Source organism: Neoroseomonas rubea (assembly GCF_016106015.1).
Lineage (GTDB): Bacteria > Pseudomonadota > Alphaproteobacteria > Acetobacterales > Acetobacteraceae > Neoroseomonas > Neoroseomonas rubea.
Genome location: NZ_JACADQ010000010.1, coordinates 1 through 46,136, shown reverse-complemented (window position 1 = coordinate 46,136; position 46,136 = coordinate 1). Strand labels below are relative to the sequence as shown.

At 70.0% G+C, this 46,136-nt stretch carries 32 protein-coding genes; 13 read left to right on the top strand and 19 right to left on the bottom strand.

Going from position 1 to position 46,136, the window contains the following annotated elements; translation table 11 throughout:
- Positions 1–413, bottom strand: a 413-nt coding sequence (locus tag HW577_RS02690) for a hypothetical protein (protein ID WP_198374515.1), incomplete at its 3' end; no start/stop codon positions are given.
- A gap of 78 nt (positions 414–491) precedes the next feature.
- Positions 492–1,469 (bottom strand): Bug family tripartite tricarboxylate transporter substrate binding protein, encoded by a 978-nt coding sequence (locus HW577_RS02685; protein WP_198374514.1) that lies wholly within the window; start codon positions 1,467–1,469, stop codon positions 492–494.
- 150 nt (positions 1,470–1,619) lie between these two features.
- On the opposite strand from HW577_RS02685, the gene HW577_RS02680 reads away from it, so the two are divergent.
- From HW577_RS02680 to HW577_RS02670, 3 genes are all read left to right on the top strand, one after another.
- Positions 1,620–3,056 carry an NAD-dependent succinate-semialdehyde dehydrogenase gene (locus tag HW577_RS02680; protein WP_198374513.1) on the top strand — a complete coding sequence of 479 codons (1,437 nt, stop codon included), beginning with the start codon at positions 1,620–1,622 and terminating at the stop codon, positions 3,054–3,056.
- Between the two features lie 110 nt (positions 3,057–3,166).
- A complete protein-coding gene (locus tag HW577_RS02675) occupies positions 3,167–4,366 on the top strand; it encodes an MFS transporter (RefSeq protein ID WP_198374512.1) in 1,200 nt (399 codons plus the stop codon).
- 57 nt (positions 4,367–4,423) lie between these two features.
- Positions 4,424–6,607, top strand: coding sequence for an ATP-binding protein (locus HW577_RS02670; protein WP_198374511.1), 2,184 nt, complete (start codon positions 4,424–4,426; stop codon positions 6,605–6,607).
- Here the strand turns inward: HW577_RS02670 and HW577_RS02665 are convergent.
- Positions 6,560–8,314 carry a putative bifunctional diguanylate cyclase/phosphodiesterase gene (locus tag HW577_RS02665; protein ID WP_198374510.1) on the bottom strand — a complete coding sequence of 585 codons (1,755 nt, stop codon included), beginning with the start codon at positions 8,312–8,314 and terminating at the stop codon, positions 6,560–6,562. The two genes, HW577_RS02670 and HW577_RS02665, sit on opposite strands and share 48 nt — an antisense overlap.
- Positions 8,315–8,582: 268 nt before the next feature.
- Here HW577_RS02665 and HW577_RS02660 point away from each other — a divergent pair, with 268 nt between their 5' ends.
- The 6 genes from HW577_RS02660 (at position 8,583) to HW577_RS02635 (ending at position 16,432) form a co-directional block, all read left to right on the top strand.
- Entirely contained in the window at positions 8,583–9,062 is a 480-nt protein-coding gene (locus HW577_RS02660; protein ID WP_198374509.1) for a CinA family protein, read from the top strand.
- Between the two features lie 63 nt (positions 9,063–9,125).
- Positions 9,126–9,974: an AAA family ATPase gene (locus HW577_RS02655; protein ID WP_198374508.1), complete on the top strand. Its 849-nt coding sequence runs from the start codon at positions 9,126–9,128 to the stop codon at positions 9,972–9,974.
- 4 nt (positions 9,975–9,978) lie between these two features.
- Positions 9,979–11,157: a vWA domain-containing protein gene (locus HW577_RS02650; RefSeq protein WP_332837363.1), complete on the top strand. Its 1,179-nt coding sequence runs from the start codon at positions 9,979–9,981 to the stop codon at positions 11,155–11,157.
- 15 nt (positions 11,158–11,172) lie between these two features.
- Entirely contained in the window at positions 11,173–12,369 is a 1,197-nt protein-coding gene (locus tag HW577_RS02645) for a pyridoxal-phosphate-dependent aminotransferase family protein (protein ID WP_198374507.1), read from the top strand.
- Positions 12,370–12,424: 55 nt separating this feature from the next.
- On the top strand, positions 12,425–14,218 hold the full coding sequence (locus HW577_RS02640; protein WP_198374506.1) for a PHA/PHB synthase family protein: 1,794 nt from the start codon (positions 12,425–12,427) through the stop codon (positions 14,216–14,218).
- Positions 14,219–14,296: 78 nt separating this feature from the next.
- On the top strand, positions 14,297–16,432 hold the full coding sequence (locus HW577_RS02635; protein WP_198374505.1) for an acetate--CoA ligase family protein: 2,136 nt from the start codon (positions 14,297–14,299) through the stop codon (positions 16,430–16,432).
- Here the strand turns inward: HW577_RS02635 and HW577_RS02630 are convergent, their stop codons facing one another.
- From HW577_RS02630 to HW577_RS02575, 12 genes are all read right to left on the bottom strand, one after another.
- Positions 16,433–17,344, bottom strand: a complete 912-nt coding sequence (locus HW577_RS02630) for an NAD-dependent epimerase/dehydratase family protein (protein ID WP_198374504.1) — start codon at positions 17,342–17,344, stop codon at positions 16,433–16,435. It lies immediately after the preceding gene.
- 34 nt (positions 17,345–17,378) lie between these two features.
- Entirely contained in the window at positions 17,379–18,758 is a 1,380-nt protein-coding gene (pelG, locus tag HW577_RS02625) for an exopolysaccharide Pel transporter PelG (protein ID WP_198374503.1), read from the bottom strand.
- Positions 18,758–20,269, bottom strand: a complete 1,512-nt coding sequence (gene pelF, locus HW577_RS02620; protein ID WP_198374502.1) for a GT4 family glycosyltransferase PelF — start codon at positions 20,267–20,269, stop codon at positions 18,758–18,760. Before pelF ends, pelG begins: the two co-directional genes overlap by 1 nt.
- Complete coding sequence (locus HW577_RS02615) at positions 20,266–21,357, bottom strand: tetratricopeptide repeat protein (protein WP_198374501.1); 1,092 nt, start codon at positions 21,355–21,357, stop codon at positions 20,266–20,268. Before HW577_RS02615 ends, pelF begins: the two co-directional genes overlap by 4 nt.
- The gene (locus HW577_RS02610; RefSeq protein ID WP_198374500.1) at positions 21,354–22,754 is read right to left on the bottom strand and encodes a GAF domain-containing protein; all 1,401 of its coding nucleotides are present in this window, start codon (positions 22,752–22,754) and stop codon (positions 21,354–21,356) included. The genes HW577_RS02615 and HW577_RS02610 overlap by 4 nt, the downstream gene beginning before the upstream one ends.
- Positions 22,754–24,130 carry a tetratricopeptide repeat protein gene (locus tag HW577_RS02605; RefSeq protein WP_198374499.1) on the bottom strand — a complete coding sequence of 459 codons (1,377 nt, stop codon included), beginning with the start codon at positions 24,128–24,130 and terminating at the stop codon, positions 22,754–22,756. Before HW577_RS02605 ends, HW577_RS02610 begins: the two co-directional genes overlap by 1 nt.
- Positions 24,127–27,123, bottom strand: coding sequence for a tetratricopeptide repeat protein (locus HW577_RS02600; RefSeq protein ID WP_198374498.1), 2,997 nt, complete (start codon positions 27,121–27,123; stop codon positions 24,127–24,129). Before HW577_RS02600 ends, HW577_RS02605 begins: the two co-directional genes overlap by 4 nt.
- A complete protein-coding gene (locus HW577_RS02595) occupies positions 27,120–28,001 on the bottom strand; it encodes a glycoside hydrolase family 191 protein (protein WP_198374497.1) in 882 nt (293 codons plus the stop codon). The genes HW577_RS02600 and HW577_RS02595 overlap by 4 nt, the downstream gene beginning before the upstream one ends.
- Before the next feature lie 612 nt (positions 28,002–28,613).
- Positions 28,614–28,982, bottom strand: coding sequence for a response regulator (locus HW577_RS02590; RefSeq protein ID WP_198374496.1), 369 nt, complete (start codon positions 28,980–28,982; stop codon positions 28,614–28,616).
- A gap of 70 nt (positions 28,983–29,052) precedes the next feature.
- Positions 29,053–33,243 (bottom strand): Ig-like domain-containing protein, encoded by a 4,191-nt coding sequence (locus HW577_RS02585; protein WP_198374495.1) that lies wholly within the window; start codon positions 33,241–33,243, stop codon positions 29,053–29,055.
- Positions 33,244–33,947: 704 nt separating this feature from the next.
- Complete coding sequence (locus tag HW577_RS02580; protein WP_198374494.1) at positions 33,948–34,970, bottom strand: phosphatase PAP2 family protein; 1,023 nt, start codon at positions 34,968–34,970, stop codon at positions 33,948–33,950.
- A gap of 25 nt (positions 34,971–34,995) precedes the next feature.
- Complete coding sequence (locus tag HW577_RS02575; protein ID WP_198374493.1) at positions 34,996–36,792, bottom strand: adenylate/guanylate cyclase domain-containing protein; 1,797 nt, start codon at positions 36,790–36,792, stop codon at positions 34,996–34,998.
- Positions 36,793–36,898: 106 nt separating this feature from the next.
- Between HW577_RS02575 and HW577_RS02570 the strand changes: the two genes are divergently transcribed.
- The 4 genes from HW577_RS02570 to HW577_RS02555 all read left to right on the top strand — a co-directional run bounded on the left by HW577_RS02570 (position 36,899) and on the right by HW577_RS02555 (position 40,972).
- Complete coding sequence (locus HW577_RS02570; protein WP_198374492.1) at positions 36,899–38,338, top strand: S8 family serine peptidase; 1,440 nt, start codon at positions 36,899–36,901, stop codon at positions 38,336–38,338.
- Positions 38,339–38,425: 87 nt separating this feature from the next.
- Positions 38,426–39,190, top strand: a complete 765-nt coding sequence (locus HW577_RS02565) for a Crp/Fnr family transcriptional regulator (RefSeq protein ID WP_198374491.1) — start codon at positions 38,426–38,428, stop codon at positions 39,188–39,190.
- A 55-nt stretch (positions 39,191–39,245) separates the two neighbouring features.
- On the top strand, positions 39,246–40,202 hold the full coding sequence (locus HW577_RS02560; protein WP_198374490.1) for a D-2-hydroxyacid dehydrogenase: 957 nt from the start codon (positions 39,246–39,248) through the stop codon (positions 40,200–40,202).
- Positions 40,202–40,972, top strand: coding sequence for an SDR family NAD(P)-dependent oxidoreductase (locus tag HW577_RS02555; protein WP_198374489.1), 771 nt, complete (start codon positions 40,202–40,204; stop codon positions 40,970–40,972). The genes HW577_RS02560 and HW577_RS02555 overlap by 1 nt, the downstream gene beginning before the upstream one ends.
- Here the strand turns inward: HW577_RS02555 and HW577_RS02550 are convergent.
- The 4 genes from HW577_RS02550 to HW577_RS02535 form a co-directional block, all read right to left on the bottom strand.
- Positions 40,969–43,014 (bottom strand): TRAP transporter permease, encoded by a 2,046-nt coding sequence (locus tag HW577_RS02550; RefSeq protein ID WP_198374488.1) that lies wholly within the window; start codon positions 43,012–43,014, stop codon positions 40,969–40,971. The two genes, HW577_RS02555 and HW577_RS02550, sit on opposite strands and share 4 nt — an antisense overlap.
- A 21-nt stretch (positions 43,015–43,035) precedes the next feature.
- Positions 43,036–44,049, bottom strand: a complete 1,014-nt coding sequence (locus tag HW577_RS02545; RefSeq protein WP_198374487.1) for a TAXI family TRAP transporter solute-binding subunit — start codon at positions 44,047–44,049, stop codon at positions 43,036–43,038.
- Between the two features lie 72 nt (positions 44,050–44,121).
- The gene (locus HW577_RS02540; protein WP_198374486.1) at positions 44,122–45,693 is read right to left on the bottom strand and encodes a coiled-coil domain-containing protein; all 1,572 of its coding nucleotides are present in this window, start codon (positions 45,691–45,693) and stop codon (positions 44,122–44,124) included.
- Positions 45,687–46,136 (bottom strand): DUF6384 family protein (locus HW577_RS02535; RefSeq protein ID WP_198374485.1); only part of this gene is annotated, 450 nt, incomplete at its 5' end. The genes HW577_RS02535 and HW577_RS02540, both read right to left, overlap by 7 nt.

Below are 46,136 nucleotides of genomic sequence, written 5' to 3'. Positions count from 1 at the left end.
CCGACGCGCGCGAGCGCGGCGCCGAGCGCCGGCAACCCGGGCAGCCGCGCGCCGGCCAGCAGGCGGAAGGCGTTCGGCACCTCGCCCTCCACCAGCAGCACCGCCTCCACGGCGTCGAAGTCGAAGCCGCTCGCCTGCGGCCAGTCCGCGGCGACGACGGCGTTGAGGCCCGCAAGGTAGGCGTGGCCGCGGCCGGTCGTCAGCGCCGCGAGCCTGGCATGGCCCGGCGCAGCGGTCGGGCCGCGCGTGCCGGCGATCAGGTCCGCCCGCGCATAGGCCAGCAGGACGCGCCCCGGCGCGAGCACTGCCGGCGCCGGCAGCGGCGCATAGCGCAGCATGGCCAGAAACGAGGTCTCGGCCGCCCGCGCCGGCAATGCCAGCAGGGCGACCAGCGCGACGATCAGGCGCAGCACGGCTCGCTCCGGAATTTCCGCCGCGCAGCCTGCTCCATTTCTGGGTGGCGGGGCGAGTGGCGATTGCCGCGCCCGGTCCTACTCGATGGTGATGCCCGCGGCGCGAATCACGGCGCCGAGCTCCGCCACCTCCCGCCGCGCCAGCGCATCGAGCTCCCCGAGGGTCATGGCGGCGGTGCTGGCGCCGGCCTGCTCGGCGCGTTGCCGCACGGCCGGCAGTTCGGCGACGCCGCGGATGGCGGCGTTCAGCCGTTCCTGGACCGGGCGCGGCGTGCCGGCCGGCGCGGCGAAAGCGAACCAGGCATCCAGCGTGAAACCGGGCAGGCCAGCTTCCGACGTGGTCGGCACATCCGGCAGGCCGGGCGCGCGGCGCGCGCTGGCCATGGCGAGCGCGCGCACCCGCCCGCCCTGGATCAGTGCCACGGCTGAGGACGGGGTGGTGATGAACATCTCGACCCGACCGCCGGCGACGTCCTGCAGGGCCGGCGCGGCGCCGCGATAGGGCACGTGGACCATCTCGGCGCCGATCGCGCGGGAGAACAGCACGCCGCCGATATGCTGGATCGAACCGTTGCCGGAGGATGCGTAGTTGAGCTTCCCCGGATTGGCGCGCGCATGGGCGATGAATTCGGCGAGCGTGGTCGCCGGCACGTTCGGAGCCACGAGAATGACATGTGGCGCCATCGTCGCCATGCCGACGATCGCCAGGTCCCGGATCGGATCCCAGGTCAGGTTCTGCATCATCGCCGGATTGCCGGCATGGTAGCCGTTGTACTGCAGCAACAGCGTGTGGCCGTCGGGCTGCGCGCGCGCGACCGCGTTGATCGCGATGTTGCCGTTCGCACCCGGTCGGTTCTCGATCACCACCGGCTGGCCGAGCGCGGTCTGCATGCCTTCCTGGAACAGCCGTGCGGCGAAGTCGGTACCGCCGCCGGGCGGGTTGGGCACGATCACGGTGATCGGGCGCGTCGGGAAGGCGCCCTGGGCCCGTGGCGCGGCGGGAAGGGCGAGCACGGCACCCGCGCCGAGCACGGCGCGGCGGGTGATGCGGGTCATGGCGGATCCTCCGGTTCTTGTGGCCCTGCGGCCTTCTTGGCGCGAACCATCGGCCAGCCATGCGCGGGCGGCAAGGTGCCATGGCTGGCCCGGCAGCGGGCGCGGGGCTAGGGTGCGCGCCAAGATCCGAACCGCTGGAGGAATTCGCCAATGGCCTATCCGAACGTCCTGCTGCACGTGAACGGGGAGTGGCGCGCCGCGCGCTCCGGCAAGACCATCGACGTGCTAAACCCGGCGACCGAGGAAGTGATCGGCACCGTCGCCCATGCCGAGAAGGCGGACCTGGACGAGGCTCTGGCCGCCGCCGACCATGGATTCGCGACCTGGAAGAAGGTCTCCGCCTTCGAGCGCTACAAGCTGATGCGCAAGGCCGCCGACATCTTCCGCGCCCGCGCAGACGAGACCGCCCGCCTGCTGACGCTCGAGCAGGGCAAGCCGCTGGCCGAGGCGAAGGTGGAGGTGATGGCCGCCGCCGACATCATCGACTGGTTCGCCGAGGAAGGCCGCCGCGCCTACGGCCGCGTCATCCCCGCGCGCGCCGACGGCGTCTACCAGCTCGTGATCAAGGAGCCGGTCGGCCCCGTCGCCGCCTTCACGCCCTGGAACTTCCCGATCAACCAGGTGGTGCGCAAGCTCTGTGGCGCGGTTGCCACCGGCTGCTCCATCATCGTCAAGGCGCCGGAGGAGACGCCCGCCTCGCCGGCCGAGCTGATCCGCGCCTTCGTCGATGCCGGCCTGCCGCCAGGTGTCGCGAATCTCGTCTACGGCGTGCCCGCCGAAATCAGCGAATACCTCATCGCCCATCCGGTCATCCGCAAGGTGACCTTCACGGGCTCGACCCCCGTCGGCAAGCTGCTCGCGGGCCTCGCCGGGCAGCACATGAAGCGCGTGACGATGGAACTCGGCGGCCACGCGCCGGCGATCGTGTTCGACGATGCCGATCTCGACCTCGCGGCGAAGACGCTGGCGGGGGCCAAGTTCCGTAATGCGGGCCAGGTCTGCGTCAGCCCGACGCGCTTCCTGGTGCAGGAAAAGCTGTATGACGGCTTCGTCGAAAAGTTCGTCGAGCACACCAAGGCGCTGAAGGTCGGCGACGGCATGGCCGAAGGCACCACCATGGGCCCTCTCGCGCATGACCGCCGCGTGCCCTGGGTCGAGACCCTGGTGCTCGACGCCCAGGCCAAGGGCGGCAAGGTGCACACTGGCGGCAAGCGCATCGGCAACAAGGGCTATTTCTACGAGCCGACGGTGATGACCGACGTGCCAAAGGACGCCCGCGCGATGAACGAGGAACCCTTCGGGCCGATGGCCATGATCTCGCGCTTCCGCGACCTCGACGAGGTTGTGGAGGAGGCGAACCGCCTGCCCTACGGCCTCGCCGCCTATGCCTTCACGCGCAGCGCCAAGACTGCGAACGCGGTCGCGAGCCGCGTCGAGAGCGGGATGATGACGATCAACCATCTCGGCCTCGCCCTGCCGGAAGTGCCCTTCGGCGGCGTGAAGGACAGCGGCTACGGCAGCGAGGGCGGCTCGGAGGCGATCGAGGCCTATCTGAACACGAAGTTCGTGTCGCAGGCGGGACTGTAAGCAGGCGGGGGGAGAAGGGAACTTCTCCCCCCGGACCCCCCTCAACCTTCTTTGGTCGCAAAGATGGGGAGGGGGTTCGGGGGAGGTTCCCGTCCCCCCGACCGTTTTTCATGCCGGAACCCGCCTGGCGCGCCCTTTTCCGCGACCGCGACTTCCTGCGGCTCTGGACCGCAGGCTTCTGCATTTTCGTCGTCCGCTGGGTGGAAACCCTCGCGGTCGGCGTCTTCGCCTACAACGCCACCGGGTCGGCCTTCATCGTCGCGCTGCTGACAATGCTGCGGCTGCTGCCCATGGGCCTGTTCGGCGCCTTCCTCGGCGCCGTGGCGGAGCGCATGGACCGTCGCCGCGCGCTGCTGCTGATCATTCTCTCGCAGATGGTGACCTCGGCCACGATCGCCGCGCTCGCGCTCGCTGACGCGGTCGCGGTCTGGCACCTGGCCGTCGCCTCCTTCATGAACGGCATCGCCTGGGCGTCCGACAATCCGGTGCGCCGCGCCATGATCGGCCAGGTGGCCGGGCCGGCGCGGATGGGGCCGGCGATGTCGGTCGATGTCGCGACCAGCAACGGCAGCAGGGTCCTCGGCCCGACGCTGGGGGGCGTCCTGCTCGCCACGATCGGCCTCGACGGCGCCTTCCTGCTCGGCGCGCTGCTCTATGCGCCGGCGGTGGTTGCAGTGCTTCGGCTGTCGCGCGCCCCCATGCGCATCGAGGCGGGGCGCGCCTCGGTGCTGGCCAGCATCGCCGAGGGCTTCCGCTACGTCCGCGGCGAGCCGCGCCTGGTCGGCGCGCTGCTGGTCACGCTGCTGTTCAACCTGTTCGGCTGGCCCTTCACCTCGATGATCCCGGTGATCGGGCAGGACCGGCTCGGGCTCGGCCCGACGGGCATCGGCGTGCTGGCGAGCATCGACGGCGTCGGCGCCTTCGCGGGCGCCGTCACCATCGCGCTGTTCGCGCAGCCCGCGCAGTACAAGGCGATCTATCTCGGCGGGATCACGCTGTACTTCGCCATGCTCGCCGCCTTCGCGATGGCGACCGACCCGGTCGTCGCGGGCCTTGCACTGCTGCTGACGGGGGTCGGCGGCGCCGGCTTCGCCATCATGCAGCCGACGCTTGTGTTCCTTGCGACGCCGCCCGAGATGCGCAGCCGGGTGCTTGGCCTCCTGTCGGTCTGCATCGGCCTTGGGCCCATCGGATTCCTGGCTCTCGGTCTGATGGCGGAACATTTCGGCGCATCGGCGGCAACCGCAGCGACGGGACTCGCGGGGCTTGCCGCGCTCGCCGCCACGCGGCGCTGGTGGCGCCACATATGACGCAATAGGGCTCTCGCCGCGGGGCGGGCATGCCCGCTAGAGTCGGTCCCGGACACCATGACGAACGGTCTCGCCCCGCTTTCCGCAGACAGCCGCTCGGCGCTCGCCGCGCGGGCGGTCCGCCGTGCGCTGCCGTCAGGGCCCGCCTGGCGGGCCTTCGCGACCGGGCTGATCGTAGCACTTTCGCTTGTGCTGATCTGGGCGGTCGCCGTCGCGCTCGTGCAGCGCGCGGGACGCGACGCGGCCGAGAAGGCGCGCGCCCAGGCCGAAGTCGGCGCCGCGGCGCTCGAGCAGTTCATGCTCCGCACGATCGAGGGGATCGAGGCGACCTTCGCCTTCGTCGAGATGCGGCGCGTGCTGGAGGCCGCAGGCGACCGGCCGGCCGCCGACCTTATCGCTTCCCACCTCGCGGACATCGCGGCGACGAACCGGCTCGGCCTGGTGCAGATCGCCGACATCGATACCAACGCCACGCTGCGCTGGTCGTCGGCCAGCGCCTTCCCGCGCGCGGATTTCTTCGACCGGCAGGCCTTCCTCGCGCATCTCGGCGGCACGCGCGGCCTGCTGGTTGGCGTGCCGCAGATCGAGCCGATCAGCCGTCGCTGGTCGGTGCAGTTCAGCCGGCGGATGGAGGACAGCAACGGCCGGTTCCTCGGCATCGCCGTCATGTCCCTCGATCCGGTGGCGCTGTCGCGCGACCTGGCGGAGATGATGCCACGGCCCAACGACGTGATGTTCGTCGTGCGGCGCGACGGCACCTATGTCGCGCGGTCCCGCGCCACGCTGCGTGCCCTGGCGGAGGAAGTGGCGCTGGCCGCCCCTCTGCCAGGTTCCGGCGCCGCGGGCTCCGCCCCGCTGATCCTCTCGGCGACGCAACCCGACCAGCGCGAGCGCTTCACCTCCTTCCGCATGATGGGCGGAACGCCCCTCGTGGTCGGCACCGGCATCGACGCGGCGGAGGCGCTGGCTCCGGTACGAGACTTCGCGCGGCTCGCGGTGGTGACGGCGCTGCTCACAAGCGCGCTTGTCGTCCTGCTCGCGCTTTACGCGCGCCGGCGGCATGAGCGCCTTCACGCCAAGACCGAGGTTCAGGAGGCACGCCTCGCCGAACGCGCCGCGGGCGCGGCGCGGGCGGAGATCGAGGCGCTGCTGGCAGGCCTGCCGGTCGCCGTCTATCGCGCCCGGATCAGACGTGGCCGGGGCATGGAGGTCACCTACGCCAGCGCAGGCATGGCCACTCTGCCCGACGCCGGAAAGGCGAAGCCGGAGGAGGACGATGCGCGGCGAGAATTCGTCGCACGCCTGCTATCGGGGCGTGACGCGGTGGTCGAATACCCAGTCACGCGGGCGGATGGCAGCACCGTGTGGCTGCGCGACGCGGCGCGCGTGGTGCTCAACACCGAGGATGGCTGCGAGGTGGTGGGCTACCGCGCCGACATCACCGCGGAGCGCCGCCTTGCCGCCCGCGCGACGGAGGCGGCCAAGCTGGCAACGCTCGGGGAGATGGCGACGGGCCTGGCGCACGAACTGAACCAGCCGATCACCGCCATGTCGCTCGGCGCCGACAACGCTGCCGACGCGCTGGAGGCCGAAGGATCACGCGGCATCCCCGAGGCGCTCGAGACGCTGCGTTCCGTGGCCGGCCAGGCGGCGCGCGCGCAGACCATCATCGACCATCTGCGCGTCTTCGGCCGGCGCGATGCCGGCCCGCTTGGCGCCATCGAGGTTCGCAGCGCCGTGGACGGCGCCGTGGTGCTGGCGGGCGCGGCGCTGCGCACGGCCGGCATCGAGGTGATGCGCAACATCCCGAATGGCCTGCCCCCCGTGCAGGGCCAGCTCGTCCTGATCGAGCAGGTGCTCGTTAACCTCTGCCTGAACGCGCGCGACGCGATGCTGAAGCAGCCCGAAGGCCAGCGCCGCCTGATCTTCGCGGCACGCCGGGCGCCGGCCGGGGATCGCGTGCTGCTCGCGGTGCGCGACACGGGCGGCGGGATGCCGGAGGACGTCGTCGGCCGCGTCTTCGAGCCCTTCTTCACCACCAAGCCGGTCGGGCAGGGTACCGGGCTCGGGCTCGCGATCTGCCACGGCATCATGGCTGCGCAGGGCGGCGCCATCCGCGTGGCGAATGTCGACCACGGCGCCGAGTTCACGCTGGAATTCGCGATCGCCGAGCGCGACGCGCCGGCGGCGGATTCAGGCCTGCGGGACGCCCCGGCGCAGGAAGCCACCCACGTCGCCTGAGGGCATCGGCGCGCCGAGCAGGTAGCCCTGGCAGGCGTCGCACCCTGCTTCGCGCAGCGCCTGGAGCTGCGCCGGCGTCTCCACCCCCTCGGCCACTGTCGTCAGGCCGAGCGCGGCGGTCAGTTGGATCATGCCGCGGAAGAAGGCGCGGTCGCGCTCCGTACCGGGAAGGCGCTCGATGAAGCGGCGGTCGAGCTTGACCAGCGTGGCCGGCAGGTCGCGCAGCCGCGCCAGGGAGGAATGACCGACGCCGAAATCGTCGATGGCGAGGCCGAAGCCCGCCTCCCGCAGCGCCGTCAGCGTCGGCAATGCCTGCTCGGACAGCGCCTCGGTCTCGGTGATCTCGAGGCAGAGGGCAGAGGCAGGCAGGCCGGCGGCCGAGACCATGCGGCAGAGATCGACCGCGAAGTCCGGCGCGCGCAGCTGGGTGGGTGAGACATTGACCGCGACGCGGCCGAAGGGCAGGCCTTCCTGCCGCCAGGCCGCGATCGCGGCGAGCGCGTCGCGCAGGATGCGGCGCCCCAGCGCGTCCATCAGCCCGTAATGCTCGGCGACGGGCACGAGCTCGTCCGGATCGCAGCGGCCAACCGCGGGGTCGCTGAAGCGCACCAGCGCCTCGAAGCCGAGGAGCTGGCCGTCCGAGCAGCGGAGGATCGGCTGGTAGGCAAGCCCGACCTCGTCATTGCCGCGCAGTGCCGTGCGTAGCGCGCCGGCGAGTTCGATGCGGCGGAGCGAGCCGTCGGCCCGCGCTTCGTCGGAACTGGCGACGCGGTCGCCGCCGCGGGTCCGCGCGTTGCGAATGGCGGCCTCGGCGCCGCGGAGGCAGGCGGCGCCGTCTCCGACGGGGCTGGCGGCGTAGCCGACGCTGGCCGTCAGGAAGATCCGGACATCGCCACCGCCCAGCTGCTGCGCCACGGCACCGTGCAGCCGCGCCGCGAGGGCCGGCAGCGTCATGGCGGCCTCGCCCTCGACGAGGACGGCGAATTCGTCGTCGCCGAAGCGGGCGGTCAGCGCACCACGCCCGGCGGCTTGCTGGATCCGGCGCGCCGTCTCGATCAGCAGTGCATCGGCGGCGCGGGGCCCGAAGGCCTCATTCACGCGGCGGAAGCGGTCGAGGTCGATCAGCACGAGGCCACAGGCGTCCCGCCGCGGCGTCAGCAGCCGCTCGATCAGCGCGGCCCGGTTCGCAATGCAGGTGAGCGGGTCCTCGCCGCGCTGGCGGCGGGCCTCCTCCTCGGCTTCGGCGATGCGGGCGAGCCGGTCGCTCTCGGCCTCGAAGCTGCGGCGGCGGGCGAGAACACGCTCCATCGCCGCCTCGACCGCGTTGGCGATCTCCCCGCTGCGCAGCGGCTTGCGGATGAAGTCGGAGGCGCCGATCCGCACCGCTTCCGCGGCGTCGTCGACCGAGGCATGGCCGGTGATGAGCACGACTTCCGGCCGCATGCGGCTGTCGGTCGCGTTGATGCGGCGGGCAAGGGCGAGCCCGTCTTCCCCTGGCATGCGGATGTCGCTGACGACGACGCCGAGATCGCCTCGCTCGGCGATGATCCGCGCGGCTGTCTCGGCCGAGGGTGCGAGGCTCACCTCATGCCCGCGCCGGCGGAGCGCCTTGCCGATCTGCTCGAGGACCACCGGCTCATCGTCGACGACGAGCACGCCGAGCCCGGTGCGATCGTCGGTCGTGGCATTGAGGAAGGCGGACGACATGGCGGAGTCCTGCGGCAAACCTGATCACGACCGGGACCCAACCCGAGTCGCGTTAACTTATTAAGACTTCTCTCGTATCTCAACAACCCCTCTTGTTAGGACAACTCGCTTTTTCCGTGCATACGGGGCACGAACGATACACGCATCGCGTGCAGAAGATCCCCTCCGCAACGTTGAGGAATCGGCGCATGATTGCTCCTTCGAGGGCCGAAAATGGCGGCTGGCCTGGCACATCGCTCGAACTCACGGGCCTCGGGGGGAGAATGGCATGGACAGCATCCTGCCAGCCGCCATGCGGCTGGGCGAACGTCTCAGAATACGTAAATGCACCGTTGCGGTGGCGGAGAGTTCCGTCGGCGGGCTGGTGTCCGCCGCCCTGCTCTCCCAACCCGGCGCATCTGCCTACTTCCTGGGCGGGGCGGTGGTCTACACGGCCGCCGCCCGGCAGGGACTGCTCGGCATCGGGCCGGCGGAGATGACGGGCATGCGATCCGCATCTGAACCCTATGCGCTGCTGATGGCGCGGACGGTGCGCGACCGGCTCGGCGCCGATTGGGGCCTTGCGGAGACGGGCGCAGCTGGGCCGGCGGGGAACCGCTATGGCGACCCGGCCGGGCATGCCTGCCTCGCCATCGCCGGGCCCGTGGAGCGCGTGATCACGGTGCGGACCGGCTCGGCAGACCGGCCAGCGAACATGCGGGCCTTCGCGGCCGCCCTGCTTGCCCTGGCGGAGGAGGCGATCGCCTGATCCGGGCTTGCGCGATCCCGCATCCGCCCTGACCTTCTCCCGGAACGGACGGAGGGATCGGGCGTGGCGCGGTTCAAGGGCACCAAGGAATACGTCGCTTCGCGCGAGCTGGAGGTGGCGGTGAACGCCGCCGTCGCACTCCAGCGCCCGCTGCTGGTCAAGGGCGAGCCAGGCACCGGCAAGACCGTGCTGGCGCAGGAGATCGCCAAGGCGCTCGGCTACCCGCTGATCGAGTGGCACATCAAGTCCACCACCAAGGCGCAGCAGGGCCTTTATGAATACGACGCGGTGAGCCGCCTGCGCGACGGGCAGCTGGGCGACCCGCGGGTGCATGACATCGCCAACTACATCGTGCGCGGCAAGCTCTGGGACGCCTTCGAGGCCGAGCAGCCCGTCGTCCTTCTGATCGACGAGATCGACAAGGCGGACATCGAGTTCCCGAACGACCTGCTGCTCGAACTCGATCGCATGCAGTTCTTCGTCTACGAGACGCGCAAGACGGTCGCCGCACGGCATCGGCCCGTGGTGATCATCACGTCGAACAATGAGAAGGAACTGCCGGACGCCTTCCTGCGCCGCTGCTTCTTCCACTACATCCGCTTCCCGGATCGCGAGACGATGGAGCGCATCGTCGAGGCGCACTATCCCGATATCCGCCAGGACCTGCTGCGCGAAGCGCTGAACGTCTTCTTCGAGATCCGCGAGGTGAACGAGCTCAAGAAGAAGCCCGCGACGTCCGAGCTGCTGGACTGGCTGAAGCTGCTGACGATCGAGGACATGCCGGCCGAGGCACTGCGGTCCTCCGACGCCAAGACCGCGCTGCCGCCGCTCTATGGCGCGATGCTGAAGAACGAGCAGGACGTCCACCTGTTCGAGCGGCTCGCCTTCCTGGCGCGCCGCCGCGGCGGGTAGGGCGGTGTTCGCGCCCTTCATCCTCGCGCTGCGCGCGGCCGGCGTGCCGGCCTCGATCATGGAGTACCTCGCGCTGCTCCGCGCGATGAAGGAAGGCATCGCCGGCTTCAGCGTCGATGACTTCTATCACCTGTCGCGCGCCGCGCTGGTAAAGGATGAGCGGCACCTCGACCGCTTCGACCGCGTCTTCGGGGAGATCTTCAAGGGGCTGGAAGCGCCGCAAGGCGAGGCACCTCGCGAACTTCCCGCCGAATGGCTGCGCAAGTTGGCCGAACGCGTGCTGACGCCCGAGGAGATGGAGCAGATCAAGGCGCTCGGCGATTTCGACGCGCTGATGGAAACGCTGAAGAAGCGGCTCGAGGAACAGAAGGGCCGGCACCAAGGCGGGTCGAAATGGATCGGTACCGCCGGCACCTCCCCCTTCGGTGCGCATGGCTACAATCCGGAAGGCGTGCGGATCGGGCAGGAGAACAGCCGCCACCGCCGCGCGGTGAAGGTGTGGGACCAGCGGCAGTTCCGCGACCTGGACGAGGACGAGGCGCTCTCCTCACGCAACATGAAGGTCGCGCTGCGGCGACTGCGCCGCTTCGCCCGCACGGGTGCGGCGACCGAGCTCGACCTGCCGGGGACGATTGGCGCCACCGCGCGCAACGGCGGGTCGCTCGACCTGCACATGGTGCCGGAGCGGCACAACGCGGTGAAGGTCCTGCTGCTGATGGACATCGGCGGATCGATGGACGACCACATCCGCATCTGCCAGGAGCTGTTCACCGCTGCGCGGTCCGAGTTCAAGCACCTGGAATTCTGGTACTTCCACAACTGCCTGTATGAGCGCGTCTGGCGCACCAACCGGCGGCGGCGCGAGACGGAGCGACCGACGATGGAACTGCTCCGCACCTACGGCCCCGACTGGCGGCTGGTGATCGTGGGCGACGCGACCATGAGCCCCTATGAGATCATCCAGCCAGGCGGCAGCGTGGAGCATTGGAACGAGGAAGCCGGCCAGGTCTGGATGGGCAGGGCCACGCGCCATTTCCGCAAGGCCGCCTGGCTCAACCCGGTCGATCCCGCGCATTGGCGCTACACCCAGTCCATCGGCATCCTGCAGCGGCTGATGGACAACCGCATGTACCCGCTGACGCTGGCGGGGCTCGAGACGATGGCGCGCGAGCTGGCGCGCTGAGGGAAGGAACCGACCATGGACATCAAGCCTCGCCTGCCGCGCGGGAGACAATTCTTCGCCAATCCGGGGCCCACCAACATTCCGGATTCCATCCTGCACGCCGTCGCGCATGTGACGGTCGACTTCAACGACCCAGCCTTCATCGCCGTCTATGATGAATGCGTCGCCGGGTTGAAGCGGGTGCTCAAGACCGAGCAGGAGGTGTTCCTCTACACCGGCTCCGGCCATGCGGCGTGGGAAGCGGCGCTGGTCAACCTGTTCTCTCCGGGCGATCTGCTGCTGGTGCCCGAGACGGGCTACTTCTCCGAATCCTGGGCGAAGATGGCGCAGGATCTCGGCCTGCGCTTCCGTACGATCGAGGCCGATTGGCGCCGCGGCGTGGATTTCGGCGCGCTGCGCGCGGCACTCGCCGCCGATGCGGGCCATGAGATCAAGGCGATCTGTGCCGTGCACAATGAAACGGCGACGGGCATGGTCCTGCCGCTGTCGGAGTTGCGCGCGGCGCTCGATGCCACGGGGCATCCGGCGCTACTGCTGGCGGACACCATCTCCTCGCTCGGCTCGATGGATTTCCGCATGGATGGCTGGGGCGTCGACATCGCGGTGGGCGGCAGCCAGAAGGGGCTGATGCTGCCGACCGGCATGTCCTTCACCGGCGTCTCGGCCAAGGCGATGGCGGCGCACAAGACGTCGACGCTACCGAAATCCTACTTCAACTGGACCAACATGCTGACCCGCCGGCACCGGTCCTTCGTCGGCACGGTGCCGACCTCGCTCTTCTACGGGCTGCGCGAATCCATCCGGCTGCTGGAGGAGGAAGGGCTCGAGGAGGTCTTTGCACGCCATGCGCGGCTTGGCGAGGCGGTGCGCCGCTGCGTGCGCCACTGGTCGGGCAACAACGGGCCAACGCTGTTCTGCCGGACGCCGGATCGCTTCTCGGACTCCGTCACCGCGGTGATGATGCCGGAAGGGCATGATGCCGACGCGGTCCGCCGCATCGCGCTGTCCACCTTCAACGTCTCGCTTGGTGGCGGGCTCGGGCGGCTGGGCGGCAAGGTGTTCCGCATCGGGCATCTGGGGGACCTGAACGAGCCGATGATCCTCGGCACGCTCGCCTCGGTGGAGATGGCGCTCCGGCTCGCCGGGGTGCCGCATGCACCCGGCGGGGTGAACGCGGCCATCGAATACCTGGCGGAAGCCGCCCGCTCCTGACCCCCGGCTTGCGCCCGCGCAAGGCGGCGCGGGCACGGCCGGTGGCAGATGGGGCATGATTGGGACTCCACCGAAGCGCGGCGCCCTGCCGCCCCCTGCCGCGCCCGAGACCGCCGAGGCGCGGCTCGGCCCCACCTTCCACACCTTCGACCGCGTCCTCCGCGCGGCCGAGGCACGCCTGACCCAGGGCATGTCCCCCACCGCGATCAGCGGCGCCTGGCTCGACTGGGCAGTGCATCTCGCGCGCGCGCCGGGCAAGCGGATGGAACTCGCCGCACGCGCCTGGATCCAGGGGCTGCGCTACCTGCTCTGGCTGCGGCACGCGATGGGCAGCAAGGCACCACCGCCGCTCGTCGCGCCGACGAACGGGGATGCGCGCTTCACCGGGCCGGCCTGGCAGGCCTTCCCCTTCAACGCGATGGCGCAGGCGCATCTGCTGGCGGAAGCCTGGTGGGTGGAGGCGACGCGCGGCGTCCCAGGCCTGTCGCGCCGCCACGCGCAGCAGGTCGCCTTCATGATGCGCCAGGCAACCGACGTGCTGGCGCCTTCGAACCTCCCCTGGCTCAATCCCACCATAGCGCAGCGCACGCTCGCCGATGGCGGGATGAACCTGCTGCGCGGTGCGGAGAACATGCTCGACGACATGGAGCGCACCCTCGCCGGCGCGCCGCCCGAGGGGGCGGAGGCATTCCGGCCGGGCCATGAGGTCGCGGTCACGCCGGGCCGCGTCGTCTTCCGCAACGAGCTGATGGAGCTGATCCAGTACGCCCCGACGACCGCGCAGGTGCATGCGGAGCCGGTGCTGATCGTCCCCGCCTGGATCATGAAGTACTACGTGCTGGATCTGAGCCCGGAGAATTCGCTCGTGCGCTGGCTCGTGGCGCAGGGCTTCACGGTCTTCATGGTCTCCTGGAAGAACCCGGATGCGCGGGACCGGGAGACGGGGCTCGACGACTACCGCCGGCGCGGGGTGATGGCGGCGCTCGACGCGGTCTCCGCCATCGTGCCAGACCGGCGCATCCATGCCTGCGGCTACTGCCTGGGTGGCACCATCATGGCCATTGCAGCGGCGACCATGGCGCGGGATGGTGATGCACGGCTTGCCTCCATGACGCTGCTCGCGGCGCAGACCGATTTCGCCGAGGCGGGCGAGTTGATGCTGTTCGTCGATGAGAGCCAGCTCGCCTTCCTCGAGGACATGATGTGGGACCGCGGCTACCTCGACACCCACCAGATGTCCGGCGCCTTCCAGGCGCTGCGGTCGAACGACCTGGTCTGGTCGCGGCTGATTCGCGACTACGTGCTGGGCGAGCGCAACGCGGTGAACGACCTGCTCGCCTGGAACAGCGACCAGACGCGCATGCCGGCGCGGATGCATGGCGAGTACCTGCGCGGGCTGTTCCTCGAGAACCGGCTGACCGCCGGCCGCTACGCGGTGGAAGGGCGTGTCATCGCGCTGTCGGACATCGGCGTGCCGATCTTCGCCGTCGGCACGCTGAAGGACCACATCGCGCCCTGGCGGTCGGTCTACAAGGTGTCGCTGTTCAGCGACACGGACGTGACCTTCGCGCTCACCTCCGGCGGGCACAATGCCGGGATCGTCAGCCCGCCGGAGAAGGAAGGGCGCCAGTACCGCATCATGACGCGGCGGCACGACGACACCTATCTCGACCCGGATTCCTGGGCCGCCCTTGCGCCGCAGCGGGAAGGGTCCTGGTGGCCGGCCTGGGCGGAATGGCTCGCGGGCGCAGGCGGCGCGGGCATGGTCCCGCCGCCCGCGATGGGCGCGCCGGCGCGCGGATTCCCAACGATCGAGGATGCTCCCGGGACATACGTCCTGCTGAAGTAGGCCCCACCCGGGGGTGACGAGGCAGGCGGGCGCCCCTAGGCTCCGGTCAGCGCAAGCAAGATCAGGGGAAGCGTCCGCATGAGTGCCACCAGCCGCGCCGTCTATCGCCATGGCGATATGGGCCGACTGTTCGATCCCGCATCCATCGCCGTGATCGGCGCGAGCCCGCGCGCGGGTTCCTTCGCCGACCGCACGATCCAGGCGCTGAAGGACTATACGGGCCGGCTCTACCTGGTGAATTCCCGCTACGAGAAGATCGGCGAGCGCGCCTGCTTTCCTTCCGTCGCCGCGCTGCCGGAAGTGCCGGATTGCTGCATCGTCGTCGCCGCGAAGGACGCGGTGGAGGAGATCGCGACGGACTGCGCGAAGGCGGGCGTCGGCGGCATCATGATCTACGCCTCCGGCTTCGCCGAGACGGGGCGGGAGGCCGATGTCGCGGCGCAGCAGCGGCTCGCGGCGATCGGTCGCGATGCCGGCATGCGGATCGTCGGGCCGAACTGCATCGGCATGCTGAACTTCCGCACCAAGGCCGGTGTCACCTTCATGATCCCGCCGCCGATGGAAGCGCCGCAGCCGCACGCGGTCGGGCTCGTCAGCCAGTCCGGCGCGCTCGGCTTCTCGCTCGCGCAGTCGGTGATGCGCGGCGTCTCCGTCAGCCACCTGCTGACCACGGGCAATTCGTCGGACGTCGATGTCGCGGACTGCGTCTCCTTCCTCGCGGACGATCCGGGCTGCGCGGCCATCGCCTGCGTGTTCGAGGGCATGCCCGACCCGATGCGCTTCATCCAGGCGGCGCAGGTCGCGGACGCCGCGAACAAGCCGCTTGTCGTGTTCAAGCTCGGCACCGGCGAGGCCGGCGCGGCGGCAGCCATGTCGCACACCGGCTCGCTGGCCGGGGAGACAGCGGCCTATCTCGCGGCGTTCGAACGCGCGGGCGCGGTAGTGGTGAAGGATTTCGAGGCCCTGGTCGAAACCGCGGCGTTCCTCGCCAAGGCACCACCGCCCCAGGCGCGCGGCGTTGCGGTCGTCGCCGTCTCCGGCGGTGCGGCGATCATGTCCGCCGACAAAGCGGAGGCGAACGGCGTGCCACTGCCGCAGCCGACGCCGCCGGTGCAGGCCATCCTGGAAAGCCGCATCCCCGACTTCGGCTCCGCGCGGAACCCCTGCGACGTGACGGCGCAGGTGGCGAACGACCCCGAAAGCCTGACCGCCTGCGCCGGCGCCATGCTGGGGGAGGAACACTACGGCGCGCTGATCTACGCCCAGATCTACTCGACCGAGATCTCGGCGAAGCGGCCTGCCGAACTCGCCGCGATCGCGGAGAAGGCCGGCAAGCCGATCTGCGTCGTCTGGACAACGGAATGGCTCGAGGGCTACGGCGCCAGGGAAGCGGAGCAGAACCCGCGCATCGGCCTATTCCGGTCGATGGATCGCTGCTTCGCCGCGCTGTCGCACTGGCATGCGCGCGAAGCGCGCCGTGCCGCCGGTCCGCGCGCCTACGCGCGGTTGTCGCGGCCCGAGGCGGCGGCCGAGGCCGCGGCACTGATTGCCGCGTCGCAGGACCGCACGCTGACCGAGCGCGAGGCAAAGGCCGTGCTGGCCGCCTATGGCGTGCCCGTAGTGCCGGAACGGCTAACGCAGACGGAGGACGAAGCCGTCGCGGCGGCCGAGGCACTCCGCTTTCCCGTGGCGATGAAGGTCGAGAGCCCCGATCTGCCGCACAAAACCGAAGCCGGCGTGATCCGCCTGAAGCTGAAGGACGCGGCCGAGGTGCGCGACGCCTTCCGGGCCGTGATGGCGAATGCGAAGCGCCATGCGCCAGGTGCGCGCATCAACGGCGTACTTGTGCAGCCCATGGCGAGACCTGGCATCGAGGTGATGGTGGGCGGGCGCGTCGATCCGCTGATGGGTCCGCTCATCGTCGCAGGCCTGGGCGGCGTTCTAGTCGAACTGATGCGTGATTCCGCCCTGGCGCTGGCACCCGTCACGGTCGCGGAAGCACGCGCGATGTTCGGACGCCTGCGCGGCCGCGCCGCGCTGGAAGGCTTCCGCGGCGCGCCGGCGGCGGACCTCGACCGCCTGGCCGACATCGTCGCGCGCCTGTCGGAATTCGTGGCAGACCAGCGCGGCCGCGTCACGGAGCTCGACGTTAACCCAATCATCGTCGCCGGCAGCGAGGCCGTCGCAGTCGATGCGCTGATCGTGAAGGACTGATCAGCGCCCGAGCGTGGCGGCGAGCCCCGTCGTGAGTGTCGTCTCAGCCCGGAAGCCGAGCTCCGCCGCCGCCTTGGCTGGATCACCGAGGGAGTGCCGGATGTCGCCGATGCGCGCCGGCCCGTGCCCGATCGCCGGCGAGGTGCCGAGCAGGTCGGCAATCGTCTCGGCCAGCTGCATGATGGAGGTCTCGCGTCCCGTGCAGATGTTGTAGACGGCCGCGCCCGGCTTGATGCCGGCCATCGCCGTCGTCAGCGCGCGCACGACATCCGCGACATAGACGAAGTCGCGCGTCTGGCGCCCATCCCCATTTAGCGTGATGCCCTGCCCCGCGCCGAGCCGGTTGCAGAAGATCGATATCACGCCGGAATAGGGCGAGGACGGATCCTGCCGCGGCCCGTAGACGTTGAAGAAGCGCATGCCGCAGGTGGGCACGCCGTGCACGCCGGCCGCGACGGCTGCGTGCAGCTCGCAGCCCAGCTTGTCGGCGCCATAGGCATTGAGCGGCTGCGGCCGTGCATCCTCCCGGATCGCGCCATGGCCCTGATCGCCATAGATAGCCGCGGACGAAGCGTAGACGACCGGCAGCGCGCCCTCGCGTCGAGCCGCATCCAGCACATGGATCGTCGCGGTGAGATTCGCGCGATGCGTGCCGGCCCAATCCTCATTAGCGCGCGCGACGGAGGCGATGGCCGCGAGGTGAAAGCAGCCGGCGACGCCTCGCATCGCATCACGCACCATCGCGCCATCGGCCGCGTCGCCGACGATCAGCTCGGCGCGCGGATCGAGGTTCGCACGCCGCCCCGTCGACAGGTCGTCGAGCACGCGCACGGCATGCCCGGCCGCCAGCAGCGCGTCGGCCAGGTGAGAGCCGATGAAGCCGGCGCCACCGGTCACGAGATAGGTCGCCATGTTCGCCATTCCCTGAATTGGTCGTCGCCGCCCGTCACCTGAGCCCGTGGTTGCTCACGACGAAGGTCATGTAGGGCAATTGCGTCAGCTGTCGCGCCGCGAGCGCATAGGCCAGCGCGAGCGTCAGCAGCGAGGCCAGAAAGTAGCCATAGCCCGCATAGCCGACGCCGAGCCAGAGCGCGGCCCAGGTAAGGCCCGCATTCAGCACGAGGAAGGTCGCACCGACCGCCAGCATGCTGCGGCGCAGGTCGAAATACGAAAGGATCGCGACGACGAACAGCATCAGCCCGTGACACAGCGCGCCGAGCACGCCGAAACGGAAGGTCGGAACGAGTTCCAGACCGCCGCGCGCCATCCCGATCAGCCCAGGTGCGGCGAGCATCGCAAGGTAGCAGACGGCCGCCTGCAGCACCGCCACCTGGCGGAAGCCGTTGGCGAGGATGCGCAGGATCTGGCTGTGGTTGCGCGCGATCTCCTGCGCCGTGGCGTGGTTCGCGATGCCGCGATAGTAGCGGAGATAACCCTCGAAGAAGCGCGTCTCCACCACCACGAGGAACATTGCAGCACCGGGCGCCATGGTCAGGCAGGCGAGGAACATCGCGGAGTCATAGGCCGGATGCGTCGGCATCGCGCCCGCCAGGACGACGTTGCCTGGCGCGAACCACATGATCCACTTGTCGACCCAGGTCGCGAGGCCGAACAGCAGCCCCACCAGCGCCAACGCCCAGTAGCGCCGCATCTCCGGCAGGAAGGCGAAGGGGCGGATCGCCGGCGCGGGATACTCCGCCAGCACGCGGGCGACCAGCGAGAAGACAAGCACCGCCAGGCCGATCGTGAAGCCCGCCAGCAATCCAACCGTGCCGTATGTCGGCGCCAACTGCAGCGCCAGCGCCGCACCGCCGCCCATGCCGAGCGCGAAGGACAGGCTGATGCTGCCATAGCTCTTGAGCGCGGAGAGAAAGGCCGAGACAAGCCACACCGCGCCGACCAGCAGGAAGCCGAACAGCGCCAGCACGCGCTCCGTCGGCTCCATGTCGACCACGAACAGGTAGAAGGGAATGCCGACCGCCGACTGCAGCGCGAAGACGACGGCCAGCGAGCCGAGCAACATTCCCGTCGCTTCCGTCACGTCGCGCGCGAAAAGCATGTCCGCGAGCCGCCGCGTCACCACCATCACCACCGGCCCGGTGAGGACGAGCGAGAAGGCGAAGTTGTAGACGACGACGGTGGAGAACAGCCGGTGGCGATCCTCCCCCAGCCATTCCGAAGCGAACACTTCGACGAGGCCGAGCGCCAGCACTGTCAGCAGCCAGGGGCCCGAGGTGACCGCGACCGCATGCGCCTGGCTGCGAAGCCCCGCATTCAGCGAATCCTCGCGCGCCAGGCGGCGCAGGGCAAAGCCGATGCCCGCCATCAGGCCGCCTTCGCCCGCGGCGCGTCGGGCAGGCGCAGCAGGCTGTCATAGAGATCGCGGTAGATCCGGTCGACGACGCGCTTGTTGTAGTACTTCTCCGTTCGCCGGCGCATCGCCTCCCCGCAGCGGGCGCGCATCGCGGGATCGCCCAGCAGGGCCGCGAGCGCCTTCGCTGTCGCATGCGGGTCGGCGAGCGGAACGACGAAGCCGCCAGGGCCGATCGGCGGGCTTTCGTCGGCCCGGCCCTCGATCAGGTCGCGGCATGAGCCGACATCGGTCGCGACCGACGGCACGCCGGCCGCGCCGGCTTCCAACAACACGAGCGGCTGCGCCTCGCTGATGCTGGTCAGCGCGATGGCATCGAGCTTGCCGAGATAGTCGTGCAGCTTCACCCGCCCGGCGAACTCGAAGGTCCCTTCCAGCCCGAGATGCGCAACCATCTGCTGGCATTCGCGGAAATAGGCGGGGTCCTCGTCGGTCGGTCCGAGCAGCAGGGCACGGCAGCCCGGAACCATGTCGCGCAGCAGCGCGATGGCGCGGATGTAGGTCTTCACATCCTTGATCGGCACCGCGCGGCCGATAAGCGCGACGGTAGGCGGGCGTGGCGTCGTGTCGCGCGGGATCGCCGAGAAGCCGTCATAGTCGATACCGTTTGGAATGATCGCCATCCGCTCCGTCGGCGCGCCGTCCCGGGCCTGCAGTTCCTGGTTGCCGGTGTAGAGGGTGACGATCTTCGTGCACGCTTCGTAGCAGGATCGCGAATAGCCGACGAAGGCATCGATCCAGACATTGCGCAGGTCCTGCCGCCGGCCTTCGAGGTCGAGCCAGGCCGGCGGCCCGTCGGTCAGCCATTCGGCCATCTCGATCTCGACGCGCCGTTCGTTCGTGTAGATGCCGTGCTCGGTGAGAAGTCCCGGACGTCCCGTCTCGATCACGGCGCGCGCCATGACCAGCCCGGCATAGCCTGTCGAGATCGCGTGGTAGCAGCGCGCCTTCGGAAGTTCCGCCAGCAGGGTCGAGAAAAGCCCGCCCGCCAGCACGCGCCAGCTCCAGAAGTAGTTCATGAAGGAGCTGCCGGGCACGCTCTGCTCGTACATCCGCCGGACGAGCTCGAAGGCCGCGCCGCTGTTCAGCAGGGCGGCGCGCGTCGCGCGCTTCGGATGGCGCCTCAGGGCCGCGATTACGCCGCGGAAATCGTCGAGCCCGCCGCGCGACAGCAGACGCGTCAGCGGCCCTTCCAGCTCCGCGATCAGGCGCGCCGTGCCCCAGCCATTGTCGATCCTGCTCTCCGCCTGCTGTAGCGGGATGACCGTGAGGCCGACGACGTTCGACGGCAATTCGTACCGTGGTGTCTGCCGTGTCTCGTCGGCTGCCAGCGTCACGATGCGGAAGCGCAGGTCCGCATGCGCCCTGATCAGGTCGTGCGTCCAGGAGGAGACGCCGCCGGCCACGAAGGGATAAGCCCCTTCGAGGATAAGGCAGACATCGGCCTCGCTTGCGCGGCCGCTCATGCCGCCTTCGCCGGCAGCATCGGCTGGGGGGCGTCCTCGGTCCAGAGCGTCAGCGCTTCCTCGACTCGATCCGGCAGGCGGGCCGAGCCGGCCTCGCGCAGCCGCAGGCAGAATTCGCGCAGGTCGACGAAGCGGCGCAGCCGGAACAGGCCTTCGAGGTAGACGGCGACCAGACCCGGCGTTGCCTGGTCGGCCTCGGCGGCGGGTGCGAGCAGGCGAACGGCCTCCTCCGCCCGGCCAAGGCGCAGCAGCAGGCGGGCCGCAGCGACCGTCGCATCCCCGCGGGCCGCTCCATCCGGCGTCCGCGCGACAGCGGCGAGGTAGAGGGTCAGTGCCGCCTCGGCGGCTTCCTGCGCGCGCGTCTCGTCGATCAGTCCCGTCGCCGACAGCGCCTCATGATGCCGCGCCGCCTCCATGAGCAGGTCCGGGTCGTCGCGATCCGCCGCCCGCCGGGCCTCGAGCGCCATGCTGCGCTGGAGGAATTGCTGTTCGATGCGCGCCACGGCCGACGCGGCCTGGACACGCACGGCCGCCTCCTGGTCGTTCAGCGCGGCGCGCAGCGCGATGGCGAATTCGGGGCGGAAGCCTGAGGCGATAAGGGCGATCGCAGCCTGCTTTTCCTGCAGGCTGCCGAGCGCGATGACGTCGGCGAAGGGGGCGACCGTGCTGCGTTCTGCCGGCCCGTGTCCGCGCAGCACAACCCGCTCGTAAAGCGCGCGCGTCCTGTCGGGCCGCTCCTCCGGGAACAGGGCCTGGTACCATTCGGCGAAGGGGCGCGCGCGCCAGGCGAAGATGCGTCGGAGCAGGGCCGCCACCGCCGCACCCGCGACGCCGAGTGGCCCGAGGAAGACGGACGCGACGACGAACAGCAGGAAGGCGGGATCGTCGCCGCCTGCGCCGCGCAGCCCATAGGCGGCGAGCAGGGTACCGAGGGCGATCAGGCCATGCAGTTGCAGCGCCGCGGGGATCGCCGAGGGATCGGCGACGGCGCGCAGCAGGAGCCAGGCCTCGAGGACCGCGACCACGAGGACGAGCAGGGCGGCAAGCGCCTCCGTGATGGGCGATGGGGGCTCGTGGCGCGCGCTCATCGCGCCGCTCGTGCTTCAGTCCGCTGGGGACGGTAGAGCGTCTCGACGCGATGCCGCACCCCGAACCGGAGGCCGGCAACGCCGAGTTCCTCCTCGACGCCCGCCGTCATCCGCGCCGCGAGCGAACGCGCCGCCTCGTCGGCGACCCCGGGTAGGATGATGGCGACGTCCCACCCGTCGCGCCGCCAGTCAAAGGCCTGCTCGGTGGGTCCGAGCAACGCCTCGGCGGCGCGGGAGACGGCGCGGGCCGCGGCGGGCTGCATGCTCGGTCCGGCGCCCTCGGGCTCGTCGAAGCCCAGCCGCAAGACCGAGACGCCGAAGCCGAACCTGCGCGCCATGGCGATCGCGTGGTCGCGCTCCACTTCGAACAAGGGGGCTGGCAGCAGCCGCCGCACGGGATCGAAATAACGGGTCGCCTGCGTTTCCTCCCAATGCTGGGCGTTCGCATAGGCGGAGCCGATCCATTCGCAGAGGATGCGGAAGTTCTGCACGTTGGACGGCACGAGGTCGAGGAAGTCCATCTCCTCGATCTTCAGCATCCCGATTACCTCGCCGGTTTCGGTCGAGGTCAACGGGCCGGCGAGCAGGCCCTCTGCGCCGAGTATGAGGCCGTGCGACGGGCGCGTCGCGACAAGGTGCCTGCGGTGCGAGACGACCGCCTGGTACAACGCGGTGGAGGAGTCGAACTCGGTGGCGAAGGAATCGCCTTCGGTCCAGCCATCGCTCAGCGCCGCCTCGAGCACGCGGTCATTGAGCAGGTAGAGGGAGAATTTCCGGGGATTCATCACCGCCGGCACAAGCTGCTGGATGCCAGCCAGCACCTGGCCCGTGTCCTGGCGCTCGATGCTGCGGGACGCTGTGAAGATCGAATGGACGGTGCGCACCTGGCCCGCGACGCGGGCCTCGAGATGATCCTTGAGCTGCGACAGCTGTTCGTAGGCTGCGCCGATGCCGTCGGCATGTTCGCGTGCCTCGCGCAACTCCTCGCGCAGCGTGTCGCGGTCGCGCCGCTGCGCGTCGCGGATCTCACCGAGGATGACCGCGGCGAAGATCCAGAGCAGCGGCTCCCGCGTCGCCCGCAGCAGCCACGCGTAAAGATCCTCGCTGAAGCCCTGCTCCGGCAGGTTGTGCACCAGCAGCGCGGCGGAGGAGAGCAGCGCCGCCGCCAGCCCTTCCTTCGCCCCGTATTGCGCCGAGGCAAGCAACACGATGATCCAGAAGGGATGCGGCGTGATGCCGGCGAGGCGGTCGCGGTCGAGAAAGAAGTGATCGACCGCGAGCGCTGCGGCGAGGAAGGCGACGATCTCGACAAGCGCCGCGACGCGCAGGCCCAGGACCTGCCGCGGCTCGTGCCACGACGGCAGGGAGGATTCGGCCCGTGCGTCGCGGGCTGCCATCAGAACAGGAACGCCATGGCTGCGCCGATCACCGTCGTCTCGCCCTGCGAACGGCCGATGTTGCGCACATAGCCCGCGCGCAGCGAGATCTCGAGCGGCCCGACCGCGTAGCCGATCGTGCCGTAGGCGACCGGGCCCGAGCGGCCGTAGCGGTCGGCGCCGTAGCCGACCTGGAACTGGTAGGTCAGCCGCCCGTCGCCGGTGACGGTGCCACGGGTGCCGCCATAGCCGAGCAGGCCCGCATGGACCTCGCGGTCGACGATCGGGAGCGGCTGGAAGGAAGCACCGCTCGCATCGATGCGGCGCGTCTCGTCCAACACGTATTCGGCATCCAGCGCATAGGCGATGGAGAGGCCGGCAATGCCGCCGAGGTCGCCGTAGCGCAGCTCGCCGCGCACCGTGGCGCTGCTCAGGATGTCGTCCTCGTCACGCGGGATGCCGTAGCGGTTCAACCCGACCTCGATCCGACCCGTGAGTTGCGGCGTGAAGCGCTGGAAGCGCTCGGCTGCCACGCGGTCGCGCACCGCGCCGTCGATGATCGCCTCGACGAAGTCCCAGACCGGGCGGCGATACTCGATGCGCGCGCCGGTGTAGCCCCAATCGTCGGGCAGGCGGCCGGAGAGGCCGAAGCCCGCACTCCATTCATTGGCAAAGAGCGAGGCCTGGACCGTGGCGCCTTCCCGCCATTCATGCTGCACGAAGATCTCGGTCCGGATGCGGTCCCCCGAGAAGTCGCGCACGGCACCGGATGGGCGGCGCACATTCGTCGCGTCGACATGCGCGAGGCCCTGGGTCGCGCCGACCCGCCAGGCCTCCCCGATGTTCCAGTGGCCGCCGGCTTCGCCGATCGTGATGTCCGCCTTGTCCGACCCGATGCCGCCACGCTGGATGCGCTGCTCGATGTCCCCGCGAAGCCGCGGCGCGCGGTCGCGTTCCAGCGCGGCGAGGCCATCGGCCAGCGAGCTGTTGCCGGGGTCGAGCAGCACCGCCTCGCGCTGGAGTTCGCGCGCGAGCCTCGCTCGGCCTGTCTCCCGCGCGACGGTGGCCAGCCCGGCAACGGGCTCGGCGCTCGTCGGCATGTCGGCGCGCAGGCTCGCATAGGCTTCCCGAGCGGCGGTGAAGCGCCCGGTTACGAGCATCAGCTGCGCGTCGAGCAGCCGCAGGCGCAGGTCGCCCTGACGGGCAAGCGCTGCCGACTGATCGGCGGGTGACGCCTCGGTCGCGGGCGCCGCAGGGATGGCAGCCGCCGCGGCGACGGTTGCGCGCGTTCCGAGCGTCGCCTCGTCCGCGTATGCCGCCGGGGCGGCGAGCCCGGCGATGATCGCCATCGCGGGCAGGAAAGGACGGTCGTTGCGATCGTGTTCGTATCTCGTCATCGGCCAGCCAGCACGGTCTGCGCTCTCCCGTAGTCGCGCATCTCGATTAGCAGCGAGACGAGATCGGCGCGAAGATGCCGATCGTCCGGACGCTCGGCCAGCAGCGCTTCATAAATCGGCAAAGCCCGCTCTCCCGCGCCGACGCGGCGCAGCAGCGTCGCCTGCATTTTTCGTGCGTCGGTGGAACGTTCGCTGCTGTTGCCGATCCGCCGCAGTGCGGCCTCATGCCAACGGCGCGCGCCATCCGGGTCACGCTGGCGTAGCCGGATCTCGCCGAGGATGAAAAGTGTCTCCGGGTCGCCTCCCGTGGCCTGCGCGTGCTCGGCCAACAGACGCTCCGCGAGCGCGGCGTCACCCTGGCGCCAGGCGGCGAAAGCGACGCGTCGGCGCATCGCGGGATCGCCGCCGCCGTTCAGCACAAGGGCCCGCTGGACCTGATCCTCCAGTGCCTCGCTGCCGGTTTGGCCGGCGAGGCCGGCGAGCATCTGCAGGCGATCAGGCGCCGGCTGGCGCGCCAGTTCCTCGCGCAGCGCCGCGGCGAGCCCGGCACGGTCGCCCGCGACGGAGAGCGCCGTCAGATAGGCATCACGCGCAGGTCCCGCCGCTCCACCGGCATCGGGAGAAGAGCGATATGCAGCGATCGCTCCGCGTGCGCCGCCGCGTTCCGTCAGCAGGCGCATCCATGCGGCCTTCTCCTGCCCGGTGGCTGCGCGAGCGCGCGCCTCGAGCCAGGACATCGCCGCGGCACTCGGCCGCTGACCCCAGACGAACAGAAGCTGACGGACCTCGGCACTGTCTGCGCCGGCGGTTGCGGCGAGTTCGCGGAACACCGGCTCGGCCTCGCCACGCGCGCCGCGTTCCAGAAGGCCGAAGGCGAGCTGTCGCCGCAGAGCCATCGGCAGGGTTTGGCGGCGCGCCAGCTCCGCCCAAAGAGCGGTGGCGTCCTGGCGGCGGCCAGCGCGGTCGGCAGCCTCGGTGTAGGACCAGAGCCATGCCTCGGGTTGCGCGACGGCCATGGCGCGCAGTGCGGGCAGCATCTCCGCCCGCGCGCCGAGTTCGTTCAGCATCGCGAGCGCGGCGCCGCGCTCCGCGTCGGTCGATGCGGCGGAAAGCCGCGCGGTCCAGAACGCACGGAGCTCCGCCGCCGCGGCGGTGTCCCCCTGGCGCCACGCGGCATGCCGTGCGGCTTCGAGCAGCGTCGGCTCGGCGGCGCCCTCGGCGGCGAGTGCGCGCAGGATCGGCAAGGCCTGCGCCGGCTCGCCTGCGTCGAGCAGAAGGCGCGCGAGGATGAGCCGCTCCGGCACCGCGCCCTGAGTGGCAAGACGCCGTGCGGCGGCGATTGCGGTGCGATGCGCCTTCGCGTCGACCGCGACGTGCAGCGTGTCCCGCAAGAGGGCAGGCGGCGCCGCGGCGCCGGCCTCCGATTCAATCCAGGCTGCGGCAGCGTCTTGCCGGTCGGTGAGCGCCGCCGCGGTCAGCAGCCAGGCGGCATCGAGCGCGACCGAGGGCCGCTGCGCGCGCAGGGCGTCGAACAGGGCGGCGCCCTGTTCCGCCTGCTCCATGCGCACGAAGGACCGTGCGATCTCGGCCAGCAAGGCGGGCGGCAGCTCGGGACGCGCGCTGATGCGCGCCAGGATGTCGGTCGCCGGATCCGGATGCCCGAGGGCCATGAGGACGCCTGCGAACCCGAGTGCGCGCCGTGGATCCGCCGCGTCGCGACGCGACACGAGGGCAAGCTGCGCCCAGCGCCGCGCGGCGACCCGGTCGCCGAGCTGGAGTGCCACCTCCGCCGCGAGGCCAGGATCGCCCTCCAGCACATCCGGCCCACCCCAGGCGAGCAGGCGCCTGAGCACTTCCGTCTGCCCCGCATCGAGCGCGACCGCCGCCAAGGTCGACAGCATCGCCGCCGATGCCTGGCCCGCAGGCATCGCTTCCACTGCCGCGATCGCGCGGGCGGTCTCACCGAGGGCTACCGCGAGGCGCAGGCGCAGCGTCGCCGCCTCGACCGCCGCGCTGCCGCCCGCTTCCGCGGCGAGCGTCTCGAGCCGATCGAGCGCGGCACGCTCGCGGCGCGCATCGATCTCCGCCTGCGCCAGCGCCAGCACCAGGGCGGGAGGGGCCGCCACGCCGGCCAGCGGTTCAAGCACAAGCACCGCGAGGTCGGGTCGTCGCGCGGCGGCGAGGAAGCTTGCCAGCATCGGCGCAGCAGCCGCGGCAGCGCCGCGATCCTGCGCGGCGAGCCAGTCCCGCGCCACTGAGGCGGCGGCTTCGGCCTGCCCCGCTTCGACATGCAGCGAGACGGCAAGCGCCGCAGCATGCACGTCATAGGCGCGCGGATGCTGCCGCGCGAGGCGCCGCAGCGCGGCCAGCCCTTCGGCCGGCGCGGCCGCCGCAGCATCGAGACGCGCGAGCGCAAGCAGGTCCGCAGGCTCTGCCGTGGCGTCGGCGGTCAGTCCGCGCAGGACGGCGCGTTGTTCCTCCACCTGGCCGAGCAGTCCGTGCAGGCCGGCGATCTCCCGCAGCCGGGGCTGCGCAGGCGCCACTGCCTGCAGGGCGATCAGGGCCCGCAGCAGGCCGGCGCGATCCTCCCCGAGCTGGCGGCGATAGGCGACGAGGGCTTCGAGCACTTGGCGGTCGCGCGGTCGCTCGGCCGCCAGCGGCTCGAGAAGCGCAATGGCGGCTCGCAGGTCGCCCGTCTCGGCCCGCGCGCGTGCGAGCGCGGCGACGGTGGCGGGCGAACGCTCCCCGTCCGCGTAGCGCTGTTCCAGCAAGGTGCGGGCGCCGTCGGCGTCGCCGGATTCAAGGCGCAGCAGCGCCATCTCCTGTCCGCGGGGGATCAGCGCGATGCTCGCGCCGATCGCGCCCAGCACCGCGAGTGCGAGCGGCAGGCGGTAGCCGCGCGTCGGGCGCGGCTGGGTCTCCGCCCGGGGTCGCGCGAGCTCGATCCGGATCCGCGGCTGGACGGGAACCGGCAGCGACGAACCCTGGCTCATGATGCCTCCCTCGGTGGCGGGACGATGCGCGTGAGATCGGGGGTCGCGACGTAGGGCACGAAGCCGTTGCGGCGCTGCTCCGCGTAGATGCGCGCGATTCCATCACGATCCGCCGGATCCCAGTAGTCGAGCGAGAAGAGACGCAGCGAGGGGAAACGGCGCCGTGCCTCCCACATCGCATCACGCTGCCAGGCGTAGTCGTGCTCCGGCAGGCGTCGATAGGTGGTGCCATCGGCTTCATGCGTCGTGCGCACCGATTCGCCGAGCAGCATGTCGAACTGCCCGACAATGCTCGGAAGCACGGCGTAGCCTCGATTGACCATGATGCCCGCCGTGGGGAAGCGCCGCCGCATGCGTCGCACAAGTCCGGCCGCGGCGTCGATCATGCCGGCATGGCGGCGAGGGTCGCGCTGTTCGAGAAACTCCGCGTCGTCGATGGTATCGAGGAACACGCCATCGAAGCCGCGTGCAAGCGCGGCGGGGACAATGCGGTCGAGGACGAGCCGCCCCCACAACGGCGCCCGCATGTCGACGAACCAGGCATCGGGCCAGTTCGGATTTCGTCCGAGCAGGATGCCGCCCGCCTCGGCCTCCGTGAAATAGGCGCGGCTCGCATGCACCTCGCCCATGCTGACGTAGCCAAGCAGGCGCGCGCCCGGTGCACGGCGTGCGAGCAGCGCGGCCGGCGCCTCCGCATCCAGAACCGCGACATCGTAGTCGCCGACCGGGGCTGCTTCATCCTGGCCATAGTAGACGAGGAAGCGGCAATCCACGCCCGAGCACGCGCGCGCGGCGCGTGCCGACAAGCCACCCAGGGCGCCGGTGCCCAGGATCGCGGCTGCAAGCCGGCGTCCGATCGCCCCCGTCGCGCGCCTCATCATGCCGTCCTTGCCCGGCATTTCGCTGCCTGCTCCCCAACCCGGCCGACGCCTTTGCGTGCGGTGGCAATGCCAGGCGCGCTGCGGAGGACGCGACGCGCAGATGCGCCGCGAACCCCGATGGCACCACGACCCACGGCAGCACGATCCCCGTCATAGGGTATGGCACCTCCGCCGGCGAAGGCGGCGGAGGCGCGCGTGGCAACGCCGGCGCACATCGCCCGCCCATCGAAGCCCGTCGCGAGCGATCCATCCCGCCTGGTGCCGATCAGCATCCGGTCGTGTCCCGCAGGCAGGATGCGACAGGCTTTGCGCGGAGGGGAGCGGACATCATCAACGCTCCTGCCGGCGTCACGGCGCCTGACGGACAGCGCGTGGTGCCCTTCCGGCTCCGGTAGATCGGCATGGCGCGGTCTTGTGGTCGCAGCATTCCGCGGAGATGCAAGGTGATTCCGTCATGCGGGACGGCGGCACGGCGGCGGTGGTCACGCGGCAGGAGCGGCGCCGCGGCACCACGTCCCACAAGGCCAACGTTCCCGACCATGCCGCAGTCTCCTTGCCGGGTGTCCGGTCGGACACCTCGCCTGGTCAAACTGCCCCCGCAGTCCTTCCTCAGTGACCGGCGCCGAAGTGGCGCCGCACAAGGGTCTCAAGTCCGTCTCGCGCCACAGGCTTGCGCAGTGTCACGGCATCACCGCCCGTGTTGCGCGCCACTTCCTGCATCGTCTCCAGTTCCCTGGCCGCGGCAACGAGGAACAACGGGCGGCCCTGGTCGGTGTCCTCCGATCCGTCCTCCTGCTCCCAGCGCAGTGCGGTGTCGATCGTCTCGAGCATCGGGCCGGACTGCAGGGCACCCGCCAGCCGCGCCGCTTCGGCGGCGTTGCTCGCCACCAGGACACGGCAGTCGAGCGACGCCAGGATGGCCTTGTAGAGGCGGGCGGAAAGGATGTTGTCGTCGACGATGATCACAGTCTGGGTCATCGAAGCGGCTCCCTGTGTCGGCGAGGGGGTCGTTCTGGCTTGCGCATGGGTCAGGATCTCGCGCATCGGGTCAGGCAATGATGATGATGTCGGACGCGGCGAGCGCAGGCTTGCCGATCAGGTCGGCGACCGCGACGCGGCCGAGCGCGCCTGTGCCGTCGACGTCGTACCAGAGCCGCCCGACATCGCCTTCGTAGACGAACTGGCCGACGAGCGCGGAGTTGGCGAGCCCCGAGTCATTCGTGATGAAGCGGCCGCTTGCCCCGACATCCATCCCAGCCGCGAGAAGTCCGCCGAAGCCAAAGGCGGAGATCGCGATCTTGTCCACGCCGGAGACGAAGTCCTCGATCCGGTCGACGCCGTGCGCGCTGCTGTTGAAACGGAAGACATCAGGATCGTCGCCGCCGGTGAGCACGTCGTTGCCGGCGCCGCCGATCAGGGTATCGCGGCCCACGCCACCGAGGATCGTGTCGTTGCCATCCCCGCCTTCGAGCCAGTCATTGCCGCCATGCGCGACCATGCTGTCTGCGCCCGCGCCGCCAAGCAGCGTATCGGCACTGCCCGCGCCGATCAGCACGTCGTTGCCGTCGAGACCGGAGAGCCGGTTGGAGACGGTGGTGTTGCCCTCGATGCGGTTCGCGGAGGCGTTGCCCGTGCCGGCGCTTGCCGATCCGGTCAGGATGAGGTGTTCCAGCGCGCTGCCGAGCGTGAAGTTGATGCTCGCCTGCACCGTGTCGGCGCCGGATGCATCGACGATGATGTCGCCCGTGCTGTCGACGACGTACCAGTCGTTGCCATTGCCACCGACGAGGGAGTCCGCGCCGGTGCCGCCGTCGAGCCTGTCGTTGCCGTCGCCCGCGGAGAGCGTGTCGTTGCCCGCGCCACCGGAAAGCTGGTTCGCGCCCGCGGTGCCCGAGATGAAGTTGGCGAGCGCGTTGCCGGTGCCGTCGATGGAAGCGGTTCCGGTGAGCACCAGGCGCTCGATCTCCGCGCCCAGCGTGAAGCTCGCTGAGGAACGCACCTCGTCGGTGCCCTGGCCCGGGGCCTCGACGACGACGTCGCCGGTGGTATCGACGATGAAGATGTCGTTCCCCGCGCCGCCCAACATCGAGTCGTTGCCAGCGCCGCCATTGATCGTGTCGTTGCCCGAGCCGCCGCCGAGCGTGTTGTTCCCGGCATTGCCGAGAATGTTGTTCGCGAGGGCGTTGCCGAAGCCGGAGATGGAGTCCGCGCCGGTCAGCACCAGGTGCTCGACATTGTCGGACAGGGTGTGCGTCGCCGAGGCGTGGACCGTATCCGCCCCCGAGGAAGCCAGCTCCACCACCACGTCGCCGGCATTGTCGACCTTGTAGAGGTCGTTGCCCGTGCCGCCCTTCATGGTATCGGCCGCCGACCCGCCATCCAGCGTGTCATTGCCCGCCGCGCCAAGCAGCAGGTCGCCATTCTGCGTTCCGGTCAGCGACTCGTTGGCGGTCGTGCCGATGCGCGCCACGCCACCTTCGCGGACGATGCCGCCAGCGCCGATCGCGACCACGTTCAGCGTATGGATGGTGTTCGACAGCGGCGCCACGGAAAGCGACCATGCGCCGGATCCGTCGGCCACCACGGTGCCGAGCGTCGCTGCACCTTCCGTCACCGTCACGGTCGCGCCGGCCGAAGCGGTGCCGGTGATCAGTGAACGGGTGAGGTTGGTGGCGACATCCGCGATCGCCGGTGCGGCGATGAGGCCCGTCGGGGGCACGAGGTTCACCGCCACATTGTGCAGACCGAGGCTGGGCAGGAGCAGCTCCAGCATGCCGTCCTGCAGCTTCGTGACCGTAGCACCCGTCACCGACACCGCGAATTCGCTGGCGGCGAAGGTCTTCAGGTCGACGATGACCTTGCCCTCGCCGTTCAGGGCGAAGGAGAGGTTCGAGCCATCGCCGGCGACGGAGATCAGGTGACCGCGCGCGGGCAGCTGCACGATGCGGGTCACGTCGACCGGCGTCGCGCCGAGCGTGATGGTGAAGTTGCTTGCGCCTGCGGGCAGGAAGACGCTGTCGCCATCGTAGGCGTACCAGGCGGCACCACCGATCGAGACGCTCGCGATCTGGGTGTCGAGATCGAGCTGGAAGGTACCGAGCGCGCCGGTCACCGCGCCAGTGATGGTGTCCGCGACGGCGTCGAACGTGTAGTTCAGCGTCGCCTGTTCGAAGGCGGCGAGCCGCGCGGCAAGGTCGGCCAGCGTCACGAACTCGGCACCATAGTTGTAGGCGGCCTCGATCAACGGCAGGAACATCTGCTCGTTGCCGTAGACCTTGCCGTTCGGGTTGCCGTAGTCGGTGTTCCAGCCGGTCAGCCCGTAGTCGTGCCACGGGAATACCACCACCGGCAGGTCGGCCAGGCGGATCGCGTCGTTCCATTCCTTGAGCCAGCCTGCGGCGGCCTGCTCAAATGTGAGGTTCTTCCAGCCGGTCTGGGTGAAGTCCGAGGAGATGTTCGGGGCGATATAGATGCCCTTGGTCGTGTCCGGCGTCAGATAGCCGAAGGCGCCGGGATAGCCCGCCCCCACCATGGCGTTCCCGCCGGTAAGGTAGTCGTAGTATTCCAGCACCTTGAGCGAAACGGCCGTCGTCTGCGGCATGCCGGGGATAGCCGCCCCGGCGATGGTCAGCCCTGGCATGTTGTTCTGAAGGACCGTCTTCGACCACTCGAATTCCTGCTGCAGCTCCGTTTGCGTCAGCAGGTTCGTGTCGAAGGGGTGCGAGTAGGAGTGCGAGCCGAGCTCGTTCCCGAGCGCAAGCAGACGGTCATAGTAGGGCTTGGAGACCGACCAGTCGGTGCCGACGCCGTCAGTCACGCCGTTGTCGCCGGACAGGCTCAGATCGTCGCCGACATTGAGGTAGTACGAGCCGACGAAGTTGTACTGCGTCTTCCAGCGCTCCAGGATCTCCATCATCACGTCGTAGATGCCGGGCTCGTTACCAGGCGGATTGACGGTGACGATCTCCTGCGACTGGTCCATGTCGTTGCGGGAGCCGAAAATCGCGGTGTGGCGGCTGATTTCCAGCCGAACTTCCGGCGCGACCGGGTTCGACACCACCCAGTCGAGTGCGCGGGACAGCAGGTTGTTGTCCGCGAGCATGCCTTCCGTCGCGAAGTGTACGTTCCGCCCGCCGGTAACGGTCGTGTAGATCGCGTTGGTGGTAGTCTGCACGCCAGTCTCAAGGTCGGTCAGCGTCTGCGTCGCGAGCACCTCGTAGGGCACGCCGTTGAGCACGCCGAAGGTCTGCGTGCCGATCGGGCCGAAGACGTTGGTGTAGGTGCGGATGGTCTCGCCCGTGGCCAGATCATCGACGATGGGGTTGGTCGAGGCGGTCGCCTTGACATCGATCTGCGTCAGCGTGCCGTCGGAGGAGACGAGCTGAAGCCCCATCAGCTGCTTCAGCCGGCTGTAGGAGTCGCCCGTGATCGCGCCGCCCGTCTGGTCGTTCGTCATGAAATTGCCGGCGGTGATCAGGCCGACGCCGTAGTCGTAGACCGCACTCGTCAGCGCACTGGTGATGGCGCCGACCTTCGTGCTGTCCACATGCGAGAAAGACGGGAAAATGATGCTGTCGTACTGCGACAGCTTCGAGATGTCGGTGAGGTCCGCTTCCGTCAGGATGTCGTAAGGCACGCCCGCCATCGCCGCCTGGTACTGGGCCGAGGCGAAGAGCTGCGTGTAGGCGGTCGAGGGCGTCTGGCTAACCGCGTCGCCGCCGAAGAACTTGTACGCGGTCGTTTCGGAGTAGACGATCGCGACCTTCATCGCGGAGCCGTTCGAGCCGCTCGGCGCGACGGTATAGGGCGCGCCGTAGAAGCTCCCCGGCACAAAGGAGGTGTTGTTGACGTCGATCAGGACGTCCATCGCCGGGGCGATGGTGTCGTTCAGCGATGTGAGCTGAACCGCAAGTTCGACCGTCTTGCCGTCGGCGCTCCTGGCGTACTGGACGCTCGCGCCACCGACGAGGACCTCGCCAGCGTTGCCGGTATAGAGAAACGGAACGCCACCGGCGCCGAAGTCGATGTTGTACTCAGCGCCGCCGGCGTTCCCGAAAATCTGAAAGCCGGTCGCTGCGTTCTGGTCCGTATTCAACCAAATCGTCGTATTCGCGCCGATCTGCACCGGAGCGACGATCGCCATATAAAGCGTTCCGCCCTCGATCCGGCCGTAGATGTCGTATCCGCTAACCCAGTTCGTCGGATAACCGAGGCGATCTGCGAATGTCCAATCGGACATAAGGCCGTCGACGAGGATCGATGATCCAGACATAGGTTCTCCCCTCCGTCTTTTGCACGGCAGCGCACGACAACATGAGAACTTGCGCTCAGCCGGCGAGACGGGGGAACGGGCTGAGCTTTTCTTCGCTTCGTGTCCCCAATTGAAGCGCGCAAAATCGTGATCGCGCCACCGACAGCCTGGCGCCTCACGAAATTGTGATGATCTGCTTTTTCGCTTTTCTCTTGACGGATACAGCCATAAGGCGAACCCGACTGGACAATTGTGCAACCGCACACGAAATCGCGGGGGCTTACCCTACATATGGGGCGGGATTTCCCGTATCCACACCATATGCGGTTTGTGCGTGAGCCCGGTACACGCGCGGGAATTCTCACAAATCGGTACGTTCGCACTGTTTGCGACACACCCGCGGTCGAATCCGCATGTCTCCAGGCGGTATCGATACGAATCGGCCTGGATCGAATTCGCACCGATCAGCCGTGTCACGATGGGAAAACCAGGGCCCGGACCAGACAGGTGGACGCCGCCCAGTCCACGCACCGGGACCCAGCACCTAACCAGGCGACGGCACCGCCTCAGCCTGTCGTCCCCCGGGCGCGAAACAGTGGCCGGGGCGTGCGAGCCCATCGGACATCGCGCGCATGGCCGGGGATGGAAATCGGCTCTGCGCCGGGCGGCAGGCGCCAAGCTTCCCGACGCGTTCAGACCCACTCCGCGCGAGCGCGGTCGAGCGCCCCTGTACCCGCCGCGCCCATCAGCGGGCAGGTACGCAGCATGGCCCAGGTCATTACCGCCAGGCGCAGCCCCGCCTCGGAGTCGCTCGGGAAATGCACGCCGATCACTTCCCGGTTGCGCGCGATCCGTTCAGCGATCCGCCAGTGCGGCGATAGGTCCATGCGGCCCGCCACATTCGGCAGGCTTGAGACCTTCGTCATGATCGATCCCGCGACATTGCCCACCTCGGCCACGCTGACAGGCGCCCGAGCGCCGCCCAACCCTTGGCCGGTCGCGACATCAGGCAGCACTTCGCCCAGCGCGAGCGCGAGGAGATAGGCCTGGGTCGCGTGCCCACTCGGATAGGCGGGGTGGCCGGGCGGATCGACCGGCGGCATCAGCGCCGGCATCAGGCGCGACGGGCGGGCGCGCATGTACTTGGCCTTCTGTCCCATGACCATGAACTGGCCGACGCGGATCGCGGCCTGGCACAGCCGCACGGTCCAGGGGTGCGTGCCGCCCTTGAAGGTCAGCAGGCCGCGGAAATAGCCGAGGACGTTGTCGCGCTGCTCCATCGCCTCGGCCAGCACGCCCGCGCGGAACTCAGCGATCTCGCAGAGCTCCGTGAGCTCCGCATCGATCTCGGCCTGCGCGCCGGGCGGAGCGGGGAGGGTGATGGTCCGCCAGTCGCCGCCCGCGCCCGAGGCGAATTCCGTCTGCGCGGCGACCGCGAAATGGGTGAAGGACCAGTCGTCAGGCCGGAAGGCGGGTGGCGCCGCGCTCAGCGACCAGGTCTTTAGCAGCGGCTCGACATCCTGCGGCGGCCAGCGATTGCCGCGGAACCAGGTCTCGCCAGGTTCGCGCCGCAGGTCGGGAGAAATCCCGATGGGCCGGGCCGACGACCTGCCGCGGCCCCCGCCCGTCCCGGAGGAATCGCTGCTGTCGGACGAGTCGCTGCTGTCCGAGGAGTCGCTGCTGTCGGACGAATCGGATGGACCTATGCCGCTCATCGGCTGCTCCTGCAAACGGGGGTCTTCATTCCGGCAGCCCCGCCGCACGCAGATCCGCAAGGACGCGCGCACGGATCTTCGGATCGCGATAGGGCATGCGGGATCGCTCATACTCGGCAAGAGAAAAGGCGGGCTCCAGCTGCAGCAGGCGTTGCGCGGCGTGACGCGCGTCACTTTCCTGGCCCGCCGCGACCAGGGCGGCGATCAGGACCCGAAGGTTCGATGTGAATCGCGGGGTCTCGGCGTCGGACAGGCGACACCAGCGCAGCGCCTCGGCGATGTTCCCATGGCAGTAATGCGCGATCGCCAGAAGATTGTAGTAGGAGAACAGGTTCTGGTCGAAAGGTGACAGCCTGAGCCCGTGCTCGGCATGGCGGATCGCCTCCTCCGTCCGGCCGACATAGGACAGGGTCGCGGAGGAGAGCAGCCAGGCGAGCGCATTGTTCGGACCGACCGAGAGCGCCCGCTCGAAGAAGACCAGCGCCGCGTCGTAGTCGTGCATCAGGAAGGAGCGGACATGCGCGCAGGTCGCGAGCGCCAGCGCGTTCTGCCGGTCGAGTTCGATGGCGCGCGCCGACAGGGCGGCGGCCTCCTCCATGTCGATGCGCGGGTTCGGCGACCATCCCTGACCGACATAGATGCTGTGCCAGCGTGCCGCCCAGGCCGTCGGCAGGGCAAAGCCTGGGTCGTGCGCCATGGCCCGGCCGAACAGCGCGCGCGCCTCGGTGAAGCGTTCGCGGTCGAGGTCATGGATCAATGACAGGCCACGCAGCGTCAGGTCGTAGGCGGTGAAACTTTCCGGCCGCTTGCGCAGCGCGCGCTGCAGTTCGGCCGCGCGGACATGTGGGGCGACGCCGGCGACGATGCGCTCGACGATCCGGTCCTGCAGCACGAACAACTCGCCGCCCGTGGCCTCCGCCCGATCGCCCCAGAGCCGCGTGCCGGTCTGCGCATCCGACAGCTCGATCTGAACGCGCAGGTCCCGCCCGGCGCGGCGCACGCTGCCGCTGACGACGTAGCGCACGCCAAGCGCGCGGCTGACCTCCCGCGGGTCGGCGTCCCGCCCGCGCCAGGCGAGGGTCGAGGAGCGCGAGACCACCATCAGTTCCCGCAGGTTGCCGAGCGAGACGACGATGTCCTCCACCACGCCATCGGCGAAGTAGTCGTCCTGCGGATCGCCGCCGAGATTGCGCAGCGGCAGAACCGCGAGGGATGGCAGCGGCGAGACATCGGGCGGGCTCGGCAGCCGCGCCGGCGGCACCTCCGGGTCGAGCACGAAGGCGCGCTCGGGGTCGGCCAGGTGCTTGAGGACGATGAGCCCGAGGTCGCGCGCCGGCCGCGGCAGGCGCGCGGCGACCGCCGCATGGACATCGGTGCTCATCAGCACCCCACCGGCCGGCGCATGTTCCTGCAGCCGCGCGGCGAGGTTCACCCCGGCCCCGTATATATCGTGATCGGTCGCGGTGATCTCACCCATGTGAAGCGCTATGCGCAGCGCGAGCGTCGGCGCCTCCGGCTCCGCCCCGTCCGCCGCGGCCAGGCGCGTCTGTACGTCCAGCGCCCAGGCGAGCGCCCCTGCAGGCGTCCGGAATTCCGCCAGAACCCCATCCCCGGTCGACTTCACGATGCGGCCGTCATGCGTGCCGGCGAGCGGGCGGAGGATGCCGTCCAGCGCCGCCATCCAGCGTCGATGGGTGCGACCTTCCTCGGTCGCCATCAGGATCGTGTAGCCGACCACGTCCGCGAAGGCGAAGGCGGCGAAACGCCGGACGCCTGTCGCGGCATCCAGGTCCAGACTGCGCGCGAGATGGTCGGCCGACATCGCCCGCTGCGTCCCCGGTCCTGCCCCTTGCGAATAGCTCCGACATTTCCTGAAACACGCCGACAGTGCAAGGATAGGCTGGCGGACGGCGCGGGAGGCATGGCGCATGGAGGGCTATCCGGAACAGCGGCGGCGGCCATTGCCGGTGCGCCGCAACTTCGTCTTCCGCGACCCGCCCTTCCTCAAGGCGGACAAATCGGCGCTGCGGGACGCCTACCTGGCTCGCCGGCTGGATGCGATCGACGCAATCATCGCCGGGCCGGACGGCATACCTGGGCTGGGCCGGCTGGCGACCAAGGACGGCCCGGCCTTCGCCGTCACCCATCTGCCACTGGCCGATTGGACCCTGACGCTCGAGCGCGAGAAGGAGCTCGCGGCGCGCCACGCCGCGGCGCGGGCCGCGCCGGAGGAAGCCGCCTTCGCCCTCGCCTTTGCTGACGAGAAGGCCGCCGCCCTCTTCCGCGAAGGCGCGGAGCGCATCTTCGGCCGCTTCGACGAGGTGGTGAGCGACCTCCGCATCTCCCCCGCCCTGCACTGGGTCCCCGGCAGGGGGGAGGGCAATGACTTCGCGACCTTCGACCATGCGCGAGCGCTGATCCATGCCGGGGCGCTCGCCGCCAAGGGCCTGGACGGCAAGGACGTGAAGGTGGTGGTCATCGACCAGGGCCTGGCGGCCGACCGGCTGCTCGACCCTTCGCGCTTCGCCGGCGGCTGGTCCAAGCCGGGCGGGCCGCTGCCGGGCACGGCAACGGGCACCAACACGCACGGCACCATGATCGCGCGCACCATCCAGGCGCTGGCGCCGCAGGCGCTGATCTTCGACTGCCCGCTGATCCCCTCGCGCATCCTCGGCAACCTGCCGGCCTTCCTCAGCGACGCTTTCGGCGCGATCACGAGCATCAGCCGCGACATCCGCATCCTCGGCAAGCACGACCCGCGCTTCGACGGCCGCTGGGTCCTGGTGAATGCCTGGAGCATCTACGATGCGCGTGGGGAGACGGTGCCGGGCGAATACTCCAGGAACCCGTATCACTGGGTCGCCTGCGCCATCGATGCCGCGGCGCCACATGCCGCCATCGTCTTCGCCGCCGGCAATTGCGGTGAATTCGGGCCCGATACCCGCTGCGCGCCGCGGCTGATCGGGCCGGGGCGCAGCATCCTCGGCGCCAATTCGCTCGACAGCGTGCTGACCGTGGGCGCGGTACGGGCGGATGGCATCTGGGCCGGCTATTCCTCCCAGGGGCCCGGCCAGTTCGCGCAGTATCACGGCCATCCGCAGCGGAAGCCGGACCTCGCCGCGCCAAGCCATTTCCGCACGCCCGAGGCACCCTACCCGCGCGCCACGGGATCCTCAGCCGCATCCGCCGTTGCCGCCGGCGTGGTGGCGGCGCTGCGCACCCGCTGGCACGATTCCGTCGTGCCGAGCGACGCGCTGTTCGGGCATCTGCGAAAGACCGCGCGGCAGATGGACGGCAGCGCGGGCTGGAACCTCCGCACCGGCCATGGCGTGATCGACTGCGCCGCGACCATCGCGGGGCTTCCCTGATGGTGATCCGCGTCACTCGCCTCCCGACATGCCGTGTCACACCCTGCGGTCGTTGGCGCCGCACGGGCGCCACGCCGGAGGCAGACCATGCGCGCGATCCAGGATCCCTCCCTTCCCCACCTCGTCTGGCTGCACCCCGCCATGACTGAGCCGCCGCGCCCGCCGTCGCTGACCGACCTGCCCTTCTTCCGCGGCGCCGACGCCGCCGCGCTCGAGCGTCTCTCGGCCGCCGCGCGCTGGCGCACGGTGGAACCCGGCCAGGTCGTGGTGGATGAGGACGAGCCCTCGACCGACATCTTCTTCGTCGCGACCGGCGCGGTGCGCGTGCAACTGCGCGCCGCCTCCGGGCGCGAAGTGCTGCTGAACGAGTTCGGCGCCGGCGAGTTCTTCGGCGAGCTGTCCGCCATCGACGGTGCGCCGCGCGCGGCGAATGTATCCGCCATCGCTCGGTCCCGGCTCTGCATCATCCCGGCGCAGGCGTTCCTCGACTTCGTCTTCACGACGCCCACCGCCTGCCACGCGCTGCTGCGCACGCTGGCCGCGAAGCTGCGACTACAGACGGAACGCACGCTGGAGCGGGAGGCTCTCCCGGTGCGGCTGCGCCTGTTCTCGGAGCTGCTGCGCCTGTCCCGTCCGCGTGCCGGCGCGCCGACTGAACGCGTCGTCTCCCCGCCGCCGCCGCACCATGAGCTGGCGGCGCGCATCGGCGCGCGACGCGAAGTCGTCTCTCGGGAATTGTCGGACATGACGCGCGAGGGCTGGCTCGCGCGCGACCGCCGCGCCATCCGCATCCTGCGTGTGATGGAGATGCAGGCACTGGTCGCGGCCGAGCTCCGCGCGCCCGCGGCCTGATCTGGACGCGGCCCGCCACCTGCCGCAGGCTTCGCGGCAGGATGGAGACCAGGCCATGACGAAACCGCTGCTGCTGCTCTGGATCGACGGCGCCGAACCCTATGCGCGCGCCGTTTCGGAAGCGGGGCTGGGCGATCGGCTGCGGATCGAGGTCGTGCCGCGCGCGGCCACACCCGATCCGGTGTTGCTGGCTGAGGCAGAGGCGCTGCTATCCTGGGGCCCGCCGCCCGGTGTGCTCGACCGGATGCCGAGGCTGCGCTTCATCCAGTCGCTCACGGCCGGCGTGGAACACTGGCTCGGCCGGGCGGACCTTCGGGACGGCATCGCGCTCTCCTGCGCGCGCGGTACGCATCGGGTGCAGATGCCTGAGAACATCCTCGGCGCACTGTTCCACATCACCAAGCCCTATGCCGCGATCGTCGCGGACAATGCGGCGCAGCGCTGGACGCGCCGGGTCTCGGCGACACTGGCGGGCAGCACGCTCGGCATACTGGGGCTCGGCGCGATCGGCGCAGAGCTGGCGCGCAAGGCCGCGGCGCTGGAGATGCGGGTGATCGGCACCAAACGCGACGGCGCGGCGGTGCCGCATGTGGAGCAGGTCCACACGCCCGACGGCACCGATGCGGTCCTCGCCGAGAGCGACTTCGTCGTGCTGCTGCTGCCGGCAACGCCGGCCACCGAGAATTTTGTCGATGCCGCGCGGCTCGCGCGCATGAAGAAGACCGCCTGGCTGCTGAACTTCGGCCGCGGCGCGCTGATCAGGGACGAGGACCTCGTCGCCGCCGTGCGCGGCGGCACGATCGCCGGCGCCGTGCTGGACGTGTTCCGCACGGAACCACTGCCGGCGGAACACCCGTTCTGGGGCGAGGAGCACATCATGGTCCTCCCCCATATCGGCGGGTTGCATCCGCAGCGCGACCAGGTCGTGGCCGCCCTGCTGGCGGAGAACATGCGCCGCTTCCTCGATGGCGCGCCGGCCTCGCAGCTCGTGGACCGAAGGGCGGGCTACTGATGGCCTACCGGGCCTTCGACCTGACCGGCAAGGTCGCGCTCGTCACCGGCGGCAATTCAGGGATCGGACTCGGCATGGCGCAGGCGCTGGCGGAGGCCGGCGCCGATGTCGCGATCTGGGGTACGAACGCGGCGAAGAACGCAGCCGCGACGGCGCAGCTTGAGCGGACCGGCGTCCGCCTTCACGCGACGGTCTGCGACGTCGGCGACGAAGGGGCGGTCGAGCGCGCGATGGAAGGCACGCTTGCCGCACTCGGCCGTGTCGATGCCTGCTTCGCCAACGCGGGAACCTATGGGCTGAAGCGGAAGTTCACGGAGCTCGACAGCACCGAATGGCATCGCGTGACCCGCGTGAACCTGGACGGCGCCTTCCACACGCTGCGCGCTACCGCGCGGCACATGGTCGATCGGGGCGGCGGCGGGTCGCTCGTCGGCACCGCGTCACTGGCGGCCATCGAAGGCGCGGCGCGCAATGCGCAATACGCCGCGACGAAGGGCGCGATGGTGGCGATGATCCGCGCGCTGGCGGTGGAGCTCGCCCGCCACGGCATCCGGGCTAATGCCATCCTGCCTGGCTGGATCGAGACGGCGATGACGGCAGGCAGCGTGGCGGATGAGCGCTTCGCCGCCGCGGTGCTGCCGCGCATCCCCGCCCGCCGCTGGGGAACGGGCGCGGATTTCGGCGGACTTGCCGTCTACCTGATGAGCGACGCCTCCGCCTATCACACAGGTGACTGCCTGGTGGTCGACGGAGGCTATTCGCTGTTCTAGGCGACAGCGGGCAATTGTCGCGCCTTCAGGAAGTTGACCAGCAGCACCGGCGCGGCCAGCACCGCGCCGATCGCCGTCAGTGGCCCTGAGGGCGAGATCATCATCAGCGACGCGACCACCAGCACGGCCTGCGATGCCAGCCCCATATGCGTGAAGGCGTAGCCCGTCATGCCGATGCCGAGGATCAGCACGCCGATGGCGCAGGTGCCGACGGTGAAGATGAAGGCGCCCCAGGTGAAGTCGGGCACCACGATCAGCATCACGGGCGCATAGGCGAAGACGAAAGGCACCGTAGCCTTCGCCATGCCGAGTCGGAAGGCCGTGATGCCCGTGCGGAACGGGTTGGATCCTGCGATGCCGGCAGCGGCGTAGGCCGAGACGCAGACCGGCGGCGTCAGGTCAGCCAGGATGCCGTAGTAGAGGATGAAGAGGTGGGCGGCGATCGGCGGCACGCCGAGCTGCACCACCGCCGGTGCCGCGATCGCGGCCAGCACGATGTAGAGCGCCGTCGTGGGGATGCCGGCCCCCATCGCGATGCAGACCAGCGCGACGAAGATGAGGGTGATGAACAGCGTCAGCCCCTGCATCGAGCCGAAGCCGGCGGGCAGCGCTTCCACGATGGGCCGGAACATCTCCGCCGTCTGCGCCGCAGCCTGGGTGACGATGAAGCCGATGCGGAAGCCGGCACCGGTCAGCGTGACGACACCGACCACGATGCCGACCGCCGCGGCCGCAGCACCCACCGCGAGCGCGTAGCGGGAGCCAAGGTCGAAGGCATCCCACAGGTCCTTGATCGTCAGCCGGTTCCGCGGATTGAGGAAGCCCACCACGATGCAGGCGCTGATGCCGGCGAAGGCAGCGAGATAGGGGGTGTAGCCGTCCACGATGACCCAGACGAGCAGCACAAGTGGGATCACGGTCGGCCAGCCATCACGGATCGTGGGCCAGAGCCTCGGAATCTCGTCCGGGTCCATCCCCCGCAGGCCGAGGCGCTTCGCCTCGAAATGCACCTGCACGAAGACGCCCCAGAAATGCATCGCGGCGGGAATGGCGGCGGCGATCAGCAGCGTGGTCAGTGAGATCTCGAGGAACTCGATCATCACGAAGGCGGCCGCGCCCATGATGGGTGGCGTGATCTGGCCGCCCGCACTCGCGGCGGCCTCGACCGCGCCGGCGAAGTGCGGCTTGTAGCCGATGCGCTTCATCGCCGGGATCGTCAGCGAGCCCGTCGTCACCGTGTTGGCGATGGACGATCCGCTGATGGTGCCGAACATGGCCGACGAAATGACCGCGACCTTGGCCGGCCCGCCCGCGTAACGCCCGCCGATGATCGACGCGATGTCGATGAAGAACTGCCCGAGGCCCATGCGGGTGGCGAGCACGCCGAACAGCACGAAGTGGAAGACGAAGGTCGCGACCACCTTTACCGGAATGCCGAAGATGCCTTCCTGCGTCAGGTAGACGTGGCTGATGAAGCCTTCCCAGGACGATCCGGGATGCGCCAGCACGCCCGACAGGTGGTTGCCGAACAACCCGTACAGGATGAAGACGATCACGATCGCCGGCAGGACCCAGCCCATGGCGCGCCGCGTCGCTTCGAGCACAAGCACCACCATCAGCGTGCCCATCACCATGTCCTCGGTGCTGGGCATGCCGATGCGGAAGGTGAGTTCGTCGAAGACAATCGGCAGGTAGAAGCAGGCGACTGCGATCAGCAACGCCAGGATCCAGTCATGGATCGGCACGCCGCCAATCTTCGGCATCCGGTCGAGGCTGGTCGGGAACATGATGAAGATCAGGCCGAGCACGGCGGCCAGGTGGATCGACTTGTGCCAGTGCTCGGTCAGGATGCCGAAGCCGGCCGTGTAGTAGTGGAAGGCGGACAGCGCCACGAGCAGGGTCGAAACGATCGCCGCCGTGACGCCGCGCAGCGCGCGAAAGGAGACCTCGGTGTCGTACTTCTTCTCGAGTTCGGCCGCGGCTTCAAGATCAAGCCGGGTGGCAGAGGAAGCGGCCGTGCCGCGCGGGTCGGTTGCGGACACGGCCGTACTCCGTTCAGTTGCTCAGCGAAGGATGCCGGCCTCGCGGTAGAAGCGTTCCGCGCCCGGGTGGAATGGGACGACGCCACGCCCCGACAGCGCGTTCTCCCGCACGATCTCGCGCCCCTTCGCGTGCCCGCGGTCGAGCAGGCCGCGCGTCGTGTCGGACCAGAGCGCGCGGGTGATGTTGTAGACGAGGTCGTCCGGCAGGCTGTCGCGGACCACGAGGACGGCGCCGACGGTCAGCGTCGGCGTATCGGCCGTCAGGCCTTCATACGCCGTGCGCGGTATGACGCCGCGGCCATAGAAGGGCGCATTCTCGATCACGCGGCCGGCCTCGGCCTCGGGGATCGGCAGGATGCGGCAGCCGCTGCGGCTGCAGAATTCAGTGAATGCGGCGGCCGGATAGCCGACCACGGTAATCGTGGCATCGAGCCCACGATCCTGCATGCGCTCGGTGCCCTGCGCCTGGTTCAGGTATTCGGCGGTGAAGTCGCGGCCGGCCTGGAAGCCGTATGCGCCGAGGATCAGTTCGGACCCGATGCGCGCGCCGGAGGCCTGCAGGCCGATCGCGATGCGCTTGCCGCGCAGGTCGTTGAAGGTCTGGATCGGGCTGTCACGGCGCACCACGGCGTGGATGTGCTCGGGGAACAGGTGCGCGACGAAGCGGATGCGGTTCTGCGCCGGGCGGCCCTGGAACAGGCCCGTTGCGGTGTAGGCCCAATGCGCGACGTCGGACTGGGTGAAGCCGCTCTCGGCATTGCCCGAATGCACGAGCGCCACGTTCTGCACGCTGCCCTGCGTCGCCTGCGCGACCGCGACCATGCCGGGGATGCCGTCCGTCGCGCCGGCCGTGTTGCACGCCGCGCCGGGCGGGCAGGACAGCGCATTCGCGATGATGCCGCCGATCGGATAGTAAGTGCCGCCGGCGCTGCCGGTGCCGATGCGGAAGAAGGATGGCGCCTGCGCGGAAGCGGCGCCCGGAAGCGCAAGTGCGGCCGCGGTCGCGGCGGCAAGGATGCTGCGGCGGAATGTCATGGCGCGTCTCCCCGGTGGTGCGTCCGGCGGAACCCTAGACCGGTTCCGCAGGCACGCGAACCCCGGGCAGGATCAGATGGAGCCGCCGGTGCGGAAGCCCCCGCCACTGTCGCTGCGACCACCCGTCGAGAAGCCGCCGCCGGACTCGCCCCAACTGCCGCCGGACGATCCGCCGCTGGAACCGCCGCCCCAATCGTTGCTGCCCTTGCCGCCACCGCCGCGCGGCTGCTTGCCGGGCCGGCCCCAATACGGCGCGGCGTCGTCCTCGAATCCCCCTCCGCCGCCCCAGGGGCCCGGCGCGGACTTCCCCCAGGGCCCGGGCAGCGGCTTGTTCCAAGGACCTGGCTGCGACGAGCCGGCGCCGCCCCAGGATCCGCCTCCGGGCGAGCGCTGCCGCTCCATCCGGTCCCAGAACGCATCGCGGGACAGCGCGCCGCGCAGCACCTCCCCGATCAGCACGCCGACCATCGCGCCGGAGGCGAAGCCCCATTCGCTGCGTTCTACGCCGCGGCCGCGCATCTCGTGGCGCAGCGCCTGCATCTCCTGAAGCCGGGCGCGTGCCGTGCCGGCCTGTGCCTGGGCCTCGGCCAGCGCGCGCTCCACCTGCGCACGCTCGGCCGCCGCGATCTCAAGCCGCGCGACGATCGCGTCATCCTCCCGCGTCGGGGTGCGCGATGCCTCGTCCCTCAGGGCGCGCAGCGAGCGTTCGCCGATCGCGGCTTCCAGCGCGCGCATCGCCTGCTGGGATGCGGCATCCTCCCCGGACGCGACCGCGGCCCGGCGACGCTCCGCTTCGGCGAGCGCGGCCTGCGCCGCCTCCACCGCATCCTCGGCGGCGTCCATCGCCTCGGCCGAAGGGCGGCCCGCCTCGGCCGGAAGGCCGGCGATGGTGCGCCGGCGCTCGACCATCGCGCGCACCGCCGCATCCGCCGTCGCGCGCATGCGCGCCGCGTGGGACTGCATGTGACCGGGAAGTTCGGACAGAAGCTGATAGGCTGCCCGCGCCGGCTCGAAGCCGATCAGCCGCGCCACCCAGTCGTCGATCATGCGCACGAGCGGAAAGGCCCGGTAGCGCGAAGTGCCGTAGCCGCGGTCCCACAGATAGGCAAAGAGCGGATCGGCGCGGTAGGGCCGGCCCTTCTCCTCGAAGTCGCGCGTCGCGAAGCCGACCTTCTGCTCGGCATGCTGGGCGATGCGCTCCGCTTCCTCGGCCGCCGCGGACAGGCGCTGGAACGCCTCGTCCTGCGCGGCGCGCGCATCGGCTTCGCGCAGCGCGGCTGCTTCCGCTTCCTGCGCCGCGCGATGGCGCGACGCCTCGGCATCGCGCTTAGCCTCGGCCGCAAGCAGCGCGTCGCGCGCATCGAGCACGGCCTTCTGCGTGGCCTCGAGCTCCACCGCGCGGCGCGCGAGGCTCTCGCGCACTTGGGCGCCGGCGGACTCAAGCGCGTCGAGCGCCGCCTTCCCGTCCTGCATCTCGGTGAAGCGCAGCCGCGCGAGTTCGCGCAGCGCCGCCGCTTCCTCCGCGCGCAGCCCTTCGCGCCGCGCGGCCAGCCGGTCTGCCTCCCCTTGCGCGGCGGAGGCCTCGCGCTGCGCATCCGCGAGGCGCGCATCCATCTCCTGCAGGACGGCGACGCCGTTCACCATGACAGGATAGCCCCCCCGCTCGTCTGGATGGTCCAGCGCGTATCCATTGTGCCGGCAGCCTTCTCGCCGATCACCGGCTGGTCGATGATGCCGTCGGCGAGCTTGTCACGGCGGACGCGTTCGAACTCCGCCTCCGGCACGCGCTGACCCCAGCGGGAGACGCGCGCGACCCGGCCATCCTCCTCGCTCGTGACCGGCACCTGCACGGGGCGTCCGTCGCGATCGACGGCCTCAACAACCAGGTAGTAGTTGCGCGCGCGCGGATTGGCTGCGGGCACGCGCCACACTGCGGAAGGCTCGCCCGGCCGGTTCACGATGCGCACGGTGTAGGCCGCGGCGAGCCGCGCCGTCAGGTCGGCCAGCGCCTGGCGGCGGGCGCGCGCATCCGCAAGGCTCCCGGCACGCGCGGCGGCCTCACCCTCGGCCAGCAGGCGCGCGGCTTC

What these genes read in the sequence shown, in the direction of transcription:
- HW577_RS02590 (WP_198374496.1), bottom strand. Translation starts at nt 28,982, where the DNA reads ATGACCCAGACTGTGATCATCGTCGACGACAACATCCTTTCCGCCCGC.
- pelG (WP_198374503.1), bottom strand. Translation starts at nt 18,758, where the DNA reads ATGGCGGGCATCGGCTTTGCCCTGCGCCGCCTGGCGCGCGAGGATTCG.
- HW577_RS02670 (WP_198374511.1), top strand. Translation starts at nt 4,424, where the DNA reads ATGACGAACGGTCTCGCCCCGCTTTCCGCAGACAGCCGCTCGGCGCTC.
- HW577_RS02645 (WP_198374507.1), top strand. Translation starts at nt 11,173, where the DNA reads ATGGACATCAAGCCTCGCCTGCCGCGCGGGAGACAATTCTTCGCCAAT.
- HW577_RS02545 (WP_198374487.1), bottom strand. Translation starts at nt 44,049, where the DNA reads ATGACATTCCGCCGCAGCATCCTTGCCGCCGCGACCGCGGCCGCACTT.
- HW577_RS02675 (WP_198374512.1), top strand. Translation starts at nt 3,167, where the DNA reads ATGCCGGAACCCGCCTGGCGCGCCCTTTTCCGCGACCGCGACTTCCTG.
- HW577_RS02600 (WP_198374498.1), bottom strand. Translation starts at nt 27,123, where the DNA reads ATGAGCCAGGGTTCGTCGCTGCCGGTTCCCGTCCAGCCGCGGATCCGG.
- HW577_RS02615 (WP_198374501.1), bottom strand. Translation starts at nt 21,357, where the DNA reads ATGAGCGCGCGCCACGAGCCCCCATCGCCCATCACGGAGGCGCTTGCC.
- HW577_RS02680 (WP_198374513.1), top strand. Translation starts at nt 1,620, where the DNA reads ATGGCCTATCCGAACGTCCTGCTGCACGTGAACGGGGAGTGGCGCGCC.
- HW577_RS02575 (WP_198374493.1), bottom strand. Translation starts at nt 36,792, where the DNA reads ATGTCGGCCGACCATCTCGCGCGCAGTCTGGACCTGGATGCCGCGACA.
- HW577_RS02635 (WP_198374505.1), top strand. Translation starts at nt 14,297, where the DNA reads ATGAGTGCCACCAGCCGCGCCGTCTATCGCCATGGCGATATGGGCCGA.
- HW577_RS02560 (WP_198374490.1), top strand. Translation starts at nt 39,246, where the DNA reads ATGACGAAACCGCTGCTGCTGCTCTGGATCGACGGCGCCGAACCCTAT.
- HW577_RS02585 (WP_198374495.1), bottom strand. Translation starts at nt 33,243, where the DNA reads ATGTCCGATTGGACATTCGCAGATCGCCTCGGTTATCCGACGAACTGG.
- HW577_RS02610 (WP_198374500.1), bottom strand. Translation starts at nt 22,754, where the DNA reads ATGGCAGCCCGCGACGCACGGGCCGAATCCTCCCTGCCGTCGTGGCAC.
- pelF (WP_198374502.1), bottom strand. Translation starts at nt 20,269, where the DNA reads ATGAGCGGCCGCGCAAGCGAGGCCGATGTCTGCCTTATCCTCGAAGGG.
- HW577_RS02640 (WP_198374506.1), top strand. Translation starts at nt 12,425, where the DNA reads ATGATTGGGACTCCACCGAAGCGCGGCGCCCTGCCGCCCCCTGCCGCG.
- HW577_RS02570 (WP_198374492.1), top strand. Translation starts at nt 36,899, where the DNA reads ATGGAGGGCTATCCGGAACAGCGGCGGCGGCCATTGCCGGTGCGCCGC.
- HW577_RS02555 (WP_198374489.1), top strand. Translation starts at nt 40,202, where the DNA reads ATGGCCTACCGGGCCTTCGACCTGACCGGCAAGGTCGCGCTCGTCACC.
- HW577_RS02540 (WP_198374486.1), bottom strand. Translation starts at nt 45,693, where the DNA reads ATGGTGAACGGCGTCGCCGTCCTGCAGGAGATGGATGCGCGCCTCGCG.
- HW577_RS02665 (WP_198374510.1), bottom strand. Translation starts at nt 8,314, where the DNA reads ATGTCGTCCGCCTTCCTCAATGCCACGACCGACGATCGCACCGGGCTC.
- HW577_RS02660 (WP_198374509.1), top strand. Translation starts at nt 8,583, where the DNA reads ATGGACAGCATCCTGCCAGCCGCCATGCGGCTGGGCGAACGTCTCAGA.
- HW577_RS02605 (WP_198374499.1), bottom strand. Translation starts at nt 24,130, where the DNA reads ATGACGAGATACGAACACGATCGCAACGACCGTCCTTTCCTGCCCGCG.
- HW577_RS02685 (WP_198374514.1), bottom strand. Translation starts at nt 1,469, where the DNA reads ATGACCCGCATCACCCGCCGCGCCGTGCTCGGCGCGGGTGCCGTGCTC.
- HW577_RS02595 (WP_198374497.1), bottom strand. Translation starts at nt 28,001, where the DNA reads ATGAGGCGCGCGACGGGGGCGATCGGACGCCGGCTTGCAGCCGCGATC.
- HW577_RS02580 (WP_198374494.1), bottom strand. Translation starts at nt 34,970, where the DNA reads ATGAGCGGCATAGGTCCATCCGATTCGTCCGACAGCAGCGACTCCTCG.
- HW577_RS02630 (WP_198374504.1), bottom strand. Translation starts at nt 17,344, where the DNA reads ATGGCGACCTATCTCGTGACCGGTGGCGCCGGCTTCATCGGCTCTCAC.
- HW577_RS02565 (WP_198374491.1), top strand. Translation starts at nt 38,426, where the DNA reads ATGCGCGCGATCCAGGATCCCTCCCTTCCCCACCTCGTCTGGCTGCAC.